Source organism: Desulfobaculum senezii, from assembly GCF_054657395.1.
Window position 1 is genome coordinate 1,260,984 of the sequence record NZ_BAAHYU010000003.1, and the last position, 42,822, is coordinate 1,303,805.

The following is a 42,822-nucleotide window of genomic DNA, read 5'->3' on the forward strand; positions in this document are numbered from 1 at the left end:
TGCGACGCCATCCAGGACGTGGAAACCCCGAATCAGCACACCGTTGAGGAAGTGGCGGCCTACCTTGGCGTCACCCCGGACCGCATCATCAAGACGCTGCTCTATGATGTGGGCGGCGAAGCTGTGGCCGTGCTGGTGCGCGGCGACCGCGAGCTCAACGAAGTGAAGCTCAAAAACGCCCTCGGCGCGCAGGAAGACCCCGCCATGGCCAGCCCCGAGCAGGTGCGTGAGTGGTCTGGCGCTCCCGTAGGATTTGCCGGGCCTGTGGGCATCACGGTGTCCCGCATTCTCGCTGACAATGAGCTGCAGGGCGGCACAGACTACGTTGCCGGTGCCAACAAGGGCGACACGCACATCAAGCATCTGGACCTTTCCCGCGATGTGAAGGTGGACGCTTTCGCCGACCTGCGCGTTATCACAGAGTCCGACCCCTGCCCCCGTTGCGGCGGCGCGCTGGAGCTGACCAAGGGCATTGAAGTGGGCCACGTGTTCAAGCTGGGCACCAAGTATTCCGAATCCCTCGGCGCAACCTTCCTTGACGAAAACGGCAAGGAAAAGACTATGATCATGGGTTGTTACGGCATCGGTGTTTCCCGCGTGGTGGCCGCGTGCATTGAGCAGAACCATGACAAAGACGGCATCGCCTTCCCGCCGCCCATCGCGCCCTACGAGGCCACCGTGGTCTGTCTGGACCCCCGCAAGGAGGACATTCTGGGCAAGGCTGAGGAAATCTACGAGATGCTGAGGAGCTGGGGCATGGACGTTCTGCTGGACGACCGCGACGAACGCCCGGGCGTGAAGTTCAAGGACGCCGACCTCATGGGCATGCCCATGCAGATTGTGGTTGGCGGCAAGGGCCTCAAGAAGGGCATCGTGGAAGTGAAGGACCGCCGCGCCGGCGAAAAGTCCGAACTGCCCGTGGCCGACCTTGAGCGCGAGCTGGGCCTGTGGCGCAAGAAAGTCTGGGCTGGCTGGAACCTTGCGGATTCCGCCGACGGCCCGGAAGGGAATCGATAAATCATGACCTTGGCCGGACTCCTTGCGTTGGCGGCGACCTTTCTTGTCATGGCGGCTGTCCCCGGCCCCGCCATTGTGGCGGTGGTGTCGCGTGGGGTGACGCAGGGCGCAAAGCCTGCCCTCGTCTTTGGTCTCGGGCTGGTGCTCGGCGACCTTGCCTACCTGACGGCCGCCATGTGCGGCATGGGCGTTGTGGCGCGGGAGTTCGGCTGGGTGTTCACCTGCATCCGGTATGCGGGTGCGGCGTATTTGATGTGGCTTGGGCTGCGCAGTCTGCTGCGGCCCAGCCGCGTCCCCGCCCGGGCGCTGACGCCCGCTGGCGGCGCGCGGACCCTTGCGGCTGGGTTGGCGCTGAATCTGGGCAATCCGAAGATTATTGTGTTCTACTGCGGCATTCTGCCCGCGTTTGTGGACCTTGCGGTGCTGACGCCCCTTGAGGGCGTGGTGGTTGCCGCCGTGGCCATGAGCGTGGTGTACGCCGTTATCACGGCCTATGCCCTGCTGGGGACGGCTGGCGGCGCGCGGTTTGGCAGTGGTGCAGCCATGCGCCGCATGCAGCGCGGGGCCGGAGCCGTCATGCTTGGCGCTGGCGTTGCCGTGGCGGTCGAGTAGGGCGCTATGCCGCATATTTTCGACGTTACCGAACTCACCGCCGCCGTGAAGGACGTGCTGGAGAGCCAGTTCCCCTTTGTGTGGGTGCGCGGACAAATCGGCAACATCACCCGGCCCCGGAGCGGGCATATCTATTTTACCCTGCGCGATGAGGGCGCACAGCTCTCGGTGGTGTGGTTCAAGGGCAACCAGCGCTTCATTGAGCGCGGCGGCGTGGACCCCGTCACCGGCGAGGTGCACGAGGACGGCTACCGCCCCACGCTGGAAGAGGGGCAGGAAGTCGTCTGCGCCGGGCGCATCAATGTCTATGCCCCGCGCGGGCAGTATCAACTGATAGCCGAGTTGGTGCAGGAGCAGGGCGTTGGCCGCTTGCACATGGAATTTGAAGCCCTCAAGGCCAAGCTGGCCGAGTTGGGCTACTTTGACAGCTCGCGCAAGATGGCCTTGCCGCCGCACCCCTCGCGGGTTGCGGTTGTCACCGCGCCAACGGGCGCGGCGGTGCGCGATTTTTTGCGCATTGCCGATGACCGTGGCTGGGGCGCGCAGATTCGCGTGTATCCCTCGCTGGTGCAGGGCGACCGCGCTCCGGCGCAGGTTGCGGAGGCCATAAACCGCGCCGACGCCGACGGCTGGGCCGATGTGGTGGTGCTCATCCGTGGCGGTGGCTCGCTGGAGGACCTGTGGGCCTTCAATACCGAGCCGGTGGCCGATGCCATCTACAACTGCCGCGTGCCGGTGCTCTCCGGCATTGGACATGAGGTGGATACCACTATTTCCGACTTTGTGGCCGACGTCCGCGCCGCCACGCCCACCCACGCCGCGCAGATGCTGTGGCCCGAACGCGAGGCCCTGATGCAGGACGTGGACATGCTGGAGCAGTCCCTGCTGCGGGCCATGGACGGCCTCCTTGAGGACAAGGGCGCGTCCCTTGCCGCCATGGAGCGCGCCGTGTCGTGGCTGTCCCCGGCGCGCCGGGTGGAGCACTGGCTGGAGCGCTTCCAGAGTGGAGCGCGCTCCCTTGACCGCGCCATGCAGGGGTACTTGGCGCGGCGGGAGGCGGCGGTGCAGGCCGCCGCGGACGCCTTGCCCCGTGCTTACGGTCCCCGCGTGCTGGATGAGCGCCAGCGGAGTGTGGACGCGCTGTGCGCGCGCATGGAGCTTGCCGCCGGGGCGCTGGTGCGCGGCGCGGAGCAGCGCTTTGCCCTGGCATCGTCGCGCCTTGACGGGGCGGACCCGGAAAAGCCCTTGGAGCGCGGGTACGGATTGGTCACCCTTGAGCGCACCGGAACATTTCTTCGTTCAGTTGATGAGGTCTCGGATGGAGACAGGCTGAGCATCCGCGTCCGCAATGGTCGTGTTGCTGCCGATGTGACAGGAAAGCACAAGGACAAAGAGGACGAGACATGAACAGACGGCATTTCCTCGCGCTGACTCCCGGCATTGCCGCGTGGTGCCTTGCGCCCACGGCGGCCATGGCCGCGCAGGAGCCAACGCTGCAGGTCACAACGGACGCTGTGCACGTTGGTGAGGCGTTCTTTGTACGCATTTTTTCGCCGGTCCCGGTCTGGGAGGTTCGCCTCTCGTGGATGGGAGAGACGCTGACGCCCGCCCTTCGTGGCGAGAGCGGCGGCTACGGCACATGGGTGGCGCTGGCCGCCGGACTGGACGTGAAACCCGGCAGTGAGGTACTGGAAGCCGAGTTTCAATTGCAAAATGGCACAAAGCAGGTGAGCCGCGGCGTCATCGTGCATGACCGGAGCTATCCAGAACAGCACCTGAAGGTGGCGCGCAAAATGGTGCACCTGAGCAAAGAGGCGCTGGAGCGGCACTACCGCGAAAAGGCGCTGACCAAAAAGGTGCTGGATTCGCGCTCGTCGGAGCGCTTCTGGCAGCCGCCTTTTGTGCGCCCGGTCAAGGGGAGCATGTCCAGCGCCTTTGGTCTGCGGCGGTTCTTTAACGGCGAACCGCGGCGGCCCCACAGCGGGGTGGACCTGCGCGGCCGTACGGGAACGCCCATCCACAGCTTTGCCGCCGGAGAGGTAGCCCTGACCGGCAACCATTATTTTTCCGGCAACGTGGTCTACGTGGACCACGGGCAGGGGATGGTCACCGTCTACTGCCATATGTCGCACATTGATGTGGAGGAGGGGCAGTTTGTCTCCGCCGGGCAGGTGCTCGGCAAGGTGGGCGCCACCGGGCGCGTCACCGGCCCGCATCTGCACTTTGGCCTGTCTGTGATGGGCCATATGGTGGACCCCATGCCCCTGTTTGCGGGCACGGGCGTTCCGGACATGTAGGGGGACCCATGGCCAAAAAGAAAGACGATTTTGAATCGCAGCTCGCGAAGCTGCAAAAAATAGTGCAGGACCTCGAAAACGGGGAACTGCCGCTGGAAAAGGGCGTCGCCCTGTTTAGGGAAGGCGTGGAACTGGCCAAATCGTGCCGCAAGCGGCTTGAAGAGGCCAAAAACGAAGTCAGTCTGCTCACCGAAGAGGGGCTGAAGGATTTTCATCCGGAAGAAGGCGATGACGCAGCAAAAGAAAGTTGACGCACAGAAGACCTTGGCCAACTACGCCAAGGCCGTGGACGAATATCTGAACAAGTGCCTGAAGGACCGTGGAATCGACGAGCGCCTTCTGGAATCCATGGAATACAGCCTGATGGCTGGCGGCAAGCGCCTGCGCCCGGCCCTGTGCCTTGCGTGGGGCGCGCATTTTGGTCTGGACTTTGATGCCAGCATGCCCTTTGCCAGCGCCATTGAGCTTATCCACACCTATTCCCTTATCCACGACGACCTGCCCGCCATGGACGACGACGACCTGCGCCGGGGCAAGCCCTCGAACCACAAGCAGTTTGACGAAGCCACGGCTATCCTCGCGGGCGACGCACTGCTGACCGAGGCCTTCAACATGATGCTGAACACGCAGGGCGTGCCCGCCGAGCGTGTGCTTCAGGCCGCAGCCGTGGTGTCCTACGGCGCTGGTCCTAACGGTATGGTTGGCGGCCAGATGCTTGATATGTCCCTCACCGGCAAGATTGACGTGGCCCTTGAGGAGCTGCAGCGCATGCACTCGCTCAAGACCGGCGCGCTCATCACCGCGGCGTGCCTCTCCGGCGCCATCCTTGGCGGCGCGGACGAAGAAGGGCTGGGCAAGGCCATTGAATACGGCAAGAACCTCGGCATGGCCTTCCAGATTACGGACGACCTGCTGGACGTTCTGGGGACCGAGGAAGAGATTGGCAAGCCCGTGGGCAGCGACGAAGGACAGGGCAAGAATACCTACCCCCGCCTCGTCGGTGTGACGGAAAGCAAGGGCCTCGCCATTCAGGCCGCGGCCAGCGCCTGCTTGCCCATCAAGAATGAGCCCGGTGTTCAGGCCGATTTCATGCGTTCGCTCGCGGAGTACATCGTTCTTCGCGCCAGCTGATCGCCTTGCCCGGGAAGCCCGGGTTTTCTGCAACTGTAATGGATAAGGATTCGGCATGGACGCCACTCAGCTCAGCGACAATTCCATCCTTTCCCGCATAGAGAAGCCGACGGACGTACAGCGTCTGTCCTCGCGGGAATTGCACCTGCTGGCGGATGAAATCCGGCAGGAAATTATAGAAACGGTGTCCACAACGGGCGGGCACCTTGCTCCGTCCCTTGGCGTGGTGGAGTTGACCCTTGCCATGCTGCGCACCTTCAATCCCCGTGACGACAAGTTCATCTGGGATGTGGGGCACCAGGCCTATGTGTACAAGATGCTTACCGGACGGCGCGACAGGTTCAATACCCTGCGCACCTATGGCGGCATCAGCGGCTTTCCCAAGATGTCGGAGAGCGAGTACGACCACTTTGGCGTGGGACACTCGTCTACCTCCATCTCCGCCGCTCTCGGCATGGCCTGCGCGCGCGACCTCAAGGGCAAGGACAACCGCGTTGTCGCCGTCATTGGCGATGGCTCCATGACCGCCGGGCTGGCCTATGAGGGCCTCAATCAGGCGGGCGGCATCCACAGTGACATGATCGTGGTCCTCAACGACAACGAGATGTCCATCTCCAAGAATGTGGGTGCGCTGTCGTCCTTTTTGTCGCGCAACCTCACCAAGAGCTGGGTGGTGCGCTTTAAGAAGGACGTGGAGAATATCCTCAAGTCCGTGCCGAAGATTGGCGAGGACCTCGCCACCTACGCCCGCAAGTCCGAAGAGGCGTTCAAGCACTTCTTTACGCCGGGCATGCTGTTTGAGGCGTTCCGCTTCAACTACCTCGGCCCCTTTGACGGCCACAATATCGACGGCATGACCCGCGTGTTCGAGCAGGTGAAGAAGCTCAAGGGCCCGCTGCTTGTCCATGTAATGACCACCAAGGGCAAAGGCTATGAGCCTGCGGAAAACAACCCCACCTACTTCCACGGTGTGGGCTGTTTTGAGCCGGAAACCGGCCTTGCCAAGAAGTTTGGCGCGTGCTCGTTGCCGTCCTACACCAGCGTGTTTGGCGACACCCTGTGCCACTGCGCGCAGGAGGACGAGCGCGTGCTTGCCATTACCGCCGCCATGCCCGAGGGCACGGGGCTGGACCGCTTCCGCGAGCGCTTCCCCGAGCGCTTTGTGGATGTGGGCATCTGTGAACAGCACGCCGTGACCTTTGCCGCAGGGCTGGCCGCCGAGGGCTTTAAGCCCGTGGTGGCTATCTACTCCACCTTTATGCAGCGCTCCTATGATCAGATTGTGCACGACGTGTGCTTGCAGAATCTGCCCGTGGTGCTGTGTCTGGACCGTGGCGGACTGGTTGGCGAGGATGGCCCCACCCACCACGGCGCATTCGACCTCAGCTACCTGCGCCATGTGCCGAACCTTGTGTTCATGGCCCCGTCGGACGAGGCCGAACTCCAGCGCATGTTGGTGACCGCCATCCAGCACGACGGTCCGGTGGCCCTGCGCTACCCGCGCGGTGTTGGCATTGGCGCGCCCACGGTGGAGGACCCCGAGCCGCTGCCCATTGCCGAAGGCAAGCTTATGCGTGATGGCGAGGACGCTGTTGTGGTTGCCATTGGCAGCCGCGTGAATCCGTCCATCATCGCCGCCGAGGAAATCGAGAGCGCCACGGGCCGCAAGGTTGCGGTGTTCAATGGCCGCTTCATCCGCCCCATGGCCGAGGACCAGCTTGTGGACCTCGCCCGCCGCTTCAAGCATATGCTGATAGTTGAGGAGAATGTCCTCAAGGGCGGCTTTGGCTCCGGCGTGCTGGAAGTGCTGGCCGACCACGACGCCCTAGGCTCCGTGCGCGTGCAGCGCATTGGCCTGCCAGACGGCTTTGTGGAGCACGGCACGCAAAAGCAGCTGCGCGCCAAGTGTGGCATCGACAAGGACGGCATCCGCCGCACTCTGGAGGAGATGCTGGGCCTGTAATCCGCCGCGCCGCGGCGAGGTGGCCGCGATGCGGCAGTCGGCGGCGCGTCTTGCAGGTGCTTTCCTTGACGCCGTCATCTTGCGCCGCGTTGTGGACGCATTCGCGGCGTATGGCGCGGCATGGTTGCACAGTGCCTTTTCCGCTTCAGCGTTGAGACTGAATTCTTCCGCCCCGTGGCCCAGCGCCGCGGGGCATTTTTTTGCCGTGGCGTTTGGGGAGCGTCTTTGACACCTCGTTGCCGCGCTGTCATAAGTGGACAGTGAGACTTGAACCGACAGGGCACCACGCAGTCGGTGACCGACAAGGAGGCCACCTATGAGTTCACTCTTGTACATCAAGGCGTCGCCGCGCGGCGAGCGCTCCCATTCCCTCGCCGTGGCGGAAGCGTTTGTGGAAGCCTACCGCGACGCGCACCCCGGCGTCAGCATCACAGAAAAGAACCTCTTCACCGATGACCTGCCGCCCTTTGATGGGCCGACCATTCAGGCCAAGTACAACGTCTTGCATGGACGCGATCATACCTTGGCGGAAAAGGACGCGTGGGACGCGGTTGTGCGCGTCATTGACGAATTCCGCGCGCACGACCGGTATCTGTTTGCCGTGCCCATGTGGAACTTTGCCATCCCCTATCCGCTCAAGCACTATATCGACCTGCTGGTCCAGCCCGGGCTGACCTTTGGTATGACCGAGGAGGGCGGGTATTACGGTATGCTGGAGGGCAAGAAGGCGGCCATTATGTATGCGCGGGGTGGGCAGTATGCCCCCGGCACGCAGGCCGAGGCCTTTAATCACCAGTCGCCGTATTTGGAAATGATTCTGGGATTTATGGGTATAACGGAGGTCCATCCCGTGGCCGTGGAGGGAACCCTCTTTGGTCCGGACGTGCGCGACCCGGCCAGGCAGGCCGCCATGGAGCAGGCCCGCTCCCTGGCCGCGACACTGTAAGGTGCAGCGACGGGAACGGCCCAAAATCCCGCCCAGAATGAGCAGGAAGCAAACGCGGAAAACCGTCTGCGTTCTGCGCGTGAAAGGCATCACCAAAAAAGCCCTCCGGCGTATGCCGGAGGGCTTTGTCATGTGCGGAGATGGCGCGGTTTAGGCGTCCGAGTCGCCGGGCGCTTTGGGCGCAGGGGCGTCGGTGTCGGCGCTTTGCGCAGTGCTGTCCGCGGCCGGGGCAAGGCCTGCGTCTTTGGCATCCTTGGCGGCTTTGCGGGCGGCGCGGCGTTCGGCCATCTTTTTCATTTTTTCCTCTTCCTCGGCGCGCAGGGCGCGGCGCAGGACCTTGCCGACCATGGTCTTGGGCAGTTCGTCGCGGAACTCCACCTTACGCGGCAGCTTGTACTTGGCCAGCTTCTGGCGGCACCAGGAGATGACTTCACTCTTGGTCATCTTTTCATCGTCGCGCAGGACGACATAGACCTTGATGATTTCACCGCGCGAGGGGTGGGGGATGCCCACAGCCACGGCGTCTTTGATCTTGGGGTGTTCATAGAGGACTTCGTCAATCTCGCGCGGGTAGACGTTGTAGCCGCTGGTGATGATGAGGTCCTTTTTGCGGTCCACAATGAAGAAGTAGCCGTCGTCGTCCATGGTGGCGATGTCGCCGGTGTACAGCCAGCCGTTACGCACGGAGTTGGCGGTTTCGTCCGGGCGGTTCCAGTAGCCCTTCATCACCTGCGGGCCGCGCACGACCAGCTCGCCCTTTTTGCCGGGGGCAAGGGAGAGTTCGCCCACTTCCATATCCACGATGCGGGCGTCCGTGGACGGGAAGGGCAGGCCGATGGAGCCATATTTCTTCACGCCGGACAGCGGGTTCAGGTGCGTGACGGGCGAGGCCTCGGTCAGGCCGTACCCTTCGATGATTTCCGCCTGCGTGATTTCCTTGAACTGCTCCAGCGTTTCCACCGGTATGGGCGCGGAGCCGGACACACAGTAGCGGATGGAGGTGAAATGACTGGGCCGAACGTTCTTTTGCAGCAGCAGGGCGGAGTAGATGGCCGGCGCGCCCGGGAAGATGGTCACCTTGCGCTTGGACAGCGTCTCCAGCAGGTCCTGCGGGTCGAACCGGGGCACGGGGACCATGGTAGCGCCAAGGGCCGTGGGCAGGTTCAGACAGGTGGTCAGTCCGTAGATGTGGAAGAACGGCATCACGGCCACGAAGGTTTCGTGCGTTTCGCCCACGGCGTGCAGGATGGTGCGGCACTGCTGGACGTTGGCGGTCATGTTCTGGTGGGTAATCATGACGCCCTTGGAGATGCCGGTGGTACCGCCTGTGTACTGGAGCAGGGCGAGGTCTTCACGCGGGTCGGACGGGGGACGGCTGATGCGGTCCTTGCCCTTGGTCAGCGGCTTCCACTCCAGCACGGTTTTGCCGTCGTAGGGCACATCGCGAAAGAGCTTCTTTTTCTTGGCGCTCAGGCCATAGAGCATGTTCAGCGGAAAGGCCAAACAGTCCGGAATGCGCACCACGATAAATTTTTTCACCGGCAGCTTGTCGCGCACGGCTTCGATTTTGGGCCACAGGTGGTCCAGAACGATCATGGTGTCGCAGTCGGCATCATTGAGCTGGTGGATCAGCTCCGTCTCCATGTACAGCGGGTTCGTCATCACGACGATGGCCCCCGCCTTGAGGGCGGCCCAGTAGGAGATAATGGTCTGGGGCAGGTTCGGCAGCATCATGGAGATGCGTTCGCCGGGCTGGATGCCAAGGGAGCGCAGATTGGCGGCCATGATTTCCGTCATCTGGTGGAGCTTCTTATAGGTGATGCTCCAGTTCTTGAAGACGATGGCCTTGCGGTTGGGGTAATGCTTGGCGGCCCTGTCGAGGTAGCCGAAAATGGGCATTCCCTCGGGGTCTATGGTATGGCTCACTTCTTCGTCGTAGCTCTTCAGCCAGGGGCGCGGGATATCTTTCATGGGCTGTTGTCCTCATGCTCGTGGAGTAGTGTCCCGGACAGGTCCGCCGTGCACGGCGTTGCCCGGGCATAAGCTGGGATACATAATATGGATTTGGCGTGAAGGGAAGCGCCTTATATTTGCTGGCGCAATGGTTGGCATATACATGCCGCGCGGGAAGCACTAGAACCCCGGCTGCGGCTGGGCGCGGCCGCCGCAACGAAAAAGCGCCCCGTACCACAAGTGGTACGGGGCGCTTTGCGTGTCTGCATGGGGCGTCTACAGCGGCGTTTTGGACTTGAGCAGCGGCTTGGAGATGCCAAGGGTGCCCAGTTTTCGCATCAGGTCGCGGGTATCGTCCGCGGTGCCCTGAAAGCTGATAATGACGCGGTGCCATGTGGAGCCTTTGGCCTGCGCGCGTTCAAGACGGGAGGACAGCCCAAGGCTGGCCAGCTTATCCTGAAACTTGCGCGCCGCGGCGATGTCCTTGAGCGAAGCCACCTGATACGCGTAGCGGTACATGGGCTCGCTGGGGGCCACGGGCTTGGCCGTTTTGGCTGGCGCGGGGGCGCTGACCTGCGGCTCCGGCTGCGGCGTGACTTTGGGCTTTGGCGCGGGAGCGGCCTTTTTGGCCTGCTGCTGCGTGGGCGCGTTTTTGCCCGTGTTCGCGTCTGCGCCGGGTTTCTTGGACAGTTCGGAGTAGAAGTTGAGGTCCTCGGCCCGGAGCACGTCGTCATTCTGCGCCGGGGCCTGCTGGGCCTTGGGCATAATCTGCTCCAGTTCCGGTACGGCGGATTCGGGCTTATAGCCACGGCCCACCAGCACGCCGAGGATGAATATCCATGACAGGGCCACCAGCGTCAAAACGGTCAGCGAAACCAGTCCTGCCAGTGAGAACGACACCGTGTAGCGTTTGGGCTCCTTTTTGTCGGCGTCCTTCTTTTTGGATTCGTTTTTGGTATCTTTTCCGTTCAGCTTCAGGCTCAGGCCCATGATGCGTCTCCTGTTCGGTCAGTTGCGGGAACGGGTGCCGGGCTACATGCTTTCCGGCGCGCTGACGCCCAGAAGGCCAAGACCGTTGCGCACCACCTGTGCCACGGCCATGAGCAGACGCAGGCGCGCGCTGATGACCTCGGGCGTGTCCGCGCCAAGGATGGTGTTGGCGTGGTAGTAGCGGTGCAGAGCGCCGGCCAGTTCCTGCAGGTAGGTGCTGATGAAGTGCGGGCTCAGGTTGCGCGCGCCGGATTCTACCGCGCCGGGGTACTGGGCCAGCAGCTTGAGCAGGCGCAGGTCCTCGGCGGTGTCCAGATGCGCCAGCAGGTCGGCGGACAGTTCGGCCGGGGTGATGTCGCGTTCGGCGGCCTTGCGCATGACGGAGCAGATGCGGGCGTGGGCGTACTGCACATAGTACACCGGGTTGTCCATGGTCTTCTGCTTCACCAGCTCAAGGTCAAAGTCCAGATGGCTGTCGGACTTGCGGGACAGGAACATGAACCGTGCGGCGTCCGCGCCGGTTTCCTTCACCACGTCGGCAAGGGTTTCAAACTCGCCGGCGCGGGTGGACATAGCCACCTGTTCGCCGTCGCGCAGCAGGTTCACCAGCTGCACGAGGATAACCCCGAGGCTGTCGCGGCTGCGGCCAAGGGCCTCCACGGCGGCCTTCATGCGCGGCACGTAGCCGTGGTGGTCCGCGCCCCAGATGTCCACGCACAGGTCAAAGCCACGGTCAAACTTGTTGTCGTGGTAGGCGATGTCGGATGCGAAATAGGTCAGGGAGCCGTCGGACTTGCGCAGCACGCGGTCCTTGTCGTCGCCGAATTCGGTGGACTTGAACCAGAACGCGCCGTCCTTTTCGTAGGCAAGGCCCTTGTCGGCAAGACGCTTGAAGGTCTTGTCCACAGCGCCGGTCTCCACAAGGCTCTTCTCCGAGAACCACACCTGATGCTCCACGTTGAACGCGGCAAGGTCTTCCTTGATGCCATCAAGGATGGTGTTCATGGCGTATTCGCGGCAGATGTCGAGGATTTCGTCCTCGGGCTTGTCCTTGATTGCCTCGCCGTGCTGGTCCAGCACCTGCTGGGCTATATCAATGATATAGTCGCCCTTGTAGAAGTCCTCGGGGTCCGGCGCGTCAATGCCGATAAGGCGCTGCAGGCGAACCCATACGGAGTTGCCAAGGATGCGCATCTGGCGGCCGGCGTCGTTGAGGTAGTACTCGGTGTGGGCGTCGTAGCCTGCGGCGCGCAGGATGCGCGTCAGGCAGTCGCCCACGGCGGCGCCGCGGCCATGGCCGATGTGCAGGGGGCCGGTGGGGTTGGCGGAAACGTACTCCACCTGCACCTTGGTGCCCTTGCCCATTTCGGACATGCCAAAGCTGTCCGCGGCAGCGGCGATGTCGGTCACGGTCTGCTGCCAGAAGGCGGGGCTGAAGAAAATGTTCAGGAAGCCGGGGCCGGCGATTTCCACCTTGGCAATGTCCGGGGTGGCGCCGTCGATGGCGGCGGCGATGTCGGCGGCAACCTCGCGGGGGGGCTTGCCCGCCTGCTTGGTCAGCATCATGGCGATGTTGGTGGCCATGTCGCCAAATTTTTCATCCTTGGGCGGTTCGATGGTCGTCTTCTCGGGCCAGGTGTAGCCGTTGTCGGCGACGAATTTTTCAAGCAGGCTTTTCAGGTAATTCTGTGCGCGCATCGTATGTTCTCGTGTTCTGCGCACCGTGCGGCGCGCTGGTGTTGTATACGGTCAAGCCGCTGGCTGCCGGGGCGGCCAGCGGCGGGGGGACTACAGGCCGGGAGACGCGGCAAGGACGGCGGCGGAGCTGTCAAGGCTCTTGGCGGTCCACTCGTCGCTGACGCCCTTGAGGTTCTGGCCCAGCATCTTGCACAGCACGCCCTTGGGTCCGGGCTCGTACCAGGCGCGCACTCCGGCGTCGTACTGGTTGGTGCTGATTTCAATCCAGCGGACGGAGGAGGTCATCTGGCGGACCATGATGTCGCGGATGGCCTCGGGGTTGTCCTCGGTGGATGCAGTCACATTAAAATAGACGGGCGTTTCCGGTGCGCGCCAGTCCGCGGCCAAAAGCTGGGACTTCAGCTCCTCGGCGGCCTCGGCAATGAGCGGGCTGTGGAATGCGCCGGAAACAGGCAGCGGGATGGCGCGGCCCTTGGCGGCCTTGACCATATCCGCCGCAGCGGCGAGGGCGTCCTTTTTGCCGCTGATGACGAACTGGGCGGGGGTGTTGTAGTTGGCAACGCCGAGCTCAAGGCCGGTAGCCTCGCGCGCGGCGGCGACAATCTCTTCCACCTTGTCCTGCTGCAGTTTGAGGATGGCGTGCATGCCTTCGTCATCGCCGCCAGCCTCGGCCATCAGGCGGCCGCGCAGGGCGGTCAGCTCCAGCGTTTTTTGCACGCTGAGCACCTTGGCGGCGGCCAGTGCGGCGTATTCACCAAGGCTGTGCCCGGCGAAGCAGTCGGCCTTCAGGCGCTTGGATGCATACATCCACAGCGACAGGCAGCAGACCGTCATGGCGGGCTGCAGAACCCGGGTGTCGGCCATGTCGGTGTCGTCGCCGCCCCAGAAGATTTCCCGCAGGGGGTGCTGGGAGACGGCTTCGGCCTGTTGCCACAGGTACATGTATTCGCTGTCGCTCTCGGCAAGGTCGCGGCCCATGTCCCGCATTTGGGAACCCTGACCGGGGAAGATAACCGCGGAAAGCGGATTGATTGCGTTCATGGCGTGTCCTCCACTATGGTGTGTCGCACGGCGGCGTAGCCCCCAGCGGCGGGGCTGTCAAGTCTGGCCGCATGGCGCTTGCTTTTCCCGCTGGGGTGTGCCATTGCCTGCCCCCTGCGGAAACCTCTTCTTGTTTAAAGGATTGTCATGGGAAAGCCCACCCCGGAAAACGTCGCCGCCCTTGCCGCAAAGCTCGGGCGGAATTTGGAGCCGGAACAGGCCCGGCTTTTGGCCCTGTACATCGAGTCGCTGCTCAAGTGGAACAGGGTGATGAACCTTGTGGCCCACAGCGACTGGAAGCGCGTGCTTGGCGACCTTGTCGCCGACAGCTGGCATCTTGCCGACTTTTTGGACACGTTGTCCATTGCCGATTCGCCGTCCACGCTGGATCTTGGGGCTGGCGCGGGGCTGCCGGGCATTCCCCTGCGCGTCTTCTGGACGCCGGGAACCTATCGCATGGTGGAAATCCGTGAAAAGCGCGTGGCGTTTATGCGCTACGCCCTCTCCCGCATGAAGCTCCAGAATACGCAGGCCCTTGGCTGCCGCGTGGAGGATATTCCGGAAGAGGCCTTTCCCGCCAATCTTATTCTCAGCCGCGCCTTTCGGCCGTGGCCGGACGTCTTGGCCTTTGCGCTGCCGCGTCTGGCTGATGGCGGCGTGTGCGTCATCCTTGCCAACGAAGCACCGCCCACGGACATGGCTCCCGCCGCGTCGTGGCGGCTGGTTGGCTCCGCCAAATACCACACCGGCGGCAAAGACCGCTACTTCTGGGGCTTCACCCCGGCCAGCGCTTCCAAGTAGCCATCCTTAAAGATGAGCTTGGTGGCCTGTTCGTTGGCTTCGTCAGCGACGTCCATGAGCTTTTCGAGGAATTCGAGGATGGCGTAGCGCTGTTCCTCGTCGGCGTTTTCAAAGTCAAAGGCGAGGTCGCCCGAGGTCAGGTAGGCTTCGAGCTTTTCCAAATAGTTCATGTCCAGAATGGCCATGGCATTCTCCTTGTCACGTATGTGAAAGGTGGATGCCACAATCCGCCGCCGGGGTAAAGTCTTCACCCGGTGGCGGTGTCGTTTGGGCTGAAGCGGACGGCGAGAGTCCGGACCACCCCAAGGCATAAAATGAGCGCCCCGAAGGCGATGAGCAGCGGCCATTCCTGATGCCCATGGGCGTACAGACTGACCAGAAGCTCGCGGATGACGAACACCAGGGCCGAGTCCGTCATGGTGGTGAGGCTGATGCGGCGGGTTTTGAAATAGTCCACAAAGCCCTTGAAAAGTTCGATAATGACCAGAAAGGTCAGTATCTCAATAATGGCTTCGTGGTAGGCGGTGCGCAGGTCGCCATGCTCCAGCAGCTTCTGGATGCCAAACAGCGTGCGGATAAGGCCTATGTTTAGGAGCAGAATGATGTAGGCGATGACGACGTTCAGGATGAGCGTAAGAGACTTGTCAAAGACTTCGTCGGTGTGTGGCAGTCGCATGGAGACAGTGGGCCTCCCCTTATGCGGTTTGCCCGGAAACATGGGCGAGGAGAAAGGCCTCAAAGTCATATTCCAGCCCCTGCGGCACGTCGTCCTGCGTGACGCAAACCCGCGCCGCAAGAACGCCCGCGCGCGAGGCAAAGGCCGAGTGTGTGCACCGGACGTGCTGGCCAAGCAGGGCGCTCTGCACGCGGCGCGCGACATCCGGCGGCACCGCATTGTCCGTGGCGCTGTGGGGACGGACGCGGCGGATGCGCCCGTACCCCGTCTCTATGGAAAGGGTCAGGTCGTCCGCCACGGCGCAGACGCGCCCGGCGGTATGCCGCTCCGTACACAGCAGCAGGCAAGCCATGGAAAGGCCGCTGCTCAAAAGAATAATGATGCTGTTGTCCATTGCGTTCTCCTTGTATGGTTTTCCGGCACGATAGGCCCGCGGTGTGGCGGGCGTATGACGTGCAGGTGAAGAACGATACTCAGAGCGAGAGTGGAAAAGCGGCGGCTGGCGGCGAGAAAAACGGCGTGCGCCGGGGCAGGTGAGCACTGCCCCGTTTACACGTGGTGGTAGGGCAGCCCCTTTTGGATGCTGGCCGCGCGGTAGAGCTGTTCCAGCAGCAGCACGCGCGCCAGTTCGTGCGGGAAGGTCATGGGCGAGAGGCTGAGGGTGAAGCGGCATTTGTCCAGCACATCCTGCGATAGACCAAACGCGCCGCCGATGATGAAGCAGGGCGCGGTGGCCGGGTCCTCGGACCATGTGGTTAAGGACTTGGCAAGGGCCGGTGAGGTCATGGTTGCCCCGTGCTCGTCTAGGGCAACGGGAAAGTCCTGCGGGTCCAGTTTTTCGAGGAGCTTTTTGCCTTCCCACTCTTTTTTGGCCTCGGTTTCCAGATGGCCGGGGGCGTCCTTTACGATAACTTCGGTCACCGGGTAGTGCCGTTTGATGGCTTTATGATAATAGGCGGCGGCGTCCTGCCAGTGGCCTTTTTTGAGCTTGCCCACCCAGAGGAATTTCAGCTTTTTCATGTGTTCTCTTTTTGTTGGGGTTGGTCGCGTCCGGTTGTCAAAGGACGGGGCTTGGTTTACTTGTCAGAGATACACCCATTGTTCAAGTTCGCCGTCAGCGCCATGCGCGATGGCCGATTCGATGAAATACACGAGTGATCACCCTGAGGTTTACCTGATGCCGAGACATCGCGCACCGGACGTTTGTTCCCGCCGCACGAATGCACCATGGCTTGTTGTGGTATTTTGTATTGTTGCCGTCTTTGCCCTGTCCACCGGGGGCGTACGCCACGCCCATGCCGCCGGGGGGCTGGAACTGGGCAACCTTATCCTTGATAACCTTGCCGGAAATATCACCGTGCGCTTTGGCGTGCGGGTGGACCAGCTGGAGGAACTGAAGCAGGTTCTTGCCGAAGGTTCCACCGTTGGGCTGGTGTGCGAGGGCGGCGTGTCGCGCCGCAAGAGCATGTGGCCCGATAAAACGCTGGCCGAGGAGGAGTGGGTTTCCACCCTGCGGCGCGACGTGCTGGCGCAGGACTATGTGCTGGACCTGCCCGGCGCGGAAAAGGCGCTGCGCTCCAAGGACCTTGCCGCACTGCTCAAGGACGGATGGGGGCGGCTGTCCATGGTCATTGGGCCATGGGCCGCGTTGTCTCCGGGCGGGGAGTACAGCTTGGACCTTTCCATCACCCTCACGCGGCGCGACGTACCTGTCTGGCTGCGGTATGTGGTGTTTTTCAAGTCATGGGACGTCTATCAGCCCGTCAGCTACCAACTTGATTTCCGCTACTAGGCAGTTCCATGAACGAACAGCTTGAAACCTCGTCCATTAAGGTCGGCACCGGCACCACCAAGGAACGCAAGCGCCGCCAGCGCGAATTGCTCATGGCCTGCGGGGCGCTCCTCGTTGTGCTGATGCTGACGTGGGTGGAGCTGAAATACTTTGGGGAAGTCAATTCCTTCATCTTCCTCGGCCTGTTCAACCTGAACGTCATCCTCCTGTTTACCGTCGTCTTTGTGGTACTCAGGAACGTCATCAAGCTGGCCCTTGAGCGCCGCCGCAACGTGCTGGGGTCCAAGCTGCGCACCCGGCTTGTCATCTCCTTTGTGGCGCTGTCCATTGTTCCCACCTTTCTCATGTTCGCCCTTGGCGCCAAGTTCGTCCAGACCTCCGTGGACTTTTGGTTCAAGACGCAGGTTGAGGACTCGCTGGAGCAGGCGCTGGAAGTGGGGCAGGCGTTCTATGCTTCCTCGCAGGAGCGTCTGGAGCGGCGCTCCACCTATATTTTGGAGCAAATCCTCCAGCGGCGCTTTGCGTGGGGCGGCAAGAGCATGGACGCCCTGCTGCGCGAAAAGCGCAAGGAGTACGACCTGTCGCTCATTGGCGTCATCACTCCGGACCAGAAGGAGCAGAACTGGCATACCGGGCCGGAGTGGAAAGGCGTGTGGGAGGAGGTGCGCGATAACGTCAACTGGGAGAGCCTGCGCGAGCGCCCGGAATTTTGGTCCACCATCCGCGCGGGGTCCGGTGCGGATATGGTCCTCGGCATTCTGCCCGTTGACGACGGCAAAACCGGCTACCTTGTCCTTGGCGAGAGCATTGGCCATGGCCTGCTGTACAAGCTGGACAAGATTGTTAACGGCATCAGCGAGTACAAGCAGATTCGCACCATGAAGCACCAGTGGAAGCTGGCGCTGTATGTGCTGCTCGCCGTGGTGACCATGCTTATCGTCATGGGGGCCATCTGGTTCGGGATGCGTCTTGCCAAGGAGCTGTCCGCGCCGGTGCAGGCGCTGGCCCACGGTACCCAGCGCATTGCGCGCGGCGACCTGAGTGTGCGCCTTGAGGATACCTCCAGCGACGAACTGGGCTTTCTGGTGCAGAGCTTCAACGAAATGGCCAAGGACCTGCAACTCTCGCGCTCCGAACTCACGGAAGCCAACGAGCGCCTGAACCAGCAGAATCAGGAATTGGAGCAGCGCGGCCGCTACATTGAGGCCGTGCTGGATAATATTACCGCAGGCGTGATTTCGCTGGACCCCAAGGGCCGCGTCAGCACCGTGAACAAGGCCGCCGAGACCATGCTTGGCCTTGACGGCGGCGCCATTGCGGGTAGCCGTCCCCTTGATTTATTGCAGGGGCACTACGCGGACCTGATCACCGAGGTGTTCGAGCAGTTGGTGACCAGCCCCGGCTCGCAGTGGCAGCGCCAGATTGACCTCACCCTTGGGACCCGGGACCTCAAGCTCCTCGTCAACGTGGTGACGCTGGAGGACTCCGAAGGCAACGACTCCGGCATCGTGGCGGTGTTTGAGGACATCACGGAGCTGGAAAAGATGCAGCGTGTGGCCGCATGGCGCGAGGTTGCGCGGCGCATTGCCCATGAAATTAAAAACCCCCTGACGCCCATCAAGCTCTCCGCCCAGCGCATGGAACGCAAGTTCGCCGAGCAGGTGGAGGACCCGGTGTTCACCCAGAGCACCCAGCTTATCGTCAATCAGGTGGAGCACCTGCAGCAGATGGTGCAGGAGTTCTCGTCCTTCGCTAAGCTGCCGGAGGTGGACCTCAAGTGGGGCTACCTTGCACCGCTTATCGAAGAAGTTGTGGCCATGTTCCGCAACAGCCATAGCTCCGTGCACTGGAACCTGCACTTTGAGGGGCAGATTCCGCGCATTAAGCTGGACAGCGAAGGCATGCGCCGCGTGCTCATCAACGTGCTGACCAATGCGGCGGACGCCCTGCACGGCGAAACGGACCCCACGGTGGACATTGTGGTCACCTGTGACAAAATGCTTGGGTGGGTGCGTATGGAAATTCGCGACAACGGTGCGGGCCTGACGCAGGAGGAACGCTCGCGGCTCTTCGAGCCCTACTTCTCCCGCAAGAAGGGCGGCACCGGCCTTGGGCTGACCATCGTCAAATCCATTGTCAGCGACCATCACGGCTATGTCCGCGCCGTGCCCCACGAGCCAAAGGGCACCACCATCGTTGTGGAATTGCCCGTCTAGTCCACGTTGTCCCGCTGGCCGCCGCTCCCGCGCCGCCGGGGAGGTGGCGGCAGTCAGCGCGGCACCTTCCCATCACCCCAAATCGGCCGTAGACGGCTGGCGAGGAGGAGAGGCATGCGAGTCATCATCATTGGCGGAACAGGGTTCATCGGCAGGCGGCTGTGCGTGACCCTGAAGGAGAAGGGGCACGAAGTCGTTGTGACGTCGCGGTCCCCCGAGCGGGCGGAGCGCCTGTTCTCCGGCCATGTGACCGCCGCCGGATGGGACGGCGCAGACCCGGACGTCCTCGCCCGCGTGCTGGATGCCGGGCACGGGCCGCAGGCTGTGGTGAATTTGGCCGGGGACAATATAGCCTCGGGCCGCTGGACGCAGCAGAAAAAGGCGCGGATTCTGGACAGCCGCGTGCGTGTGGGAGGCGCCCTTGCCGCCGCCGTTGCCAAGGCGGACGCGCAGGTGCAGGCCGTGGTGCAGGGCTCTGCCGTTGGCTACTACGGACCACAGGCCTCGGCGGACGATAAGGAGCTTGCCGAAGACCTTCCCGCCGGGCCGGGATTTTTGGCTGATGTCTGTACGCAGTGGGAGGCCGCCGTTGCCGGCGTAGCCGAGCATGGCGTGCGGGTGGCCTATGCGCGCACCGGTATTGTCCTTGGCATGAACGGCGGCGTGCTGGAGCGTTTTTTACCGCCGTTCAAGATGTACGTCGGCGGCCCGCTTGGTGGCGGGGGGCAGTGGTTCCCGTGGGTGCATGTGCAGGACGAGGTTGGCGCGCTGGCCTTTTTGGTGGACTGCGAGGACGCGCAGGGCGCGTTTAACCTGTCGGCGCCGGGCGTGGTGCGCATGCGCGACTTCTGCAAGGAGCTTGGGCGTGCGCTGGATAGGCCCTCGTGGCTGAATGTGCCCCGTTTTGCCCTGCGTCTTGCCATGGGCGAGATGGCCGACGAAATGATTCTTTCCTCCATCCGCGCCGTGCCGCGACGGCTGGTGGAAAAAGGTTTTGTTTTCCGCTATCCTTTCCTGCAGGATGCACTGGAAGATATTATCAATGATTAGGGGCGGATGTATGGGCAGTATGCCCTGGGCCATCCTTTAGCACGGCGGTGAGCATGACGCGGAAGAGAATACTGGTGGTCGAGGACGAATCCATCGTTTCTCTTGATATTTCGCACCGGCTGCGGGCCCTTGGCTATGAGGTCGTGGGGCAGGCGCGCACTGGCGGCGACGCCGTCGCCATGGCCGGAACGCATGAGCCGGACCTCGTGCTGATGGATATTCAGCTTGAAGGGAACATGGACGGCATTCAGGCCGCCGAGGCCATCCGCCGCCGGTTCGACATTCCCATCGTCTTCCTCACCGCCTATGCGGATTCCGAAACCGTGCAGCGCGTGAAGGTCACCGAGCCGTTCGGCTACATCATCAAGCCCTTTGAGGACCGTGAGGTCCACACCGCCATAGAGATGGCCTGCTACAAGCACGCGGCGGAGCGCCGGGTGCGCGAGAACCGCCAGTGGCTTCAGGCTACGCTGGATAGCGTGGGCGAGGGCGTTATCTCCACGGACGACCTTGGCCGCGTCAACTACATGAACCGCGTGGCCGTGGCGCTGACCGGCTGGTCGCAGGATGAGGCCACGGGCAGACCGCTGGGTGACGTGCTGCGGCTTGAGGACGAAGAGTTCGGGCGCGGCTTTGACCCCGTGGCCCGCGTCCTTGGCGGGCGCAAGACCATCCGCACCGACGCTGTGGTGCTGGTTGGCGGGCCGTCGGAGCGCGTTCCCGTGGACCTGCACGTTACCGCCGTACGCGATGACAACAGCGAAATCCTCGGCCTTGTGGCGGCATTTCGCAATATTGCCGAGCGCCGCCGGACCATGGTTGCGCTGAAAAAGAGCGTTAAGGACCTGCGGCAGGCGCTGGACGCCACCGTTGGCGCGCTGATCGTCACGTCCGAAAAGCGTGACCCGTACACCGCAGGGCATCAACTGCGTGTGTCCAAGCTGGCGGTGGCCATTGCCACGAGCATGGGGCTGGAGGAAGACATGGTCCGCGGCATCGAGGTCGCGGCCCAGCTGCACGACCTCGGCAAAATTTATGTTCCGGCGGAGATTCTGTCCAAGCCCGCCTCGCTGTCGGCCATTGAATTCAACATGATGCAGACCCACCCCGAGGCCGGGTACGAAATTTTGCGTATGGTGCCCTTCCCGTGGCCAGTGGCGGATATTGTGCTCCAGCACCATGAGCGCCTCAACGGCTCCGGCTACCCCAAGGGACTGGTGGGCGACGATATTTTGCAGCAGGCGCGCATCCTTGCCGTGGCCGATGTGGTGGAGGCCATGTCCTCGCACCGGCCCTACCGGGCGGCCCTTGGGCTGGACCGGGCCTTGGAGGAAGTCCGCTCCGGGCGCGGCAACCGGTACGACACCGCCGTGGTGGACGTGTGTCTGGAACTTTTTGAAGCGGGGTTCGACTTTGACGGCGGCGAAAGCTCCGCCGCGGCCCCGGTGGAACAATAAGGAGCACTGCAGGTGAACAACCTGATTCTTGTCGTGGATGACGAGGAAGGCATTCGCTTTTCCCTGCGCGGCATTTTGGAGGACGAAGGCTACGAGGTCATGGAGGCCGAAAGCGGCGAAGTGGCCCTCTCCACGCTGGAGGCGCAGTCCCCCTCGCTCATCCTGCTGGATATCTGGCTGTCCGGCATTGACGGGCTGTCCGTCCTTGAAACCGTGCGCGAAAAGTGGCCGGACATCCCGGTCATCATGATTTCCGGCCATGGAAGCATTGAGACCGCCGTGACCGCCATCAAGAAGGGTGCGTTTGACTTCATCGAAAAGCCCTTGTCGCTGGAAAAGGTCATCGTCTGCGTGAACAAGGCCTTGGAGTTCAACTCCATCCGGCAGGAGAACCGCGCCCTCAAGGAGCGCATTGAATCCGACCACACCCACCGCCTCACCGGCGAGTCCGCGCCCATTGTCGCCCTCCGGCGGCAGATTGAGCAGGTGGCCCCCACTGACGCGTGGGTGCTCATCACCGGCGAGAACGGCACCGGCAAGGAAATTGTGGCCCGCTCCATCCACCAGCAAAGCCGCCGGGCAGAGCGCCCCCTGGTGGCCGTCAACTGCGCCGCCATCCCCGAGGAGCTTATCGAAAGCGAACTCTTTGGGCACGAGAAGGGCGCGTTTACCGGCGCGGAGTCCGCGCAGGCCGGTAAGTTTGAGCTGGCGCACACGGGCACGCTGTTCCTTGATGAAATCGGCGACATGAGCCTGAAAACGCAGGCCAAGATTCTGCGCATCTTGCAGGAGCAGAAGTTTGAGCGCGTGGGCGGGCGCAAGACCATTATGGTGGATGTGCGCGTTATCGCCGCCACCAACAAGGACCTGCAGGAGGAAATCAAGGCCGGCAACTTCCGCGAGGACCTGTACTACCGCTTGCGCGTCTTCCCCCTTGAGGTGCCGCCCCTTCGCAGCCGCGGCAGGGACGTTGTTTTGCTGATTGAGGAATTCATTGCCCGGCTGACCAAGATGCATGGGTTCCGCGCCATGTCCTTTACGCAGGAGGCGCTGGACTGCATCCAGCGCTACCCGTGGCCTGGCAATGTGCGCGAGCTGAAAAATTTTGTGGAGCGGATGCTCATTGTGCATGGCGGCTCCGAGGTTGGCCCGGAAGACCTGCCCGCCGAATATTTGCAAGCCGCCTCAAGCGCCACGCAAAATGCCGATTCCGCCGTTTCGCCGGGGATTATGGACTTTAAGGAAGCCCGCGCCGACTTTGAGGCGCGCTTTCTGCGTCAGAAACTGCGCGAGTGCGACGGCAATATCACCCGCCTTGCCGAATCCATCGGCATGGAGCGGTCCTACTTGTACCGCAAGCTCAAGTCCTTCGGCATCCAGTCCGATTGATGCGCCTGTGCGCCCCGTGAATGACAACGCCCGGTGGGAAAACCCGCCGGGCGTTTTTTTTCGCCATTCGGGGCCGGATTTATCTTCGACGCTGACCGTGCACAAAAAAGGCGCGCCCCCCGGATGAGGGACGCGCCGTAAGCGGGCAAAAGGGGCAGATTATTTTTCAATCCAAATCATGCTGGCCATGCGGCCGCAGGTGTTGTTGCGGCGGTAGGAGAAAAACATCTCCGGCAGGCTGTAGGTGCACAGGTCCAGCCCAAAGATGTGCCCGGGGCGGATGCCAGCGGACAGCAACTGGTCGCGCGTGAGGCGCCACAGGTCCACGGAGGCGGTGTCCGGGTCAAAGTAGTCCTTGAAGGCCTTGCCGAATTCATCGTGGAAGTTCTGGAACTGGCTCCAGCCCGGGCCAAGGCTTGGGCCGCGCACGGCGTAGACCTCTTCCGGCGGCAGGTCGTATTCGCGGCAAAAGGCCTTCACGCCCGAGGTGGGGAAGTGCAGGGCGTTGCCGCGCCAGCCCACGTGCAGGGCGGCGACGTATTTGCCGCTGGCGTGGGCCAGCAGGATGGGCTGGCAGTCCGCCGTCTTGATAATCAGGGCGCGGCCGGGGGCGGTGGTGGCGATGCCGTCGGCCTCAATGCTGCCCTCTACCTCAATGTCCGTCGGTTCCGGCTCAAAAATCATTTGCGGGCCGTGCACCTGCCGCACTTCCTGCCAGGTCTCAAAGCCCAACTGGCGTTGGAGCGCCTTGCGGCTTTCGATAACGTGGTCCGGGTTGTCGCCAACCTCCAGCGAAATGTTTGCGTTGTCGAACGGTCCCTTGTCATCGCCGCCCATACGGGTGCCGAAGTAGCAGTTGACCTTGTCCAGACCGGGGAACTGAAAGGGAATATAGCTCATGTCCATAGAATGCCGTCCTCAGTGATTATGGCGTGCATGGGAATGTCCCATGAATCCGCGGGAAGCGAGTCCACAACCTGAAAGCTGTAGCCCAGCCCGAAGCGAAGCGAATTCTTGGCGCAGTCCCCTGCGAGATATCTATCATAAAACCCCGCACCAAAGCCAAGCCTGTGCCCCTGCCGGTCAAAGCCGACACCGGGGATGAGGACGACATCCGGAGCGCATGCAAAAAGCCCCGGACAGACCTCTGGGGCCGGTTCGGGGATGCCGTACTTGCCGGGTGTCAACTCGTCCGTGCAGGTGACGCAGGCCACGTCCATCACGCCCGGTTCATCCGGGCGACAGCGCGGGAGGAGCGTGCGTACTCCTCGTGACCACAATTCGTCAAGAAGTGGCGTTGTGTCCACCTCGTTTTTAATGGGAAGGTACAGGAGAATCTCGGTGGCGGAGCGCCACTGGGGCAAAGCCCGAAGAAACGCAAGAATGCGGGCGCTTTTGCCGGTGACCGCCGCTTTGGGCAGGTCGGCGCGCTGGCGCAGCAAGGATGCCCGTATGGCGGCCTTGTCGGGAGGGATGTTGTCCATGTCTCTGGCGGTTTATGATTGGACCGTTTTGTATTATCGTCGCCGAAGTCGCGCGCGGAAGGCCTGCGCTGCGCACGGAAACGGAGTGTACACATTCTTGCCCGTTCTTGAAAGGGACCAGATATGACGAATTTACAAAGATATTGGATAGGTTGTGGCGACCTGCACGGCTCCGCCGCTCAAGTCGCCGTCATTCCCGGCATTGCCGGGGCGCAGGGCGTCATCGTCAGCGGGGATATTACCACCGCCGGCGGGTTGGACGTTGCGCGGCGCGTCATTGCCGACGTTGCGGCGGCCAACGGCAACATTCACGCCCAAATCGGCAACATGGACGACCACAGCGTCACGGATTGGCTGGAGGCCGAGGGCATGAACATGCACGTGCGCGCCCGTGAGCTTGCCCCCAGTGCGGGGCTTATCGGTGTTGGCTGCTCGTCGCCCACGCCCTTTGGCACGCCCTGCGAAGCGTCTGAGGAGCAAATCGCCGCGTGGCTGGACGAGGCCTACGCCAGCGCCCGCGACTGGGACGCGCTGCTCCTCGTCGCGCACGACCCGCCCTTTGAGACCGCGGCGGATAAGCTCCCCGGCGGCATGCACGTGGGCAGCCGCGCCGTGCGCGAGTTCATCGAACGCGTGCAGCCGGACGTGTGCCTGTGCGGCCACATCCACGAAGCCCGCGCCGTGGACCACATCGGCGCAACCACCATCGTGAACCCCGGCATGCTCGATAATGGCGGCTACGCCGTCATCACGCTGGAGGATGGCCACTTTTCCGCCGAGCTTCGCATTCTTGGAGAGGAGAGCGAGGGATGAAGCTGATTTCGTGGAACATCAACGGTTTTCGGGCCGTCGCCAAGAAGGGCTTTTGGCAGTGGCTGGACCAGTGCGACGCTGATGTGGTGGGCGTACAGGAAATTAAGGCCGAGCCGCATCAACTGGCCGCCGACCAGCGCAACCCTGAGGGCTGGATGGCCTTCTGGAATCCTTCCAAGGTAAAGAAGGGCTACTCCGGCACGGCGTGCCTGTGCCGTCAGGCTCCGCTGGCGGTGTCCTACGGCCTTGCCGATGAGCGCTACCGGGGCGAGGGACGCTGTATCCTGCTGGAGTATGAGCAGTTTTATATGTTCAATATTTACTTCCCCAACGGCGGCATGGGGGACGACAGGCTTCAGTACAAGCTGGGCTACTACGACGCGTTTTTGGAATACGCCGAGGAATTGCGCAAAAAGAAGCCCATCGTGGTCTTTGGCGACTTCAATACCGCGCATAAGCCCATCGACCTTGCCCGCCCCAAGGAAAACGAAAAGATCACCGGCTTTTTGCCCATTGAGCGTGAGTGGCTGGATAAGCTGGTTGCCTCGGGCTACATCGACACCTTCCGCATGTTTGACGAAGGGCCGGAAAACTACACATGGTGGACCTACCGCGGCGGAGCGCGTGCCCGGAACGTGGGGTGGCGCATCGACTATGTGTTCGTCTCCGAAGAACTGCGCGACAACGTGAAGCGCGCATGGATTGAGCCGGACGTCACCGGCTCCGACCACTGCCCCCTTGGCGTGGAGCTGGAATTCTAGCTCCTGCATCAGTCAACAACGCAGCATCAACCGCCCATCCGGCCCACCGGGTGGGCGGTTTTGCGTGGTGTGCTGGGGAGGTGGTGGGGCTTACTTGCGATGGATTGGTGTGGCGTTGTGTTGCGTGTGGAAGGGGGCGCGATTCATGTGGGGCTGGTTGGTTGCCAAAACGGTCGCTTGGTGCGGCGCTGTGAAGCGGTCTTTCTGGCCGGGCTGGGTGCTGTATGTGAAAAATCTTTTTGAATTGACAATGTTGCGTCAGTAATAAAGACTTCTAGTGCTCGTAGATTATGGACCTGCGTGCCGGGGCCGCTGTGGTGGGCGCTTGCGTTAGGGCGCGCGCTGGTCGGCGGGCCGCACGCCGCTTTCGAGACCTGAAGTCGGAGGTTGATATGGCGGTTGTGGATTCCACCATGCACGTTGAAAAGCCCGGCAGGGCGGCGGCGTACATGGACTGGCTGCAGATGTTGACCGGGGCGGGACTGGTGCTGTTTATGTGGTCCCACCTTGTGCTGGTGTCCAGCATCCTGCTTGGGCGGGGCGTGATGGACGCCTTGGCGTGGTTCTTCGAGTACACCTATATGGCGCAGGTGGGCGGGCCGCTTATCGCGCTGGTGATGGTGGTTCACTTCGTCCTTGCCGCGCGGAAGATTCCCTTCCGCATGCGCGAGCAAAAGGCCATCTGGAAGCATTCCCGCGCCATGCGGCACACGGATACGTGGCTGTGGCTGGTGCAGGTTGTTACCGCCATGGTGGTCCTCATCCTTGGCTCCATCCATCTCTGGGTGGTGCTCACCGATTTTCCCATCACATCCATAAAGAGTGCGGCGCGCGTGCAAGGCGGCTGGCTTATGGCCCTGTATTTGGTCCTGCTGCCTGCGGTGGAACTGCACGTGGGCATCGGGTTCTACCGCATTGGCGTGAAGTGGGGCTTTATCCGCAGCGACAGGCGCGGCATCCTCAAAAAGCGTGAAAATATCGTGACGCTGTGCTTTATCGCCATCGGCTTCATTACGCTGCTTCGGTTCTACTTCATGGACCTTTTCTAAAGCTCGCAAGGGAACGCATCATGCAAACTTTCGTGACGGATGTGCTGTCCATCGGCGCAGGGCTGGCCGGGGAACGTGTTGCCATTGAGGCCGCTGGGGCGGGGTTCGACTCCATTTGCCTCAGCATCGTTCCGGCGCGGCGGTCGCATTCCTCGGCGGCGCAGGGCGGCATGCAGGCGGCGCTGGGTAACTGCGTTATGGGCGAGGGCGACAGCCCGGACGTGCACTTTTTGGATACTGTGAAGGGGTCGGACTGGGGCTGTGATCAGGAAGTGGCGCGCCTGTTTTGCGACAATGCGCCCATTGCCATGCGCCAGATGGCGCACTGGGGCGTGCCGTGGAACCGTGTGGTGGGCGGGAAGAGCTTTTACTACAAAGGCGGCGAACGCTTCGAGAAATTTGAGAAGCCCGAGAACGAGGGCCTTATCACCGCGCGCAACTTTGGCGGCACCGCCAAGTGGCGCACTTGCTATACCTCCGACGGCACGGGGCACACCGTGCTGTACACCATGGACAACCGCGCCGCCGAGCTTGGCGTGACCGTGCATGACAAGGTGGAGGTCGTCTCGCTCATCCATGACGGGCACGAGTGTATGGGCGCCATTGCCCGGTGCCTGCGCACGGGCGAACTGCGCGCCTATCTGGCCAAGGCCACGCTGGTGGCGTCCGGCGGCTTTGGCCGCATCTACCGCGAGTCCACCAACGCCGTCATCAATGACGGCGGCGCGCATGCGGCGGTGCTGGACACAGGTGTGGTCCCCCTTGGCAACATGGAGGCCATCCAGTTCCACCCCACGGGCATTGTGCCGACCTATATCCTCGTCACCGAGGGCTGCCGCGGCGACGGCGGCACGCTCCTTGACGTGAACGAGGAGCGCTTCATGAATACCTACGAGCCGGATAAGGCCGAGCTTGCCTCGCGCGACGTGGTCTCGCGCTGGATGATGCACCATATCCGCGAGGGCAAGGGCGTAAAGAGCGCCTATGGCGAGCACCTGTGGCTGGACATCCGCCACCTTGGCGAGGAGCACATCCGCGTCAAACTGCGCGAGGTGGACGACATCTGCCAGAATTTCCTTGGCATTGATCCGGTGGAGAGCCTGATTCCCGTCAAGCCCGTGCAGCACTACTCCATGGGCGGCGTGCGCACGGACAAGGACGGCAAGGCCTACGGGCTGGAAGGGCTGTTTGCCGCTGGCGAGGCCGCATGCTGGGACATGCACGGATTCAACCGCCTTGGCGGCAACTCCCTTGCGGAGACCGTGGTGGCGGGCATGGTGGTTGGGGCCAAGGTTGTGGAGTACCTCAAGGGCCGGGACGCCACCTGGACCACCGGCGCTATGCGCGACGCTGCGGCGCAGGTGGAGGACCGCATTTCGCGGCTGACGTCCGGCGCGGACGGCGACGAAAACGTCTACGCCGTGCGCGATGCCATGCAGGACGCCCTGCAGGACGGTGTGCATATTTTCCGTACGGGCGAAGGGCTGGAAAACGCGGTGGAGCGCCTGCGCGAGGTGCAGCAGCGCGCGGCGCGCATTGGGCTGAAGTCCGGCGGCCATGGGCCGAATCCGGAGCTTGGGCTGGCGCTGAAGTTGCCGGGGATGGTCCGGCTGGCGCAGTGCATTGCCTATGGCGCGCTCCAGCGCACCGAAAGCCGGGGCAGTCATGCCCGCGAGGACTACCCAGCCCGCAATGACCGCGACTGGCTGAGCCGCACGCTGGCCACATGGCCGGACAGCGGGGCGGACGTGCCCACACTGCGCTACGAAGCCGCAACGCAGGTGATGGAGATTCCGCCCGGCGACAGGGGCTATGGCGGCGGCAGCATCATTTCCATGGACAGCACAAAGGACTAGGCATGGCACGCACACTTACCTTTGATATCTTCCGGTACACGCCTCAGGACAAGGACAGCGCCCCGCATATGGAAACGTTCGTGCTGCCTGAAACGCCGTCCATGACGCTCTTTATCGCGCTGACGCGGATACGCGAGGAGCAGGACCCGTCGTTGCAGTTTGATTTCTGCTGCCGCGCGGGCATTTGCGGCGCGTGCGGCATGCTGATTAATGGCCGCCCGGACCTTGCCTGCAAGACCAAAACCGCAGACCTGCCGGAGCGCATCACTTTGATGCCGCTTCCTATCTTCAAGCTTGTCGGCGACTTATCCGTTGACACAGGCAGCTGGTTCCGGGAAATGTATTCGCGCGTCGGTTCATGGGTGCACACGGACAAGGCGTTTGACCCGCTGGCCCAAGAGGAGCGGATGGACAACGCCCTTGCCAATGACATTTACGAGCTGGAGCGCTGCATAGAGTGCGGGTGCTGCATCGCAGGGTGCGGTACGGCGCGGATGCGGCAGGACTTTCTGGGCGCGGCGGGGCTGAACCGCGTGGCGCGGTTCATGCTGGACCCCCGCGACCAACGCACGGAGACGGAGTACTTCGAGGTCATCGGAGACGACGAGGGCATTTTCGGCTGTATGGGCCTGCTGGGCTGTGAGGATGTGTGCCCCAAGGGGTTGCCGCTGCAGAACCAGCTGGGCTTTTTGCGCCGCAAGATGGGCCTTGCCGCCATCAAACGCTTTTTACCCGGCAAAGGGTAAATGCCCGTCAGAAGGCGAGAGGAAGGAGAGACACAATGCGCATAGTGGAGGCGTCCACCATCACGGCGGCAGTCGCCGGGTTGGTACGGGAGGCCAGTGTGAAACTGCCGGACGACGTGAAGGCGGCGTTCCGGAAAGGGCTGGAGGACGAAGACTCCCCGGCGGCCCAAGAGGTCTTCCGCGAATTGCTCGAAAATTCCGAGCTTGCGGAGGAAACGGGACTGCCGCTGTGTCAGGACTGTGGATTGGCCGTCTTCTATGTGGACGTGGGCGAGGACGTTCACGTGGAGGGCGGGCTGAAGCAGGCCATTGAGGACGGAATGCGGCAGGGCTACGCCGAAGGCTACCTGCGCAAATCATCCTGCGACCCCATGACCCGCAAAAATACCGGGGACAACTCCCCGGCCATTATCAATTTCGACTTCGTCCCCGGCGATAAGCTGAAAATCGCTTTTATGGCCAAGGGCGGCGGCTCCGAGAATATGTCCCGCGTGACCATGCTCACCCCCGCGCAGGGATGGGAGGGCATCCGCGAGTTTGTTCTGCGCCGCGTCATCGAGGCCGGACCCAACCCCTGCCCGCCCACCATGCTGGGCATCGGCATTGGCGGCACCTTCGAGCGCGCGCCCATCATGGCTAAGCACGCCCTGATGCGCGGCCTGAGCGAGGCGCACCCCGATCCGGAAATCGCCAAGCTGGAAGAGGCGCTCCTGACCGATATCAACAAGCTGGGCATTGGGCCTATGGGCCTTGGCGGCAAGACCACCTGCCTTGGCGTCAAGATTGAGATGGCGCCCTGTCATCTGGCCAGCCTGCCGCTGGCCGTGAATGTGCAGTGCCATTCCATCCGGCATGAGGAGGTGGTGCTCTAATGGCCGAATACCATTTGCAGGCTCCGTTGACTGATGCGGACGTGGCGCAGCTTCGGGCGGGTGATGTGGTGTTTTTGTCCGGCACGGTATACACCGCGCGCGACGCCGCCCACAAGCGCCTGATGGATATGATTGATAACGGCGAGCAGCTCCCCTTCGACCTTGCTGGCAGCGTTATCTACTACGTTGGGCCTAGTCCGGCGCCGCCCGGACGTCCCATTGGCGCGGCGGGGCCCACCACCAGCTATCGTATGGACACCTATGCCCCGCGTCTGCATGAGCTGGGACAGAAGGCGTCCATAGGCAAGGGCAAGCGGAGCTCCGCAGTCAAGGAAGCCCTTGTCCGCCACACTGGCGTGTACTTCGGCGCAACGGGTGGCGCTGGCGCGCTGCTGTCCAAGTGTATCACGGCCGCGCGCGTCATCGCCTTTGACGATTTGGGCCCGGAGGCCATCCGTGAACTGACGGTGGAGAACTTCCCGGTGCTGGTTATTAATGACTGCAAGGGCGGCGAGCTGTACGCCAAGCCCGACCTTGCCGCCGTTGGATTGGAAGACGCCTAGCCGTTTTCGTATGAAAAGCTTTGGGGCCGTCCTTTGCGGGGCGGCCCTTTTTCCGTCCCGTTGCGCGGGCGTGTTGCGGCGCGCCGGGCTTCGGGGCACAGTGGAGCCATGCCCATGCATTTCACTCTGCGCGAGGCGCAGCCCAAGGACATTCCTTTTTTGGTGGATATCGTCGCCCGGACCATGCCCGAGGTCTACCGGGGCATTGTGCCCGCCGAGGATATGCCGGAACGCATTGACGAGGTGAATTCGGCCTTGCTGCTCCAGTGGCCCAGCATCCGCGTATGCGAGTGCACCGGAAACGGCGCGGGCGCGGCGCAGAAGGCCGGAGACGCCCTACTGCACCCCGGCGGAGGTGGCGGCGCGCTGGCCGGGATGGTGAATGTGGTCAGCGGCTCACATATCAGCCTGCTGTGGGTGGATACCTGCTACCATAGGCAGGGAGTGGGGCGGATGCTTCTAAAGCATGCCGAATCGGCGATTTTTGCCGCCGGGCACGCTGAAGCCAGCCTTGAGGTCTATAAGCCCAATGTACGTGCGGTGCAGTTTTATGCCGCCCATGGCTGGCGAACGCAGGAGGAATTTGTGGGGCGCGTTGGCGCGGTGGTACTACGTATGGTGAAGCGGCGCGCGGCGTCGCCCATGCCGCCGTCGGCCACGGGCTAACGCCCGCGCAGTGCGGCCCGGAGGATGCGCAGTGCGTTACGCGCCGGGAGCTGGCGAAGACAGAAGCGCCATGCTGCGGGGCCAGCCCCAGAACGCAGAGTGTTGTGCGCCCCGTTCAAAACAAGAAAAGCCGCCCAAAAGGGCGGCTTTATCCGTGCTATTCCATTAGCTTGTTGGCTTTATCCTTGAGGGAGTCAACAGCCTGGTCAATCTTCTTGCCCGCCTTTTCCGCGGGACCTTCGTCCTGACAGCCAACCACCGTGGCCAGCATGATGCAGGCGCAGGTGATGATGAACAGTTTTTTCAGCATCTGCATGGTTTCTCCATGGGCATCGTTATGGTGAGGGTGCCGCGCCGCGCAGGGCGGCGGCAGCAGTTTTTCAGCATGTACGAAAGGTTTTGTATTTTTGCAAGCGCAACCTTTGCTGTTAGCTGGTGTCTTTGCGCTCTGCGTTGCGCTGGGCCGCCGCGCAGAGGGCGTTGTACTGCGGCAGGACGGGCAGGTAGCGGTCCAGCTGGGCCAGCAGCCCCTCCACAATGGCGGTTGGCGGCGCCGCGTCCAGGTCAAAGGACTGGTTCTTGACCGCCTCCACCAGAAAGCTGTGCAGGTTCACCAGCAGGCAGCCGCGCAGGACTTTGCCGTCGGTGTGGCCGTCTGGAGGCATGTGCTGGGGACGCAGGGCGTCGTCGAGGCTCCCTGCGCCGTAGTCGAGCAGGCGCGTGAGCAGGGCGATGTCCGTGTCCAGCGCTTCGTCCTGCGCGGTGTATGTGGCGGTTTGGAATTCGCGGATGAGGCGCAAGGGCGGCGTGGTGCCAAGGTTCACCAGCGCGGTGCCCAGTTGATGGACCGCGCCCGTATGCCCGCCGTACTTGCGCTCCAGCGTTTCCATGGTCTGCGCTCCGGCGCTTTTGAGCAGGGCGATGAGGGTCTCCTGCGGGGGCTTTTTGCCCAGCAGGCCGCGCAGGTTGGCGCGGATGGGCGTGATGATGTCTGCCGCGCGGGCGCGGGCCGCCTTGGACGTGAACATATTATTCAGAAAAACAAGGGTGCGCCCGCCGGAACGCAGCACATCGTCCAGTGTGCGGTCCGGCTCAAGCAGGGCGCGAAGGTAACGCTTGTCTGCCTTGGCTTGCCCTTGTTTTTCGGGGGCGCAGCTGGCGCGCAGGGCCTGCGCCGCGCGCTCAAGGCGGTCGTCGGAGAGCGGGCGCATGGCTGCGTCGAGGCTGGCGGTGAGTTGGTCCGGGCCGAGAAAGCGGTACCCGGCCTCCCCGGCGATGATGGGGCGCATGCCGTCGAGGGGCCGCTCCACGCGTAGGATGGCTTCGCGCAGGGCCTTGTCGATGGTTCGCGCCGTGCTGGGGCGATGTGCGCCGCGGCCCATGGCCAGCAGCGCCGCAATATTGCCCGCACTGGCCGCCAGCATATCCGGAGACTCCCGGTCCTCGGGGAGGAGGGCGTCGCCAAGTCCTAGCCCTGTGCACACGCGCTGGAGCTTTTTGTTCAGGGCGTAGACGAGTTCCGGCGGGAGTTCGCGCTTGAATCGCGTCCACCGTGCGCCGTCCCAGATAAAGCGGCGCGAGCGCGCTTCAATGCGCTGGCCGCCCGGCGATTCCACAAGGCAGGGCACCGTGTCGTCCCCGGCCTGCTCATGGAGCAGGTGCAGACGCACCCTGTCGTTGAGGGTGATGGCTGTTTCATGCACGCATCCCCACTGCGCAAGGATTTCTGGCGAAAGGGGCAGATCCTGCGGGGTGTGGATGCCGCCCGCATGGATGCGCAGTGTGCCGCGCACGCGCCGCACCGGTGACGGACCGCCCTGTATGGCCTCAATGTCCACGGTCAGCGCGCCGTGCAGGTCAATGTCCGCGCGGATGGGGGCGACGCCGCGCAGGGTCATGCGCCCGTCCACGCGGGTCAGTTCCGGCGGGAAGACGGCTGTGGTGACCTCTGCGGCGTAGATGATGTCCGACAGCCACGCCCCGTCCCGGAAGGGGATGCGCCCGCGCAGGCCGGTGACCGGGTCGTCCACGATGAGCACCCGCCGTTCCAGCGCATTGAGGAATGCTGTCCACTGCCGGACGGCGTCCTCCGTGGCGGGCAGGAGCACATCCGGCAAAAAGCGCAGTTCGCCATGGCGGCAGGTGATGCCGCGCAGCAGGCGGCCGTCGCGTTCGCGCACAATGTCCTGCACGTCCGCGGCGATTTCCTCAATGAGCCGCTTGTGGTGCCCGGAGGCGACCTGCCCCAGTACATGCCGCGCGGCTGTGCTGCGGGCCGTTTCCGGCCGCGCGGTAATGAGGCTGACGCCCTTGTCCACGATTTCCTTCAGGTCCTGCGTTGCCTCGGGGCGTCCTGCGCGCTGCTCAACCGTTTCAAAGCGGTCGGCAAGGATGGCGTTCGCCTTGTGGTAGCCCGTATTCATGGCGTACAATTGCGGCTTATGCCGGGGATTTTGGCGGATTTGTCCATGGTCATAAAACAGTAGCACGCCACATGATACATGGAAAGAATCCACCGCCCGCGTGCGGATGCGATGTCGCTTCATCTATAATTATGTATGTGGGGATAGTGGGCGCGCGCAGGGACTGCGGGGCATATTTACAATTGACGCGGGGCCACCCCTGCGGTAGCAACCCCGCTTCCGGGCCCGTTCGGGTCATGCTCACCTGCAAGGAGAAACCATGAAAGAGCAAAGTGAATTGCATCTTACTGTCGGCGTGAACGATCCGCTTTCCCCGGCAAAGGCATTGTTGCTTGGTTTGCAGCATGTCTTGGCCATGGATTTGTACATCGCGCCCATCGTTTTGGCCGGTATTCTTTCCATGACCGTGTCCGAGACCGCCTTTTTCATCCAGATGACGTTCATCGCCGCAGGCATCGCCACGCTGGTGCAAACCGGCTTTGGCATCAAGCTCCCCGTGATGCAGGGCCCCTCCTATGTGCCCATCGGCGCCCTTGCCGCCATTGGCACCACCATGGGACTGCCCGTGATGTTTGGCTCGCTCTTTAGCGGCGCGCTTTTCGTGACGGTTCTTGGCTGGCCCCTCAAGATGCTGGGCCGCATCGTCCGCCGCATTATTCCGCCGCTGGTTGGCGGCACCGTTATTGTCGTGGTGGGCATTGCCCTTATGCCGGTGGCGCTTAGGGGCGTGTACAACGCACCCGGCGATCCCGTGAATAACTGTATTGTGGCGCTGGTCGCCGGCGCTGTGCTTGTGGCGCTGATGGTTCTGGGCGCGCGTTTTCACGGTGCGGGCCAAATTCTGCGCCTGACGTCGGTTATCCTGTCCATGGCTTGCGGCACCGCTGTTGCGGGCATCTACGGCCTTGTGGATTTTACTCCGGTGGCCGAAGCCGCATGGGTGGCCCTGCCCAAGCTGTTCCCCTTCGGTATGCCGCAGTTTGACCTTGCCTCGTCCCTGACGCTTATTTTCATTTATTTCGTTGTGCTTGTTGAGACCACGGGCACATGGTTCGCCGTTGGCGCTGTAACCGGCGAAGAACTCTCGGACAGCCGGCTCAACGGCGGCGCCGTGGGTGAAGGCATTGGCTGCCTTGTGGGCGCGCTGTTTGGCGGCACCCCGGTTACTGGCTACTCCACCAACGCGGGCATCATTGCCGTCACGGGCGTGGCCAGCCGCTGGGCCGTTATGGGCGGCGGTGTGGTTCTGCTGGTGCTCGGCCTTATGCCCAAGCTGATGAACGTCATCGCCTGCATCCCCGGCGTGGTCATCAACGGTGTGTTCGGCGTCATCTGCGTGGTTATCTCCATGAACGGCTTCCGCGTGGTCAAGGGCGTGAAGCTGGACGAACGCAACATGCTGGTGGTGGGCCTGCCCGTCCTCTTGACGCTGGCCGCCGTGCTGATGCCCAAGGAGCTTCTGGACCGCCTGCCGGAACTGGCCCGCTATCTTGTGGCCTCCGGCATTGCCGTTGGCGCGCTGTCCGCCGTTATCCTCAACCTCATCCTGCCGGAGAACAAGGACAGCTAACCGTCCTTGCCCCGGCGCCGCACCTTGCGGAGCGGGCGACATATCATGCACACTGCGCACCAGGCACCTTGGCCCGGTGCGCGGTGCTATTTCTGGCCGCCTGCATATGGTGCCCCATTCGATATTTCAATAACCTGCCGATGCCTGTGCACCGGCGCCTGTAACAGGAAGTGATACACATGGCTCAGACACTCATCAGGAATGGTTTTGTCATCTCGATGAACGCCGACCGTCAGGCGTTCGAGAACGGTGATGTCCTTGTGGAGGACGATCGCATTAAGGCCGTCGGCATCGTCCCCGAGGACATGATTGCCCCGGACGCGGACATCGTTGACGCCACGGGAAGCATTGTTCTGCCCGGTCTGGTGAACACGCATGTGCACACCTCGCAGCAGCTGGAGCGCGGCCTTGCCGACGACGTGGACCTGTTGACGTGGCTGCACGAGCGGACATGGCCCTTTGAAAGCAGCCTCACCGACGAGGACTCCTATTTCTCCTCGCTGGCGTGCGGGCTGGAGCTGATACGCTCCGGCGTGACCGCCTTTGCCGAGGCTGGCGGCCAGAAGGTGGACAGCATGGGCCGCGCCGTGACCGACCTTGGCCTGCGCGCCGCCCTGTGCGAATCCATCATGGACTGCGGCGAAGGCCTCCCCGACGGCTGGGTACGCAGCACCGACGAGTGCATAGAACGCCAGCTGGCGCATTACGACAACTGGCACGGCAAGGCCGACGGACGCATCCGCACGCAGTTTGGCCTGCGCACTATTTTCAATTGCTCCGACGATCTCATTACCCGCACCAAGGCCCTTGCCGACGAGAAGGGCGTTGCCATCCACATGCACGTGGCCGAGGTGCTGGAGGAAGTCCGCTTCGTGCAGGAAACGCGCGGCGCCACCACCGTGGAGCACATGCATAAGCTGGGCGCCCTTGGCCCCAACCTGCTGGCCGTGCACACCGTATGGATGACCCCGCGCGAGCTGGACATGTTCCGCCTGCACGATGTGAAGGTCTCCCACAACCCCGCCGCTGCCATGAAGGTGCTGGGCTTTGCGTTCATCCCCGAGATGCTGGAGCGCGGCATTGCCGTGTCCATCGGGACCGACGGCGCGCCCTGCAATAACCGCATGGATATGATCGACGAAATGTGGCTGACCACGCTCCTGCACAAGGGCCGCACCCTGAATCCCAAAACCGTCCCGGCGGAGTCCATCATCGAGATGGCGACCCTGAACGGTGCCCGCTGCATGCTGTGGGAGGACGAAATCGGTTCTCTGGAACCGGGCAAGAAGGCCGACCTTGTGGTGGTACATCCCCGCAGCGCCGGTACCCTGCCGGTGCACGACCCGGTCTCCGCCCTCGTGTACGCCATGCACTCCTCGGACGTGGAATCCACCATGTGCAACGGCCAGTGGCTGATGCGCGATGGCAAGGTCCTCACCGTGGACGAAGAGGCCGTGCTGGAGGAAGCGAAGAGCCGCGCCGCATTCCTTCGCAAGAAGGCGGGCATTGAACTGCCCGACCGTTTCCCCACCGTGCGCGTGCGCTAACGCGGCGCCTTTATATACTGCACCAAAAAGCGCCCCGGGCCGTCAGGACCGGGGCGCTTGTCGTTTCAGGCCGCGGGGGAGGGGGCTTTAGAAGTCCAGCCCGTAGTTGTCCACCACACAGGCGATGCGCTTTTTTGCTTCGCCGAGTCTGTCGCTCAGGCTCTTTTTGTAGCTGTCGATGTCAATATTCACGGTGGCAACGCCGGAATCCATGGCGGCTTTGGCCACGGCGGCGGCCACATTCTGCAGCACGCGCGGGTCAAAGGGGCTGGGGATGACGTAGTCAGTGCCAAAGGCCATCTTGTGGGAGTACAAGGCCTGCACGCTGTCCAGCACCGGCTCCTTGGCGAGGTCGGCCAGCGCCTTGGCGGCGGCGAGCTTCATTTCCTCGTTAATGGCGGAGGCGCGTGTATCCAGAGCGCCACGGAAGATGGACGGGAAGCCCAGCACGTTGTTGATCTGATTGGGGTAGTCCGAGCGGCCGGTGCCCATGATGCAGTCCGGGCGGGCGGCCTTGGCGTCGTCGTAAGTGATTTCCGGGTCCGGGTTGGCGCAGGCGAAGATGATGGGCTTGTCGGCCATGGAGCGGACCATGTCCTGCGTCACCACGCCCTTGGTGGACAGGCCAAGGAACATATCCGCACCCTGCATGACCTCCGCGAGGGTGCCGTAGTCCTTGTCCTGCGCAAATTCGGCCTTCTGCGGCGTCAGATTGTCGCGCCCGGCGTGGATAAGCCCGCGCGAGTCGAACATGTAGACGTTTTCTTTCTTCACACCCATGGAAATGTAGAACCGGGTGCACGCGCTGGCGCTGGCGCCCGCGCCGGAGACCACAACCTTCAGGTCCTCAATCTTCTTTCCGGCAATGTCGAGGGCGTTGATGATGCCTGCGCCGGAAATGATTGCCGTGCCGTGCTGGTCGTCGTGGAAGACCGGAATGTTCATCTGCTCCTTGAGCGTCTCCTCAATATAGAAGCACTCGGGAGCCTTGATGTCCTCAAGGTTGATGCCGCCAAAGGTGGGTTCCAGCAATTTGACGCAGTCGATGAGCCTATCCGGGTCCTCGGTGGCGAGGTTGATGTCGTAGACGTCGATGTCCGCGAACATCTTGAAGAGTACGCCCTTGCCCTCCATGACGGGCTTGCCGGCCAGCGCGCCGATATTGCCAAGGCCCAGCACAGCAGTGCCGTTGGAGACCACGGCCACAAGATTGCCGCGGCTGGTGTATTCATAGGACAGGGACGGGTCGTCCTTGATGGCGAGGCACGGCTGGGCAACCCCCGGCGAGTAGGCCATGGAAAGGTGCTTCTGGGTAGAGCAGGGCTTCACGGGAATGACCTCGACTTTTCCTTTCCGGCCCTTGGAATGGTAGTCGAGTGCTTCTTCCTTTGTGAACAGTGGCATGGAGCGGTCCTCCGGGGGTTGAGAGTTGGCGCGTGGTCGCTGCGCGGGCGTGCATTTGTCGCGGCGTAGGGCAGGCCCGTGCGTCGCATGATGTTCTTCTAAGGCTCCGAGAGTATTGCACGTGTTGTCTTATTGCAAGTGGCGATACGTCCTGCCGCGCCCCCATACGCACCCCCTCCATGTGGCCCCAAGTTGGCCCGAATCTTGATTGTCTGCCTCCAGTGAGCGCGCCGCCCTGTGGCGGCGTGGTGGCCGAACCCTCGGCAACTCCCATCAACACTGGATTCTGTGCAGAATATGGCAACACGTACTCTCGTCATCAATTTGACCCGCTTCGGCGACCTGCTGCAAACACAGCCTGTTATCTCCGGCCTGAAGGCCCGTGGAGACACCGTCGGGCTGGTCTGCCTGCAGAATTTTGCCCCGGCGGCGGGGCTGCTGCGGGATGTGGACGCGGTGTTTGGCCTGCCGGGCTCCACCTTGCTCTCCTGCCTTGATACCAACTGGCGGGACGGGCTGAAGGTGTTTGCCGACTGGTCCGGCCGTATCCGCGATTTCGCCCCGCAGCGCGTCATCAATTATACGTCCACCTTGCCTTCGCGCCTGCTGGCGCGCCATATCGACGCGCCCGAGGTTGCAGGCTACACGCTGGACCGCTTCGGTTTTGCCCTCAATGCTTCGCCATGGGCGGCATTTCTCCTTGCCGCCTGCAAGCGCAGGGCGAACAGCCCGTTCAACCTCGTGGACCTGTTCTGGTCCCTTGCGGGACTGCACGGCGGCCCGCGTCCCTACGTGCTGAACCGCCCAAGCCGCGAGGACAAGCTCACCGTCGGCGGCATGCTCGCTGCGGAAAAGTCCCCGGAGGCGCAGGGATTTCTTGCCGTGCAGCTTGGTGCCAGCGCAGAGTTTCGCCGTTGGCCCGTGGAATATTTTGCCCGCCTCGCTGGCGATGTGTGGAAGCGCCATAAGCTCAGCCCCATGCTCCTTGGCAGTAAAACCGAAGTGCATCTGGCCGAACGTTTTCAGGAACTGTGCCCCGCGCCCACCGTCTCCCTTGCCGGGCGGACCAATCTGACCCAGCTTGCCGCGGCCCTGCGGTTTTCCCGCATGCTCGTCACCAACGACACCGGAACCATGCACCTTGGCGCAGGCCTGGGCATCCCGGTGTGCGCCATCTTTCTCGCCACGGCCCAGCCGTGGGATACCGGTCCCTACACCGAGGGCGCGCTGTGCATTGAGGCCGACATGGACTGCCATCCATGCGGTTTTGACGCGCCGTGCACCACGAACCACGCCTGCCGCTGCCGCGTGCGTCCCGAGGCCGTGGGGCGCTACGTTTCGCGTTACCTCGACACAGGCGACTGGGCCCTTGCCAGTGGCGACACGCCACCGTCCGGCGTTCGCGTGTGGCAGAGCTTCGTCAATAGCGCCGGGGAGATGGACCTCTTCTCCCACACCGGTCACGACGCCGACGACAGAACCGCGTGGATTCGCCTTCAGCGGCATTTCTATCGTCAGTTTCTTGACGAGCAGGCCGCCGTCTCCGGCGCGCTGCCGCCCGTACAGCTTACGGAAGCCGCCCGCGCCGAAGCGCATGAGGAATTGCACCGCGTGGAGCAGCAGTTCTTCGTCCTTATGCAGCAGGCCGAGGCCATATCCAAGGCCCCAGTCGCACCACTCAAAAAGCGGTTCATGGCGAATTATGAGCGCCTGTCGGCACTTTCTGCCGAGAGCCACCGCCTTGGCGTGATGGGCGACCTCTGGCGTGAGCAAGCCCACGACCTCGACGGCGACTTTTCCCGCATGTCCGGCCTTGTTGGTCGCTATTACGGGTTGGCAAAGGCTTGGCGGGAAAGCATATCTGTAAATGGCATGTAATTTGTATAAAACTAAGAGAAGTGTGCTGGGCACACATTTTTTCCTAAAAGGAGGAGCGAGATGATTGTTATCGATGGTCAGGAAACTGGGCTCAGCGTCAACAACTTTGCCAATCTTGAAGAGCTGCTCGTCAAGGTCATGGCGGAAGACGCGCTGGACAACCGCATGGTGACCGACGTTATCGTGAATAAGGAATCCTTTTCCGAGATCTACCCCCATCAGGCGGAAGATATCCCGGCTCAGGAAATCGAAAGCGTCGAAATCAAGACCATGGCCGTGCCCGAAATGGCAGTGAACATCACCCGCGAGCTGTACAAGGTCGTGCAGCTGATGGCGCATGGTGGCCGCAGCGTGGCCGAACTGTTCCGCCAGGCAGATGATGCCGAAGCGCTCGAACTGTATCAGGACCTGCTGGACGTCACCCGCGACTTCCTTGGCATGATCGGCGTCCTTCGTGACGAGTTCGGCCTTAAGGAATCGCAGGAACTCAACGATAGTCTTGAAGAGATCACCAGCTTGTTCACCGAAATGATCGAAGTGAGCGAGAACGAAGACTGGATCCTCCTCGCCGACCTGCTGGAATACGAATTCCTCGCCTGCGTCGAAAAGTGGAAGGTCGTTGTTGCCAAGCTCCGCGAGGACATCCGCCACAAAGCCAAGGCAGCCTAATATGTCCGATTGTCTGCGATTGCTGGATCAGGCCCTTGATTTGGGCCAACAGGAACTGGATTCCCTCGCCGTAGGGGACGTCGACACCACCGGCGACCTCGCCAACGAGCGCGGGAGACTCATCGAAAAAGCGTGGTCCTGCAAGGACGACGACGGTGTAGACGTGAATGTCCTGTTCACCAAGCTCCGTCGGCTGCGTAGCCTGCAAGGCCAGCTCACCACGGAAGCGAAGCGCCTCCACGCCAGCCTTCGTGACGACATCGCCCGCATCAAGGACGAAGGACGCCGCATGAAGGGCTACGGCAACTCCACCAAGGTGACGCCGCTCTTCCAAAGTCGCCTCATAAGTAAACGAGGCTAAGGCCAAGTGGAAAAACGGAGCCTCGCCTCCAGCCAATAAATCGTCATGTGTACCAAGGCCTTTTCAGGATGAAGAGGCTTTCGGTACGCATTTCCCGCTCCCGCCAGTGCTTGGCATCGCCACGGCGACACGATATACCGCCGCCATGCCACAGCCCATCCCAAGCAGAACCATCCCAGCCAATATGCAGGGCGTGCGTCTCGACCACGCCCTTGCTTTGCTCTTCCCCGAGGCCTCCCTGCGGGAGCGCCGCCGCGCATGGGAGCGCTACATCGTTCTCGTCAACGGCGTCTCCCGTCCCAAGGGCTACCGCGTTCAGCACGGGCAAGAGCTCACCCTCAAGCCGCGTCCCGGCCAGCACAGTGAAGCCGAAGCCGCCGCGGTCCCCCAAGGTGTTCGGGTTGTCGGGCAAAAGACCGGCGTCATGGCCGCACTCTTCAAGCCCGCCGGACTCCATACCGAGGCCATAGCCGGGCGTCCGGCCCCCTGTGTGGAAGCCGCCATCCCCCATCTGTGGCCGAGCCGCTACGCCCAGCTCGTCAACAGGCTCGACCAGCAGACCTCCGGGCTTGTTCTCGTCGCGCTTTCTGAAGACGTTCGGGCCGCCTATCGCCAGTTCGAAGATGCAGCCAAGGTGCGCAAGCGCTACCTCGCCGTCGTGGACGGGCAACTCGCGGCCCCTACAGTCGTTCGAAATGTTCTCGACATGTCCCGGCGAAAGCACGTCAAAGCGCTCCCCGGCCTCGCCGCCGACCCCGTTCGCGCCACCCACCTCACCCCTTTGGGTGAAGTCGGGCAGGGCCGCACACTCGTTCAGGCAACCATCCTCAAAGGCGCTCGCCACCAAATCCGCGCCCACAGCGCCGCCGTCGGCATCCCACTTTGGCGGGATCCGCGCTACGGCACATGGGAAGGCGAAGAGGCGTTTCTTCTTCATCATTATAGGGTCAGCCTCCCTGATTTTGAAGCCGCAGCCCCGCCGCTGTGGCCAGAGTGGGAGGAGTGGAGCAGACTTCTCGGCGAAGAGGATGGCGCCGAGTAGGGCGAGTTGGAGTGTGGGTGAGTAACGGTGTGATGGGCGCGGGGTGTTGATAGGGAAGTCGGAAGTAGAGGGCGCGCGAAAGGGATTTT

The 42,822-nt window shown here is 62.6% G+C and carries 41 protein-coding genes (1 of these 41 cut by a window edge); 28 read left to right on the plus strand and 13 right to left on the minus strand.

Going from position 1 to position 42,822, the window contains the following annotated elements; all coding sequences use genetic code 11:
• The 8 genes from ACYQ2T_RS14690 to ACYQ2T_RS14725 all read left to right on the plus strand — a co-directional run.
• Positions 1–1,017, plus strand: partial view of a proline--tRNA ligase gene (locus tag ACYQ2T_RS14690; protein WP_459901547.1) — the 3' portion only. Its footprint begins 744 nt before the window's first position; the window shows 1,017 of its 1,761 coding nt (coding positions 745–1,761); its start codon lies beyond the left edge, outside the window; its stop codon occupies positions 1,015–1,017.
• 3 nt (positions 1,018–1,020) lie between these two features.
• Entirely contained in the window at positions 1,021–1,629 is a 609-nt protein-coding gene (locus ACYQ2T_RS14695; RefSeq protein WP_459901549.1) for a LysE family translocator, read from the plus strand.
• Between the two features lie 6 nt (positions 1,630–1,635).
• On the plus strand, positions 1,636–3,036 hold the full coding sequence (gene xseA / locus ACYQ2T_RS14700; protein WP_459901550.1) for an exodeoxyribonuclease VII large subunit: 1,401 nt from the start codon (positions 1,636–1,638) through the stop codon (positions 3,034–3,036).
• Positions 3,033–3,926, plus strand: coding sequence for a M23 family metallopeptidase (locus ACYQ2T_RS14705; RefSeq protein WP_459901552.1), 894 nt, complete (start codon positions 3,033–3,035; stop codon positions 3,924–3,926). The genes xseA and ACYQ2T_RS14705 overlap by 4 nt, the downstream gene beginning before the upstream one ends.
• Positions 3,927–3,934: 8 nt before the next feature.
• A complete protein-coding gene (xseB, locus tag ACYQ2T_RS14710) occupies positions 3,935–4,177 on the plus strand; it encodes an exodeoxyribonuclease VII small subunit (RefSeq protein WP_404843075.1) in 243 nt (80 codons plus the stop codon).
• A complete protein-coding gene (locus ACYQ2T_RS14715) occupies positions 4,155–5,057 on the plus strand; it encodes a polyprenyl synthetase family protein (RefSeq protein WP_459901553.1) in 903 nt (300 codons plus the stop codon). The genes xseB and ACYQ2T_RS14715 overlap by 23 nt, the downstream gene beginning before the upstream one ends.
• Positions 5,058–5,112: 55 nt before the next feature.
• A complete protein-coding gene (gene dxs / locus ACYQ2T_RS14720) occupies positions 5,113–7,020 on the plus strand; it encodes a 1-deoxy-D-xylulose-5-phosphate synthase (RefSeq protein WP_459901555.1) in 1,908 nt (635 codons plus the stop codon).
• Between the two features lie 316 nt (positions 7,021–7,336).
• The gene (locus tag ACYQ2T_RS14725; RefSeq protein WP_459901557.1) at positions 7,337–7,966 is read left to right on the plus strand and encodes an FMN-dependent NADH-azoreductase; all 630 of its coding nucleotides are present in this window, start codon (positions 7,337–7,339) and stop codon (positions 7,964–7,966) included.
• Between the two features lie 150 nt (positions 7,967–8,116).
• Here the strand turns inward: ACYQ2T_RS14725 and ACYQ2T_RS14730 are convergent, their stop codons facing one another.
• The 4 genes from ACYQ2T_RS14730 to ACYQ2T_RS14745 all read right to left on the minus strand — a co-directional run bounded on the left by ACYQ2T_RS14730 (position 8,117) and on the right by ACYQ2T_RS14745 (position 13,648).
• Positions 8,117–9,937 (minus strand): long-chain-fatty-acid--CoA ligase, encoded by a 1,821-nt coding sequence (locus ACYQ2T_RS14730; protein WP_459901558.1) that lies wholly within the window; start codon positions 9,935–9,937, stop codon positions 8,117–8,119.
• A 258-nt stretch (positions 9,938–10,195) separates the two neighbouring features.
• The gene (locus ACYQ2T_RS14735) at positions 10,196–10,909 is read right to left on the minus strand and encodes an SPOR domain-containing protein (RefSeq protein WP_459901560.1); all 714 of its coding nucleotides are present in this window, start codon (positions 10,907–10,909) and stop codon (positions 10,196–10,198) included.
• A 42-nt stretch (positions 10,910–10,951) separates the two neighbouring features.
• A complete protein-coding gene (gene argS / locus ACYQ2T_RS14740; protein WP_459901561.1) occupies positions 10,952–12,607 on the minus strand; it encodes an arginine--tRNA ligase in 1,656 nt (551 codons plus the stop codon).
• A gap of 90 nt (positions 12,608–12,697) precedes the next feature.
• The gene (locus tag ACYQ2T_RS14745) at positions 12,698–13,648 is read right to left on the minus strand and encodes an ACP S-malonyltransferase (protein WP_459901563.1); all 951 of its coding nucleotides are present in this window, start codon (positions 13,646–13,648) and stop codon (positions 12,698–12,700) included.
• A gap of 147 nt (positions 13,649–13,795) precedes the next feature.
• On the opposite strand from ACYQ2T_RS14745, the gene ACYQ2T_RS14750 reads away from it, so the two are divergent.
• Positions 13,796–14,449: a 16S rRNA (guanine(527)-N(7))-methyltransferase RsmG gene (locus ACYQ2T_RS14750; RefSeq protein ID WP_459901564.1), complete on the plus strand. Its 654-nt coding sequence runs from the start codon at positions 13,796–13,798 to the stop codon at positions 14,447–14,449.
• Here the strand turns inward: ACYQ2T_RS14750 and ACYQ2T_RS14755 are convergent.
• From ACYQ2T_RS14755 to ACYQ2T_RS14770, 4 genes are all read right to left on the minus strand, one after another.
• A complete protein-coding gene (locus ACYQ2T_RS14755) occupies positions 14,410–14,634 on the minus strand; it encodes a hypothetical protein (protein WP_459901566.1) in 225 nt (74 codons plus the stop codon). The two genes, ACYQ2T_RS14750 and ACYQ2T_RS14755, sit on opposite strands and share 40 nt — an antisense overlap.
• Before the next feature lie 62 nt (positions 14,635–14,696).
• Entirely contained in the window at positions 14,697–15,125 is a 429-nt protein-coding gene (locus ACYQ2T_RS14760) for a phosphate-starvation-inducible PsiE family protein (protein ID WP_459901568.1), read from the minus strand.
• 19 nt (positions 15,126–15,144) lie between these two features.
• Positions 15,145–15,519, minus strand: a complete 375-nt coding sequence (locus ACYQ2T_RS14765; RefSeq protein WP_459901569.1) for a hypothetical protein — start codon at positions 15,517–15,519, stop codon at positions 15,145–15,147.
• Positions 15,520–15,674: 155 nt separating this feature from the next.
• Positions 15,675–16,145, minus strand: coding sequence for a 23S rRNA (pseudouridine(1915)-N(3))-methyltransferase RlmH (locus ACYQ2T_RS14770; protein WP_459901571.1), 471 nt, complete (start codon positions 16,143–16,145; stop codon positions 15,675–15,677).
• A 157-nt stretch (positions 16,146–16,302) separates the two neighbouring features.
• Between ACYQ2T_RS14770 and ACYQ2T_RS14775 the strand changes: the two genes are divergently transcribed.
• The 5 genes from ACYQ2T_RS14775 to ACYQ2T_RS14795 all read left to right on the plus strand — a co-directional run bounded on the left by ACYQ2T_RS14775 (position 16,303) and on the right by ACYQ2T_RS14795 (position 23,029).
• Positions 16,303–16,917 carry a DUF4390 domain-containing protein gene (locus ACYQ2T_RS14775; RefSeq protein ID WP_459901572.1) on the plus strand — a complete coding sequence of 205 codons (615 nt, stop codon included), beginning with the start codon at positions 16,303–16,305 and terminating at the stop codon, positions 16,915–16,917.
• Between the two features lie 8 nt (positions 16,918–16,925).
• Complete coding sequence (locus ACYQ2T_RS14780) at positions 16,926–19,133, plus strand: sensor histidine kinase (protein ID WP_459901574.1); 2,208 nt, start codon at positions 16,926–16,928, stop codon at positions 19,131–19,133.
• A 114-nt stretch (positions 19,134–19,247) separates the two neighbouring features.
• Positions 19,248–20,183: a TIGR01777 family oxidoreductase gene (locus ACYQ2T_RS14785; protein ID WP_459901576.1), complete on the plus strand. Its 936-nt coding sequence runs from the start codon at positions 19,248–19,250 to the stop codon at positions 20,181–20,183.
• A gap of 53 nt (positions 20,184–20,236) precedes the next feature.
• Positions 20,237–21,640, plus strand: a complete 1,404-nt coding sequence (locus tag ACYQ2T_RS14790; RefSeq protein WP_459901577.1) for an HD domain-containing phosphohydrolase — start codon at positions 20,237–20,239, stop codon at positions 21,638–21,640.
• A 12-nt stretch (positions 21,641–21,652) separates the two neighbouring features.
• On the plus strand, positions 21,653–23,029 hold the full coding sequence (locus ACYQ2T_RS14795; protein WP_404843060.1) for a sigma-54-dependent transcriptional regulator: 1,377 nt from the start codon (positions 21,653–21,655) through the stop codon (positions 23,027–23,029).
• 159 nt (positions 23,030–23,188) lie between these two features.
• On the opposite strand, the gene ACYQ2T_RS14800 is transcribed toward ACYQ2T_RS14795, so the two are convergent.
• Both ACYQ2T_RS14800 and ACYQ2T_RS14805 read right to left on the minus strand, forming a co-directional pair.
• Positions 23,189–23,935: a purine nucleoside phosphorylase YfiH/LACC1 family protein gene (locus ACYQ2T_RS14800; RefSeq protein WP_404843059.1), complete on the minus strand. Its 747-nt coding sequence runs from the start codon at positions 23,933–23,935 to the stop codon at positions 23,189–23,191.
• Positions 23,926–24,513 carry a 5-formyltetrahydrofolate cyclo-ligase gene (locus tag ACYQ2T_RS14805; protein ID WP_404843058.1) on the minus strand — a complete coding sequence of 196 codons (588 nt, stop codon included), beginning with the start codon at positions 24,511–24,513 and terminating at the stop codon, positions 23,926–23,928. Before ACYQ2T_RS14805 ends, ACYQ2T_RS14800 begins: the two co-directional genes overlap by 10 nt.
• Positions 24,514–24,636: 123 nt before the next feature.
• Between ACYQ2T_RS14805 and ACYQ2T_RS14810 the strand changes: the two genes are divergently transcribed.
• From ACYQ2T_RS14810 to ACYQ2T_RS14845, 8 genes are all read left to right on the plus strand, one after another.
• Complete coding sequence (locus ACYQ2T_RS14810; RefSeq protein ID WP_459901580.1) at positions 24,637–25,326, plus strand: metallophosphoesterase family protein; 690 nt, start codon at positions 24,637–24,639, stop codon at positions 25,324–25,326.
• The gene (locus ACYQ2T_RS14815) at positions 25,323–26,087 is read left to right on the plus strand and encodes an exodeoxyribonuclease III (protein WP_459901581.1); all 765 of its coding nucleotides are present in this window, start codon (positions 25,323–25,325) and stop codon (positions 26,085–26,087) included. Before ACYQ2T_RS14810 ends, ACYQ2T_RS14815 begins: the two co-directional genes overlap by 4 nt.
• Before the next feature lie 392 nt (positions 26,088–26,479).
• A complete protein-coding gene (locus ACYQ2T_RS14820; RefSeq protein ID WP_459901583.1) occupies positions 26,480–27,136 on the plus strand; it encodes a succinate dehydrogenase/fumarate reductase transmembrane subunit in 657 nt (218 codons plus the stop codon).
• A gap of 20 nt (positions 27,137–27,156) precedes the next feature.
• Positions 27,157–28,992 (plus strand): fumarate reductase flavoprotein subunit, encoded by a 1,836-nt coding sequence (locus ACYQ2T_RS14825; protein ID WP_459901585.1) that lies wholly within the window; start codon positions 27,157–27,159, stop codon positions 28,990–28,992.
• A 2-nt stretch (positions 28,993–28,994) separates the two neighbouring features.
• Positions 28,995–29,738, plus strand: coding sequence for a fumarate reductase iron-sulfur subunit (locus ACYQ2T_RS14830; RefSeq protein WP_459901587.1), 744 nt, complete (start codon positions 28,995–28,997; stop codon positions 29,736–29,738).
• 35 nt (positions 29,739–29,773) lie between these two features.
• A complete protein-coding gene (locus ACYQ2T_RS14835) occupies positions 29,774–30,610 on the plus strand; it encodes a fumarate hydratase (RefSeq protein ID WP_459901588.1) in 837 nt (278 codons plus the stop codon).
• Complete coding sequence (locus tag ACYQ2T_RS14840) at positions 30,610–31,173, plus strand: Fe-S-containing hydro-lyase (protein ID WP_459901590.1); 564 nt, start codon at positions 30,610–30,612, stop codon at positions 31,171–31,173. The genes ACYQ2T_RS14835 and ACYQ2T_RS14840 overlap by 1 nt, the downstream gene beginning before the upstream one ends.
• A 114-nt stretch (positions 31,174–31,287) precedes the next feature.
• Complete coding sequence (locus tag ACYQ2T_RS14845; RefSeq protein WP_459901592.1) at positions 31,288–31,839, plus strand: GNAT family N-acetyltransferase; 552 nt, start codon at positions 31,288–31,290, stop codon at positions 31,837–31,839.
• 157 nt (positions 31,840–31,996) lie between these two features.
• Here the strand turns inward: ACYQ2T_RS14845 and ACYQ2T_RS14850 are convergent, their stop codons facing one another.
• Positions 31,997–32,155 carry a transport-associated protein gene (locus ACYQ2T_RS14850; protein WP_459901594.1) on the minus strand — a complete coding sequence of 53 codons (159 nt, stop codon included), beginning with the start codon at positions 32,153–32,155 and terminating at the stop codon, positions 31,997–31,999.
• 112 nt (positions 32,156–32,267) lie between these two features.
• Positions 32,268–34,262 carry a hypothetical protein gene (locus ACYQ2T_RS14855; protein ID WP_459901595.1) on the minus strand — a complete coding sequence of 665 codons (1,995 nt, stop codon included), beginning with the start codon at positions 34,260–34,262 and terminating at the stop codon, positions 32,268–32,270.
• Positions 34,263–34,521: 259 nt separating this feature from the next.
• On the opposite strand from ACYQ2T_RS14855, the gene ACYQ2T_RS14860 reads away from it, so the two are divergent.
• Together ACYQ2T_RS14860 and ACYQ2T_RS14865 are read left to right on the plus strand one after the other, a co-directional pair.
• The gene (locus ACYQ2T_RS14860) at positions 34,522–35,832 is read left to right on the plus strand and encodes a solute carrier family 23 protein (protein ID WP_459901597.1); all 1,311 of its coding nucleotides are present in this window, start codon (positions 34,522–34,524) and stop codon (positions 35,830–35,832) included.
• A gap of 179 nt (positions 35,833–36,011) precedes the next feature.
• Positions 36,012–37,379, plus strand: coding sequence for an amidohydrolase (locus ACYQ2T_RS14865; RefSeq protein ID WP_459901599.1), 1,368 nt, complete (start codon positions 36,012–36,014; stop codon positions 37,377–37,379).
• Positions 37,380–37,466: 87 nt separating this feature from the next.
• Here the strand turns inward: ACYQ2T_RS14865 and ACYQ2T_RS14870 are convergent, their stop codons facing one another.
• Entirely contained in the window at positions 37,467–38,783 is a 1,317-nt protein-coding gene (locus tag ACYQ2T_RS14870; protein ID WP_459901601.1) for a malic enzyme-like NAD(P)-binding protein, read from the minus strand.
• A 297-nt stretch (positions 38,784–39,080) separates the two neighbouring features.
• Between ACYQ2T_RS14870 and ACYQ2T_RS14875 the strand changes: the two genes are divergently transcribed.
• From ACYQ2T_RS14875 to ACYQ2T_RS14890, 4 genes are all read left to right on the plus strand, one after another.
• Positions 39,081–40,661, plus strand: a complete 1,581-nt coding sequence (locus ACYQ2T_RS14875; protein ID WP_459901602.1) for a glycosyltransferase family 9 protein — start codon at positions 39,081–39,083, stop codon at positions 40,659–40,661.
• A 60-nt stretch (positions 40,662–40,721) separates the two neighbouring features.
• Positions 40,722–41,330 (plus strand): DUF8043 domain-containing protein, encoded by a 609-nt coding sequence (locus ACYQ2T_RS14880; RefSeq protein ID WP_459901604.1) that lies wholly within the window; start codon positions 40,722–40,724, stop codon positions 41,328–41,330.
• Between the two features lies 1 nt (position 41,331).
• Positions 41,332–41,691, plus strand: coding sequence for a hypothetical protein (locus ACYQ2T_RS14885; protein ID WP_404843042.1), 360 nt, complete (start codon positions 41,332–41,334; stop codon positions 41,689–41,691).
• Positions 41,692–41,836: 145 nt separating this feature from the next.
• Positions 41,837–42,733 (plus strand): pseudouridine synthase family protein, encoded by an 897-nt coding sequence (locus ACYQ2T_RS14890; RefSeq protein ID WP_459901606.1) that lies wholly within the window; start codon positions 41,837–41,839, stop codon positions 42,731–42,733.
• The last annotated feature ends 89 nt before the right edge of the window (positions 42,734–42,822 follow it).

Excerpts from the sequence above, each read along its gene's own strand:
- ACYQ2T_RS14695 (WP_459901549.1), top strand. The coding sequence starts at position 1,021 with ATGACCTTGGCCGGACTCCTTGCGTTGGCGGCGACCTTTCTTGTCATG.
- xseA (WP_459901550.1), top strand. The coding sequence starts at position 1,636 with ATGCCGCATATTTTCGACGTTACCGAACTCACCGCCGCCGTGAAGGAC.
- ACYQ2T_RS14705 (WP_459901552.1), top strand. The coding sequence starts at position 3,033 with ATGAACAGACGGCATTTCCTCGCGCTGACTCCCGGCATTGCCGCGTGG.
- xseB (WP_404843075.1), top strand. The coding sequence starts at position 3,935 with ATGGCCAAAAAGAAAGACGATTTTGAATCGCAGCTCGCGAAGCTGCAA.
- ACYQ2T_RS14715 (WP_459901553.1), top strand. The coding sequence starts at position 4,155 with ATGACGCAGCAAAAGAAAGTTGACGCACAGAAGACCTTGGCCAACTAC.
- dxs (WP_459901555.1), top strand. The coding sequence starts at position 5,113 with ATGGACGCCACTCAGCTCAGCGACAATTCCATCCTTTCCCGCATAGAG.
- ACYQ2T_RS14725 (WP_459901557.1), top strand. The coding sequence starts at position 7,337 with ATGAGTTCACTCTTGTACATCAAGGCGTCGCCGCGCGGCGAGCGCTCC.
- ACYQ2T_RS14730 (WP_459901558.1), bottom strand. The coding sequence starts at position 9,937 with ATGAAAGATATCCCGCGCCCCTGGCTGAAGAGCTACGACGAAGAAGTG.
- ACYQ2T_RS14735 (WP_459901560.1), bottom strand. The coding sequence starts at position 10,909 with ATGGGCCTGAGCCTGAAGCTGAACGGAAAAGATACCAAAAACGAATCC.
- argS (WP_459901561.1), bottom strand. The coding sequence starts at position 12,607 with ATGCGCGCACAGAATTACCTGAAAAGCCTGCTTGAAAAATTCGTCGCC.
- ACYQ2T_RS14745 (WP_459901563.1), bottom strand. The coding sequence starts at position 13,648 with ATGAACGCAATCAATCCGCTTTCCGCGGTTATCTTCCCCGGTCAGGGT.
- ACYQ2T_RS14750 (WP_459901564.1), top strand. The coding sequence starts at position 13,796 with ATGGGAAAGCCCACCCCGGAAAACGTCGCCGCCCTTGCCGCAAAGCTC.
- ACYQ2T_RS14755 (WP_459901566.1), bottom strand. The coding sequence starts at position 14,634 with ATGGCCATTCTGGACATGAACTATTTGGAAAAGCTCGAAGCCTACCTG.
- ACYQ2T_RS14760 (WP_459901568.1), bottom strand. The coding sequence starts at position 15,125 with ATGCGACTGCCACACACCGACGAAGTCTTTGACAAGTCTCTTACGCTC.
- ACYQ2T_RS14765 (WP_459901569.1), bottom strand. The coding sequence starts at position 15,519 with ATGGACAACAGCATCATTATTCTTTTGAGCAGCGGCCTTTCCATGGCT.
- ACYQ2T_RS14770 (WP_459901571.1), bottom strand. The coding sequence starts at position 16,145 with ATGAAAAAGCTGAAATTCCTCTGGGTGGGCAAGCTCAAAAAAGGCCAC.
- ACYQ2T_RS14775 (WP_459901572.1), top strand. The coding sequence starts at position 16,303 with ATGCCGAGACATCGCGCACCGGACGTTTGTTCCCGCCGCACGAATGCA.
- ACYQ2T_RS14780 (WP_459901574.1), top strand. The coding sequence starts at position 16,926 with ATGAACGAACAGCTTGAAACCTCGTCCATTAAGGTCGGCACCGGCACC.
- ACYQ2T_RS14785 (WP_459901576.1), top strand. The coding sequence starts at position 19,248 with ATGCGAGTCATCATCATTGGCGGAACAGGGTTCATCGGCAGGCGGCTG.
- ACYQ2T_RS14790 (WP_459901577.1), top strand. The coding sequence starts at position 20,237 with ATGACGCGGAAGAGAATACTGGTGGTCGAGGACGAATCCATCGTTTCT.
- ACYQ2T_RS14800 (WP_404843059.1), bottom strand. The coding sequence starts at position 23,935 with ATGGACATGAGCTATATTCCCTTTCAGTTCCCCGGTCTGGACAAGGTC.
- ACYQ2T_RS14805 (WP_404843058.1), bottom strand. The coding sequence starts at position 24,513 with ATGGACAACATCCCTCCCGACAAGGCCGCCATACGGGCATCCTTGCTG.
- ACYQ2T_RS14810 (WP_459901580.1), top strand. The coding sequence starts at position 24,637 with ATGACGAATTTACAAAGATATTGGATAGGTTGTGGCGACCTGCACGGC.
- ACYQ2T_RS14815 (WP_459901581.1), top strand. The coding sequence starts at position 25,323 with ATGAAGCTGATTTCGTGGAACATCAACGGTTTTCGGGCCGTCGCCAAG.
- ACYQ2T_RS14820 (WP_459901583.1), top strand. The coding sequence starts at position 26,480 with ATGGCGGTTGTGGATTCCACCATGCACGTTGAAAAGCCCGGCAGGGCG.
- ACYQ2T_RS14825 (WP_459901585.1), top strand. The coding sequence starts at position 27,157 with ATGCAAACTTTCGTGACGGATGTGCTGTCCATCGGCGCAGGGCTGGCC.
- ACYQ2T_RS14830 (WP_459901587.1), top strand. The coding sequence starts at position 28,995 with ATGGCACGCACACTTACCTTTGATATCTTCCGGTACACGCCTCAGGAC.
- ACYQ2T_RS14835 (WP_459901588.1), top strand. The coding sequence starts at position 29,774 with ATGCGCATAGTGGAGGCGTCCACCATCACGGCGGCAGTCGCCGGGTTG.
- ACYQ2T_RS14840 (WP_459901590.1), top strand. The coding sequence starts at position 30,610 with ATGGCCGAATACCATTTGCAGGCTCCGTTGACTGATGCGGACGTGGCG.
- ACYQ2T_RS14845 (WP_459901592.1), top strand. The coding sequence starts at position 31,288 with ATGCATTTCACTCTGCGCGAGGCGCAGCCCAAGGACATTCCTTTTTTG.
- ACYQ2T_RS14850 (WP_459901594.1), bottom strand. The coding sequence starts at position 32,155 with ATGCAGATGCTGAAAAAACTGTTCATCATCACCTGCGCCTGCATCATG.
- ACYQ2T_RS14855 (WP_459901595.1), bottom strand. The coding sequence starts at position 34,262 with ATGAATACGGGCTACCACAAGGCGAACGCCATCCTTGCCGACCGCTTT.
- ACYQ2T_RS14860 (WP_459901597.1), top strand. The coding sequence starts at position 34,522 with ATGAAAGAGCAAAGTGAATTGCATCTTACTGTCGGCGTGAACGATCCG.
- ACYQ2T_RS14865 (WP_459901599.1), top strand. The coding sequence starts at position 36,012 with ATGGCTCAGACACTCATCAGGAATGGTTTTGTCATCTCGATGAACGCC.
- ACYQ2T_RS14870 (WP_459901601.1), bottom strand. The coding sequence starts at position 38,783 with ATGCCACTGTTCACAAAGGAAGAAGCACTCGACTACCATTCCAAGGGC.
- ACYQ2T_RS14875 (WP_459901602.1), top strand. The coding sequence starts at position 39,081 with ATGGCAACACGTACTCTCGTCATCAATTTGACCCGCTTCGGCGACCTG.
- ACYQ2T_RS14880 (WP_459901604.1), top strand. The coding sequence starts at position 40,722 with ATGATTGTTATCGATGGTCAGGAAACTGGGCTCAGCGTCAACAACTTT.
- ACYQ2T_RS14885 (WP_404843042.1), top strand. The coding sequence starts at position 41,332 with ATGTCCGATTGTCTGCGATTGCTGGATCAGGCCCTTGATTTGGGCCAA.
- ACYQ2T_RS14890 (WP_459901606.1), top strand. The coding sequence starts at position 41,837 with ATGCCACAGCCCATCCCAAGCAGAACCATCCCAGCCAATATGCAGGGC.